The sequence below is a fragment of the Bradyrhizobium sp. BR13661 genome, assembly GCF_029892425.1.
GTDB lineage: Bacteria > Pseudomonadota > Alphaproteobacteria > Rhizobiales > Xanthobacteraceae > Bradyrhizobium.
Genome location: NZ_JARXWB010000048.1, coordinates 1 through 47,734, shown reverse-complemented (window position 1 = coordinate 47,734; position 47,734 = coordinate 1). Strand labels below are relative to the sequence as shown.

General features: G+C 61.4%; 36 protein-coding genes and 4 pseudogenes. 20 read left to right on the top strand and 20 right to left on the bottom strand.

Annotated features, from left to right (window positions below; genetic code table 11):
- Window positions 1–95: 95 nt before the first annotated feature.
- Together M2427_RS39840 and M2427_RS39835 are read right to left on the bottom strand one after the other, a co-directional pair.
- Window positions 96–452, bottom strand: a pseudogene (locus M2427_RS39840) (ParB/Srx family N-terminal domain-containing protein); the annotation flags it as partial.
- Window positions 453–618: 166 nt separating this feature from the next.
- Complete coding sequence (locus M2427_RS39835) at window positions 619–1,812, bottom strand: hypothetical protein (RefSeq protein WP_041750413.1); 1,194 nt, start codon at window positions 1,810–1,812, stop codon at window positions 619–621.
- A gap of 349 nt (window positions 1,813–2,161) precedes the next feature.
- On the opposite strand from M2427_RS39835, the gene M2427_RS39830 reads away from it, so the two are divergent.
- Window positions 2,162–3,772: a recombinase family protein gene (locus M2427_RS39830; RefSeq protein WP_049795318.1), complete on the top strand. Its 1,611-nt coding sequence runs from the start codon at window positions 2,162–2,164 to the stop codon at window positions 3,770–3,772.
- An 897-nt stretch (window positions 3,773–4,669) separates the two neighbouring features.
- Here the strand turns inward: M2427_RS39830 and tnpA are convergent.
- From tnpA to M2427_RS39805, 5 genes and pseudogenes are all read right to left on the bottom strand, one after another.
- A pseudogene (gene tnpA, locus M2427_RS39825) lies at window positions 4,670–5,138 on the bottom strand (IS200/IS605 family transposase).
- A 329-nt stretch (window positions 5,139–5,467) separates the two neighbouring features.
- Complete coding sequence (locus M2427_RS39820; protein ID WP_211400811.1) at window positions 5,468–7,291, bottom strand: IS1634 family transposase; 1,824 nt, start codon at window positions 7,289–7,291, stop codon at window positions 5,468–5,470.
- A gap of 241 nt (window positions 7,292–7,532) precedes the next feature.
- Window positions 7,533–8,846, bottom strand: coding sequence for a nitrate/sulfonate/bicarbonate ABC transporter ATP-binding protein (locus M2427_RS39815; protein WP_250173506.1), 1,314 nt, complete (start codon window positions 8,844–8,846; stop codon window positions 7,533–7,535).
- Between the two features lie 29 nt (window positions 8,847–8,875).
- Complete coding sequence (locus tag M2427_RS39810) at window positions 8,876–10,612, bottom strand: ABC transporter permease subunit (protein ID WP_041750410.1); 1,737 nt, start codon at window positions 10,610–10,612, stop codon at window positions 8,876–8,878.
- A 24-nt stretch (window positions 10,613–10,636) separates the two neighbouring features.
- Window positions 10,637–12,634, bottom strand: coding sequence for a carbohydrate porin (locus M2427_RS39805; RefSeq protein ID WP_012041717.1), 1,998 nt, complete (start codon window positions 12,632–12,634; stop codon window positions 10,637–10,639).
- A gap of 2,088 nt (window positions 12,635–14,722) precedes the next feature.
- On the opposite strand from M2427_RS39805, the gene M2427_RS39800 reads away from it, so the two are divergent.
- Entirely contained in the window at window positions 14,723–14,989 is a 267-nt protein-coding gene (locus M2427_RS39800; RefSeq protein WP_041750409.1) for a metal-sensing transcriptional repressor, read from the top strand.
- A 486-nt stretch (window positions 14,990–15,475) separates the two neighbouring features.
- On the opposite strand, the gene mgtA is transcribed toward M2427_RS39800, so the two are convergent.
- Entirely contained in the window at window positions 15,476–18,148 is a 2,673-nt protein-coding gene (gene mgtA, locus M2427_RS39795) for a magnesium-translocating P-type ATPase (RefSeq protein WP_012041714.1), read from the bottom strand.
- Between the two features lie 720 nt (window positions 18,149–18,868).
- Here mgtA and M2427_RS39790 point away from each other — a divergent pair.
- The 3 genes and pseudogenes from M2427_RS39790 to M2427_RS39780 all read left to right on the top strand — a co-directional run.
- A complete protein-coding gene (locus tag M2427_RS39790) occupies window positions 18,869–19,186 on the top strand; it encodes a hypothetical protein (protein ID WP_012041713.1) in 318 nt (105 codons plus the stop codon).
- Window positions 19,187–19,221: 35 nt separating this feature from the next.
- A complete protein-coding gene (locus M2427_RS39785) occupies window positions 19,222–20,886 on the top strand; it encodes an NRAMP family divalent metal transporter (protein ID WP_012041712.1) in 1,665 nt (554 codons plus the stop codon).
- 618 nt (window positions 20,887–21,504) lie between these two features.
- Window positions 21,505–22,545, top strand: a pseudogene (locus M2427_RS39780) (IS5 family transposase); the annotation flags it as partial.
- Between the two features lie 899 nt (window positions 22,546–23,444).
- On the opposite strand, the gene M2427_RS39775 reads toward M2427_RS39780, so the two are convergent.
- The 3 genes from M2427_RS39775 to M2427_RS39765 form a co-directional block, all read right to left on the bottom strand.
- Window positions 23,445–24,809 carry a type II toxin-antitoxin system HipA family toxin gene (locus M2427_RS39775; protein ID WP_012041709.1) on the bottom strand — a complete coding sequence of 455 codons (1,365 nt, stop codon included), beginning with the start codon at window positions 24,807–24,809 and terminating at the stop codon, window positions 23,445–23,447.
- Window positions 24,806–25,084 carry a helix-turn-helix transcriptional regulator gene (locus M2427_RS39770; RefSeq protein ID WP_063719753.1) on the bottom strand — a complete coding sequence of 93 codons (279 nt, stop codon included), beginning with the start codon at window positions 25,082–25,084 and terminating at the stop codon, window positions 24,806–24,808. The genes M2427_RS39775 and M2427_RS39770 overlap by 4 nt, the downstream gene beginning before the upstream one ends.
- A 575-nt stretch (window positions 25,085–25,659) precedes the next feature.
- Window positions 25,660–25,794 carry a hypothetical protein gene (locus M2427_RS39765; RefSeq protein ID WP_256374692.1) on the bottom strand — a complete coding sequence of 45 codons (135 nt, stop codon included), beginning with the start codon at window positions 25,792–25,794 and terminating at the stop codon, window positions 25,660–25,662.
- 155 nt (window positions 25,795–25,949) lie between these two features.
- On the opposite strand from M2427_RS39765, the gene M2427_RS39760 reads away from it, so the two are divergent.
- The 10 genes and pseudogenes from M2427_RS39760 (at window position 25,950) to M2427_RS39715 (ending at window position 34,242) form a co-directional block, all read left to right on the top strand.
- On the top strand, window positions 25,950–26,912 hold the full coding sequence (locus tag M2427_RS39760) for a DNA polymerase IV (protein WP_041750406.1): 963 nt from the start codon (window positions 25,950–25,952) through the stop codon (window positions 26,910–26,912).
- 805 nt (window positions 26,913–27,717) lie between these two features.
- On the top strand, window positions 27,718–29,148 hold the full coding sequence (gene atpD, locus M2427_RS39755; RefSeq protein WP_012041706.1) for a F0F1 ATP synthase subunit beta: 1,431 nt from the start codon (window positions 27,718–27,720) through the stop codon (window positions 29,146–29,148).
- A complete protein-coding gene (locus tag M2427_RS39750; protein ID WP_012041705.1) occupies window positions 29,145–29,597 on the top strand; it encodes a F0F1 ATP synthase subunit epsilon in 453 nt (150 codons plus the stop codon). Before atpD ends, M2427_RS39750 begins: the two co-directional genes overlap by 4 nt.
- Window positions 29,594–29,760: pseudogene (locus M2427_RS39745) on the top strand (ATPase F0F1); the annotation flags it as partial. The gene M2427_RS39750 and the pseudogene M2427_RS39745, both read left to right, overlap by 4 nt.
- Before the next feature lie 110 nt (window positions 29,761–29,870).
- Window positions 29,871–30,179: an ATP synthase subunit I gene (locus M2427_RS39740; protein WP_168167875.1), complete on the top strand. Its 309-nt coding sequence runs from the start codon at window positions 29,871–29,873 to the stop codon at window positions 30,177–30,179.
- Window positions 30,157–30,828 (top strand): F0F1 ATP synthase subunit A, encoded by a 672-nt coding sequence (locus M2427_RS39735; RefSeq protein WP_041750403.1) that lies wholly within the window; start codon window positions 30,157–30,159, stop codon window positions 30,826–30,828. The genes M2427_RS39740 and M2427_RS39735 overlap by 23 nt, the downstream gene beginning before the upstream one ends.
- A gap of 9 nt (window positions 30,829–30,837) precedes the next feature.
- The gene (locus M2427_RS39730; protein WP_012041702.1) at window positions 30,838–31,080 is read left to right on the top strand and encodes a F0F1 ATP synthase subunit C; all 243 of its coding nucleotides are present in this window, start codon (window positions 30,838–30,840) and stop codon (window positions 31,078–31,080) included.
- Window positions 31,081–31,083: 3 nt separating this feature from the next.
- Window positions 31,084–31,839 (top strand): hypothetical protein, encoded by a 756-nt coding sequence (locus tag M2427_RS39725; protein ID WP_041750402.1) that lies wholly within the window; start codon window positions 31,084–31,086, stop codon window positions 31,837–31,839.
- On the top strand, window positions 31,823–33,340 hold the full coding sequence (locus tag M2427_RS39720) for a F0F1 ATP synthase subunit alpha (protein WP_041750401.1): 1,518 nt from the start codon (window positions 31,823–31,825) through the stop codon (window positions 33,338–33,340). Before M2427_RS39725 ends, M2427_RS39720 begins: the two co-directional genes overlap by 17 nt.
- Window positions 33,341–33,360: 20 nt before the next feature.
- Complete coding sequence (locus M2427_RS39715) at window positions 33,361–34,242, top strand: FoF1 ATP synthase subunit gamma (RefSeq protein WP_049795317.1); 882 nt, start codon at window positions 33,361–33,363, stop codon at window positions 34,240–34,242.
- A gap of 1,601 nt (window positions 34,243–35,843) precedes the next feature.
- On the opposite strand, the gene M2427_RS39710 is transcribed toward M2427_RS39715, so the two are convergent.
- From M2427_RS39710 to M2427_RS39685, 6 genes are all read right to left on the bottom strand, one after another.
- On the bottom strand, window positions 35,844–36,116 hold the full coding sequence (locus tag M2427_RS39710) for a DUF3551 domain-containing protein (RefSeq protein ID WP_041750400.1): 273 nt from the start codon (window positions 36,114–36,116) through the stop codon (window positions 35,844–35,846).
- A gap of 168 nt (window positions 36,117–36,284) precedes the next feature.
- Entirely contained in the window at window positions 36,285–37,208 is a 924-nt protein-coding gene (locus M2427_RS39705; RefSeq protein WP_012041696.1) for a LysR family transcriptional regulator, read from the bottom strand.
- Window positions 37,209–37,237: 29 nt separating this feature from the next.
- On the bottom strand, window positions 37,238–40,396 hold the full coding sequence (locus M2427_RS39700; RefSeq protein ID WP_041750399.1) for an efflux RND transporter permease subunit: 3,159 nt from the start codon (window positions 40,394–40,396) through the stop codon (window positions 37,238–37,240).
- A complete protein-coding gene (locus tag M2427_RS39695; RefSeq protein ID WP_012041694.1) occupies window positions 40,393–41,469 on the bottom strand; it encodes an efflux RND transporter periplasmic adaptor subunit in 1,077 nt (358 codons plus the stop codon). The genes M2427_RS39700 and M2427_RS39695 overlap by 4 nt, the downstream gene beginning before the upstream one ends.
- Window positions 41,466–42,581 (bottom strand): efflux RND transporter periplasmic adaptor subunit, encoded by a 1,116-nt coding sequence (locus M2427_RS39690; RefSeq protein ID WP_012041693.1) that lies wholly within the window; start codon window positions 42,579–42,581, stop codon window positions 41,466–41,468. Before M2427_RS39690 ends, M2427_RS39695 begins: the two co-directional genes overlap by 4 nt.
- A complete protein-coding gene (locus M2427_RS39685; RefSeq protein ID WP_244424375.1) occupies window positions 42,578–43,624 on the bottom strand; it encodes a sensor histidine kinase in 1,047 nt (348 codons plus the stop codon). Before M2427_RS39685 ends, M2427_RS39690 begins: the two co-directional genes overlap by 4 nt.
- Before the next feature lie 23 nt (window positions 43,625–43,647).
- On the opposite strand from M2427_RS39685, the gene M2427_RS39680 reads away from it, so the two are divergent.
- Window positions 43,648–44,310: a TetR/AcrR family transcriptional regulator gene (locus M2427_RS39680; protein ID WP_041750398.1), complete on the top strand. Its 663-nt coding sequence runs from the start codon at window positions 43,648–43,650 to the stop codon at window positions 44,308–44,310.
- 310 nt (window positions 44,311–44,620) lie between these two features.
- On the opposite strand, the gene M2427_RS39675 is transcribed toward M2427_RS39680, so the two are convergent.
- The 3 genes from M2427_RS39675 to M2427_RS39665 form a co-directional block, all read right to left on the bottom strand.
- On the bottom strand, window positions 44,621–44,926 hold the full coding sequence (locus M2427_RS39675) for a TetR family transcriptional regulator (RefSeq protein WP_012041690.1): 306 nt from the start codon (window positions 44,924–44,926) through the stop codon (window positions 44,621–44,623).
- An 8-nt stretch (window positions 44,927–44,934) separates the two neighbouring features.
- Complete coding sequence (locus M2427_RS39670) at window positions 44,935–45,372, bottom strand: hypothetical protein (RefSeq protein WP_041750397.1); 438 nt, start codon at window positions 45,370–45,372, stop codon at window positions 44,935–44,937.
- A 97-nt stretch (window positions 45,373–45,469) separates the two neighbouring features.
- Window positions 45,470–45,724 carry a hypothetical protein gene (locus M2427_RS39665; RefSeq protein WP_041751286.1) on the bottom strand — a complete coding sequence of 85 codons (255 nt, stop codon included), beginning with the start codon at window positions 45,722–45,724 and terminating at the stop codon, window positions 45,470–45,472.
- A 162-nt stretch (window positions 45,725–45,886) separates the two neighbouring features.
- Here M2427_RS39665 and M2427_RS39660 point away from each other — a divergent pair, with 162 nt between their 5' ends.
- The 4 genes from M2427_RS39660 to M2427_RS39645 all read left to right on the top strand — a co-directional run bounded on the left by M2427_RS39660 (window position 45,887) and on the right by M2427_RS39645 (window position 47,700).
- Complete coding sequence (locus tag M2427_RS39660) at window positions 45,887–46,093, top strand: hypothetical protein (RefSeq protein ID WP_041750396.1); 207 nt, start codon at window positions 45,887–45,889, stop codon at window positions 46,091–46,093.
- Window positions 46,090–46,248, top strand: coding sequence for a hypothetical protein (locus tag M2427_RS39655; RefSeq protein WP_168167874.1), 159 nt, complete (start codon window positions 46,090–46,092; stop codon window positions 46,246–46,248). Before M2427_RS39660 ends, M2427_RS39655 begins: the two co-directional genes overlap by 4 nt.
- 220 nt (window positions 46,249–46,468) lie before the next feature.
- Window positions 46,469–47,017 (top strand): hypothetical protein, encoded by a 549-nt coding sequence (locus M2427_RS39650; RefSeq protein WP_049795316.1) that lies wholly within the window; start codon window positions 46,469–46,471, stop codon window positions 47,015–47,017.
- The gene (locus M2427_RS39645; protein WP_280712194.1) at window positions 46,975–47,700 is read left to right on the top strand and encodes a PepSY domain-containing protein; all 726 of its coding nucleotides are present in this window, start codon (window positions 46,975–46,977) and stop codon (window positions 47,698–47,700) included. The genes M2427_RS39650 and M2427_RS39645 overlap by 43 nt, the downstream gene beginning before the upstream one ends.
- Window positions 47,701–47,734: the final 34 nt, after the last annotated feature.

Here is a 47,734-nt window from a genome sequence, read left to right as displayed (position 1 = left end):
TCTGTGTGCCTTCCTCGAAATGCCCCGTTAATGTCGTCGATTCCCATGACGGACCTACGACTCTAAGAGGACAGTTGCGATACAGAACCTAACAGACCTACCCGCTCGTCATTCTCCGCAAGCGAGTCATCCTCTGCGATACCGCCCTCTCGCACCACGCAGGGAACAGCCTGCGTCCTGGACATGCGCTTCTGCTTCACAAGAAGCTCGAGGGCGCGATAACGCCTGCCGCCGGCCGGCACTTCGAACATGCCGGTCTCGTTGCCTTCGTCATCGACAACGGCCCGAACGTTCAGGCTTTGCAGCAGCGTGCGCTGCGCAATGCTTTCGGCGAGCTGCTCGATCGAGACACCAGCCTTTACGCGGCGCACATTGGACTGACTCAGAACCAGCTTGTTGAACGGAATGTCGCGCGAGGGCGACAGCATAATCTTCTGAACGGCCTTTGCCATGTCAGTTTCTCCGAGAACGGGCGGCCGAGACCTTCTCTCGACCTCCGACCCATTCAAGGAGCGAAGCGCCGCCCTCTTGCTCTAAGAGGGCAGCGCCAAGTAGAGACAAACCGGAAGCATAAAGAAAGAAGCCCAGGCACGAAAGATCGTCCTGGCCTGGTCGGGGTCAGGCGGCGCGATCCAACAGCTTCTTCGCCTTTGCCTCCATATCGAGGCGAGCATCCTGATGCAGCTTGTCGCGCGCGACGGCGGTGATGCCCTGCACGAAATCGAAGATGCTTTCAGGCGGGCGGCGCTCCTCCGCCAGCACCGCTTCTATAACCTTGGCTGTCTCGGCTTTGGAGAAGCCGCGGCGACGTAGAAACTCGGTGCGATCCTCATCACTATGTGCCACGATCCGCTCGCGCGCGGCCTTGATGCCGTTGACGAAGGGCATGGGCGACGAATTGGCGAAGTTCAGCAGCGCTGGGGCCGCTTCGTGAGCAAAGCGGGACGCTGCGTATTTGGAATGGCGAATGATGATCTCCTCGAAATCTTCCACGCCCCACAGGTTCCGATTTTGGCAGACTGCGCGGAGATAGAAGCTCGCCATGCCAAGCGTCTTTGCCCCGACCTCCGAATTCCAGCAATAGAAACCGCGGAAATAAAGATCGGGCGAGCCGTCCGGCAGACGGCCGGCTTCGATCGGATTCAGGTCATCGACCAGGAAAAGGAAAACATCTCTGTCCGATGCATAAAGGGTCGTCGTATCTTTGGAAATGTCAACACGGGGATTGTAGGTCCCGGTTGACCAGTCGAGCACCCCGGGCACCTTCCAGCGTGTATCACCTGTGCCATTGCCGGCGATGCGCTGCACGGCCTCGACCAGTTCATGGTCAAAGATCCGACCGTAGTCCAGGCTGGTGACTGCACGAAGCTCAACGCGTCCATCATCAGTCTCGAGCGTCTTGATTTGTTCGGCGCGATTGGCGGTCAGGCCATATTGCAGGTTGATGCCTGCGAGTGCGGCGGGGAGTTGTCGCAAGTAAGCGGCGGGAGCGCCGACTTGGCTTGCAAGCTGGCCGAAGCTCCAGTGGGTCGGCGCGACTGGCGTGTCCGAGCCGGGCAGCATCAGCGTCAAGCGCTCAGGATCCGCACGGCTTGCCTCCACGTGGATGAGCGCGCTTTCAACCACGCGCGTCCAGCTGCGCTCGGCGCGAGCACGCACCGTGCGAGCCAGCTCATCAAGCGACAGATAACGCTCATCCGCCGGACGGGAGAACCATTCCGAGGATACCCGGCCGACCCGCTTGCCGCGCGTCACATCCACCCCGTAGCCGCCGCTTGCATCGCAGCCAGCATCAAGAACCTGTATATTCATGGGAGCAATCTCCATGACGGGCGCCGGAAGACTCTCCTCCGGCCCTCAACCCGTCATGGCCAACACCGCTCCGCTCTTCCTCTCTTGCCGCAGCATCGATCGGTGGCGCCGGCGAATTCGGCCGCAGCAGCAACTTCGTCAGGGATGGAAGTCCGCAGCGTGAAAAGCCGGCCAAGCCGAGGTTTCAGCGCATGCCCATAGCCCGGTCCCGTCAGGGAGACGCCCGCCACCATCGCGTAGGTAAAACTGAGTAATGACTTCTGACTTCTCGGTTGGCTTTGCACGCGTTAGCCACAATGCTCCCGTATCACGAGCCTGGGGTGGCCCAGTCAACTCGCGGGTACTCGCCATGTCGATCGAAGCTCTCGAAGCGGCAGAGCCGCTGCGTGCCGTCGCATACGTTCGGATGTCCACTGACCGGCAGATTTATTCGACCGCAAACCAGATAGACGCGATCGCGGCCTACGCGGCTCGCAAGAACATCGCGATCCTGCGGACCTACAAGGACGACGGCAAAAGCGGGCTTTTGCTGGATCGTCGGCCGGCGCTGAAGTCGCTGCTGGGTGACGTCATGCTCGGCAAGGCCGATTTTGACTGCATCCTTGTCTATGACATAAGCCGCTGGGGCCGTTTCCAGAACAGCGACGAAAGCGCGCATTACGAGTTCATCTGCAAGGAGGCCGGCGTCCGGGTCGAATACTGTGCCGAGGAATTCTCAAACGACGGTAGCCTGCTCTCCAATGTCATGAAGAGCCTCAAACGAGCGATGGCGGCGGAGTACAGCCGCGAGCTGTCGACGAAGGTCTTTGCGGCTCAATGTCGCCTTATCGAGAAAGGCTTCCGTCAAGGAGGCACGGCAAGTTATGGCCTCCGTCGGCTGCTGCTCGATCAGAATGGACAATCAAAGGGCAGGCTCGAGCCTGGTCAACGCAAGTACACGCAATCCGACCGCGTCATTCTTCAGCCCGGCCCCGAGAGCGAACTCGCGGTGGTCCGTGAAATGTTCCACCAGTTTGTCGAAGGAAAATCGGAGTCTCTGATTGCCCGCGAGCTAAACCAGGAGGGCATTCTGAACCGGAGAGGATACCCCTGGACCCATCAGTCAGTCCGCTATGTCCTCAATAACGAGAATTACACGGGAGTGAACGTTTACAATCGGAAGACGTGCCGGCTGGCAAGCAAGTTGCGAAACAACTCCCCCAGCCAGTGGATCAAGGCGCCCTGTGCTTTCGATCCGATAATCGATCCGGAGATTTTCGACAGAGCGCAGCGGCACCGAAAGCAGCGCAGAATATGGCTTTCCAACCGCGAAATGCTCGCGCGCCTGGAATCCCTGTTGCGCGAAAAGGGTCGTCTCAGCGCAACGCTTATCGACGAGTCGGATCACCTGCCGGACAATTCCACCTACGCGCTGCGCTTCGGGAGCCTCGGGAATGCCTACAAACTAATCAACTACCGGCCCCGGACCAATTTCAGATACGTCGATCGTGGCGTGTTTCTCGCAGCCAAAATCAAGGAAGCGGCGACCGACCTGATCAGACTTGTCGAGCGAGGCGGTGGATCTGCGGTCTTCGACGAAGCAGCAGAACTCCTCACCATCAACGGCGCCATTACGGTCTCGATCTATATCGCACGCTGCACGCGCATTCCTGGCGGCGGACTGATGTGGCGAGTCAATCGTCGACGATACCTCGCAGGAGACTGGATTGTTGCGCTTAGGCCGGACCTGCCCTGCCGGAACATCCTCGATTATCTCCTCTTGCCAGCTCCTGGCTTTCCCAAACAGAAAGCCGAGTTTTCAAACAGAAATCCAGCACGCTTAGCGGCCTGCCGTTACGAGAGCATAGCATCCCTGCTGCCGCTCATACTGGCGCCTCCGAGTAATCATTACGTTCCGCTCGCGCCCCATAGCTCGACGAGGTGTGGCAGGGCCAAGGCCCTTCCCAAGCCGGGAAGATGACGGAGCTCGCTGCATGGTTCTAACAGGCGGGATCAAGCACGATTGGCTCGATGCCAACGTGCTATAGCCCTTGTGGGCACGCTTCGTTTGCCGTACCCACTCGCGTCCCTCTCAGGGTAGATCGCTCCGGCCTCGGATAACCGCAAAATGCAGGCGCTCTTCTGCTGCACCTTAAGGGCGGCGGCACTCGCCTCTTTTGTAGCAACCGTCACCCATTCAACCCGCACTCGGTGGAGCCCACCGCGTGAGGAAACGATGCCACCGCTGAACTTTGACGACCGAACAGCTCTGCGCTTCATGGCGCACGCAGCGCTGGAGCCCGGTACGGAAATGGCTCGCGCGATCACTCCCGACAAACTGTCATCGTGATGACTCATATCAGTAATGCGACCTGACGTACTCCGGAGCGGCCGATCAGGCGTGCGCCAACGGCGCATCGCCTCAACGTAAAATGGCACCCGCAGGAGCGTGAGCGTAGCGACGCCGAAGGCGGCACGCGGGACCGAGTGCAGCGACGAGACCGGTTAAGAGGGTACCCGGGAACGGGGCAGTGATAGCGACGCCCGCTTACTTCAAGACGGCGGGCCCCTTTCCCGAGTACCCCCGGCGAGGAGCTCCGCACTCTTCGCGCGAGGGATCGAAGCCGGATGGCGTGCGCCGTTGAGGCGTGGAGAAGAAGGGAGTGTTCGAAAGAATGGAGCCTGCTGGTTATGGCTCTTACTTGCCCGGCTTACCGGTGTCGGAAACGACTGAGACTCCGAAAGGAGAACGGGACCAAAGCATGCCGGGAAACGTCTCGAAGTCGGGCGCCGCAGCCCGGTGGAGAGCACAGAGCCAATAACCTCCAGCAGAGCTGGAGGTTTGGTGGGGAACCGCCAAAGGCGGTTTTAAGGGATGTTAGGACGATCGATTGGATTTTGGGGCAGCTGAGATCTTCAGCTCAAGCTGATCCAGTTGCTGATCGGCCAATTCTTGATTTCTGATATAAGCCCGGATCATTTCTTCATCCCGACCTACCGTCGTGACGAAATATCCGCGAGCCCAGAATTTGTGGCCCAGGAAATTTCGCATCTTGCGCTCGACATTCTGCACGATCCATATTGAACTCTTCCCCTTCAGATATCCGATGATCTGCGCCACCGAATATTTCGGAGGTATCGATATCAGCATGTGAACATGATCGGGCATCAAGTGGCCCTCCTCGATCCGGCACTCCTTCCTTGCGTCGCGCCAGGTCGTGAAACACTTGGCCCAAGTGGCGCTTGATCTTTCCAAACAGCAGCTTCTTGCGGTACTTCGGCGTAAACACGACGTGGTACTTGCACTCCCAAGTCGCGTGATTAAGATGATTGTACTCTGCTTCCATCATGGTCTCCTTGAGGGTTCTTGGCGGTTCCCCAAGGAGACTTCATGACTTCATTCCCGCAGCTGTCGAACTTCCTGTTTTCGCCCCGCCATAGGCGGGGGCTTAGCAGGTTTAGTTACGCGCTTGCGGCTGCTCTAGTCGAGTGGTCAAAATCTGACGCCGCAGCAATTGCAGGCGACCCATACAGCTTCTCGAAGCGCCCTTATGGGCCTTGCTAGCACATCGAGAGTGCCTCCACAGGTGGAGGACTTCCGGCGCATCGCGACCCGCTAGCCCGTCTTCGCGGATTCGCATGTTTTTGAGATGTCGCTCTAAGCTATTTCAATGGCTTAGCTCAAAAGGTCTTCACTACGGCGGCTTGTCTTGTTGATGGCGCTGGCGGCGATCCTCGGCGGCGGTTGTGGCGGCAGGCTGAGCTTGAGGCGGTCGATCAGAAGCTGCAGTTCGGGCTCGGGATGGGTGTAGCGGGTGAGAACGATCTCGCGTGCGTCGGTCGTGGGCAGATGGACATCGATCATCTGCATGGCGGCAAATTTATCGAGAACGCTGCGTGCCGTGAGCCCCGGCGCCAGGGCGTGGAGACGCCGGGTTAGCGTGACCTGCATGCAGTAAGCCAGGAAGGCGATGAAGATGTGGGCCTCGATCCGCGCCTCGTCCTGGTGGAAGACCGGGCGGATCGCCAGGTCGCCCTTGAGATTACGGAAGGCTTCTTCAACGGCAACGAGCTGAACGTAATATTGCCAGAGCTTCGCTGGATCATTGTCGGCAAGATTGGTGCGCAGCAGATAACGGCCTTCGCGCCGGCGCGTCCTGCGCAGCTTGCTGCGATTGAGCGTGAAGCTGAAGCGCGGGTGTTGCTTGTCGACCTCGATGTCGACCAGCCGCCAGGCCGCCGGCGCATGTGAGCGCGCGGCGCCGAGCTTCATCAGGAGCTCCTCGCGCGTCAGCTCCATGACGGCGATCTGCCGCAGCCGCTTCCACAGCCACTTCAACTGCCGCTGGCGCATGGCGCGCTCCTTGGTCACGCGGTCATGGCTCTGCGCGAACACGTACAGCTCGCCGTCCTCGGCCAGCAGCTTCACCTTGACGCCCTCGCGCGCGTCCTGCCAGGGCCTGTCGACGAGATGCTTCTCCAGACGGTTGAGGCGGCCCTTTGGCGTTCCCACCAGATATTGCACCGGCGGATCGCTGCCCCGCATCTCCGCCAGCACGGCCTCGGTCGGCACGCCGCGATCCATCACCCAGACCCGGCGTGCCTTGCCGTATTGCTGCTCGATCTTGGAAAGGAACATCCGCAACGTCCTGCTGTCGGCAGTGTTGCCGGGCAATACCTCGTAAGCCAGCGGCAGGCCGTCAGGGGTCACCACCAGCGCGATCACGACCTGCGGACAGTCCGGCCGCTTGTCGCGGCTGTAGCCGTGACGGCGTTTGCCGTCCTCCGGCAGGTCCGCGGCATTGACATCGAAGTAGGTACTGGTCAGGTCGTACAGCAGGACGTCGAAGTCGGCATTGAACAGATCACGCCAGCGTCCGACCAGGTGACTGAACAGCGCGTCCTTGTGCGCCAGCAGCAGATCGTGACAGGCGTAGAGCTTGTGCTCCTCCACAAGACCGAAGTCAGCGCCCAGCAGATCCGCCATCGCGCTGTCGCCGAACCATTGCCGATGCAGCCGCCATTCGCTGCCCGGCGCGATCAGGCGGTAGGTGGCGAGCACCTGCAGGATCTGATCCCAGCGCGTCTTCTTCCGGCTCGGCGGCAGCCGCTCGGCCCAGAACTGGTCGAGCTGAAGCTCCTGCCACAGCTGTCCCGCCAACCAGCAGGCGCCCCATTGCCGCGGGCGGTGGAGCCGCATCTGCGACAGACGCAGTTGGATGATCGACGCATCGCCAGCCACGGCTTCGCAGCGATCCTCCGCGAACAGCGACAGCGTCTGCGCGCGGCCGGTGTCCTCGTCGAACACCTCGATCGCCTTGCGCCAGCTCGCCGCCTGTGAGGAGTTGATCTCGCCGAGATACAGCACATGCCGCTGCACCACCCGTCCACCATCGAGACGCTTGTTCTCGACGACGCTCCAGTAGGTGTGCGTCTTGCCATTCTTCTTTCGCTCGGTGCGGCGCAGGAACATGATGGCGAATCCTACGCGCACCGTCATGGCCTTGGGAATCGGGTAGGTCTTCACTACAGCCGATTTCGGCCGAATCCGAACATCCAGCCCTTTGTGGATCAACTACTTAACCCGCCTAAAAAATCGCAAAATCACGATTTGCCAGCGCGAATCCGCGAAGACGGGCTAGGATAGGCCCGCGCCAAACTACCTGGCTTCTCTCTGCCTCGCCGCAGCTTTGGTATGGTCGGTTTAATAAGTCTCAGCCCTGGTAGAGCCAGTGGACTGGCTAGCCCGGGTTTTCCAGGCTGAACGTTTCCGACTGTTCGTCATATGCAAACAATTCGGCATAGCGTCCCCACGACACGATGGCCCTGAGCGTATCGTCGGCATCGTCTTCCGACATGTAATCCTCGAGCTCGTTGCGAAAGCGCGCGGTGGGGGCCGTATGCGAAGGCCGCTCATCGAGCACACGCCTGATCAGGCCCATAACGGGCACATAGGCAAGGAGGTGCTCGGCAAAGAGTTTCTTGCGCGCGTCGGTTTCCAGGTGCGCGAAGCGCTGGCCGGCCTCTGTCAACATCAGGTCGCCCTCGCTCAACTGGGCAAATCGCAGCAATTGCAGGGACTCGCCGAGATGCAGGATCTCGTCGGTTTCCAATTGCAGGTTGCTTGCCAGCACGGGAAGGTCAGCGTGCCCACTATAGGGCGCCGCCGCCAGCGTCTCGATCAGACCGGAGAGCACGTTGGACGAGACGTGGTGGATGACCATCCCTACGCCCGTGCCAGGAATGCCTCCAGACGCTGGAGTCTTTGGCTCGGCGCGTTGCGTCATGCGTGCATAGAGATTGTCGACGAGCTGTCTGAATGTCGGATCGAGGCGATTGCGCGGATGGGCGAGGTCGATCTTGAATTCAGCGGCCACCCGTCCGGGATTTGACGAAAACACCAGGACGCGGTCGCACATCAATACGGCCTCCTCAATATTGTGTGTCACCATCAGGATCGACTTGATCGGCAATCGACCCTCGATCCAGAGATCGATTAGGTCGGTGCGCAGCGTCTCTGCGGTAAGCACGTCAAGCGCCGAGAACGGTTCATCCATCAGCAGCAGGTCCGGATGCACGACCAGCGCCCGTGCAAAACCCACGCGCTGGCGCATGCCGCCTGACAATTCCTTCGGGTAGGCGGATTCGAAGCCGTCCAGACCGATCAGGTCGATCGCCGCAATCGCGCGCTTGCGCCGCTCGGCCGCGTCAATGCCGAGAGCTTCGAGGCCGAGCTCCACATTCTGCAAAACGGTCAACCAGGGAAACAGCGCAAAGGACTGGAACACCATGGCGACCCCATTGGGTGGTCCTTGGATCGCATCGCCGCGGCAGGTCGCGGCTCCCGACGAGGGGGCAATCAGGCCAGCAATGATGCGGAGCAACGTCGACTTGCCCGAGCCGGAGCGACCGAGGAGACCAACGATCTCGCCGGAACGGATGGTCAGATCGACCTTGTCCAGCACCAGGAGATCATCGCCGGATCCTTTCGGGAAGGAGCGACTGACGCTGCGGATATCGATCAGGGTGGCTGGCGACTTGTTTTGATCAAGCATGGGTTTGTCTTCCATCAGCCTTGAAATCATTAGCCGAGGCGGAGCCGGCGTTCGCCGAACGCATAGAGGGGGCGCCAGAACAGCCGATTGAACAGAGTGACCATGATGCACATGATGGCGATGCCGAGCACGACGCGCGGGAAATCGCCGTCCTCGGTTGCTTTCGCGATATAGGCCCCAAGGCCCGTCGCTGACAGGTGAGTGTCGCCCCAGCTTGCGACCTCTGCGACGATGGACGCATTCCAGGAGCCGCCGGAAGCGGTGATGGCACCGGTGACGTAATAGGGAAATATGCCGGGCAGGATCACCTTAATCCACCAGCGCCAACCGGTGAGGTGAAGGCTCGCAGCAGCTTCGCGCAGATCGCTCGGGAAGGCGCTGGCGCCAGCAATCACATTGAACAGGATGTACCATTGCGTCCCCAGGATCATCAGCGGGCTCAGCCAGATGTTGGAGTTGAGGCCGTAGTGCACGATCCAAAGGACAAAGACCGGGAATGCAAGGTTAGCGGGAAATGCAGCGAGGAATTGCGCCAGCGGCTGCACCCGCTCGGCAATCCTCGGACGAAGCCCGATCCAGACTCCGATCGGCACCCAGATCAACGTGGCAAGCGCAATCAACGTGATCACACGAAGCAAGGTGGCGAACCCGCCCAAAACCGCCTCATACACGTCCGACAGCTGCAGATTGGCCGACAGATAATAATAGGCCTTGTAGGCCGCGTAGCCTGTGGCAATGCCGATAATAGCGAACCACAGCGCGTCGATGAGGCGCGATGGTGGGGCACCGGGCTTCGATGAGGGGCGCAGCGCCCGGGGCCACTCGGCGCTCAGATTGGAAAAAGCGCGGTTGAGCGCCGCAAACGGCAGCGTCAGCGCCCGCAATGCGCGGGTGCGGCGGAACAGGTCGAGCATCCAGGAGGTCGGCGCATCACCAGAGGCGGTCTGCTCGAAGCGGAACTTGTCCGCCCAGGCGACGATGGGACGGAACAAGAGCTGGTCATAGACAATGATGACCAGCAGCATGGTGAAAATGGCGTAGCCGATCGCGGCGAGGTCGCGCTTTTCGATCGCCAGCGCTACGTAGGAGCCGACGCCAGGCAAGGTGACGGTGGTGTTGCCGACCGTGATTGCTTCCGAGGCAACGACGAAGAACCAGCCGCCGGACATCGACATCATGGCGTTCCAGATCAGGCCGGGCATGGCAAAGGGCACGTCGAGCCGCCAGAAGCGTTGCCAGCCGCTCAAATGGAAGCTCTTGGAGGCCTCGTCGAGATCCTTCGGTACGTTCCGGAGCGACTGGTACATGCTGAAAGTCATGTTCCAGGCCTGGCTCGTGAAGATGGCGAACACGCAGGCGAGCTCGGCACCCAGCACCCGTCCAGGAAAGAGGTTGAGGAAAAAGACGACAGTAAAGGTGAGGAAGCCGAGGATCGGCACCGACTGGAGGATATCGAGCAGCGGGATCAGAACCATTTCGGCCCGCCGGCTCTTCGCCGCGACCGCCGCATAGATGAAGGTGAAGACGGTCGAACAGGCAATCGCGAGCAGCATCCGAAGCGTGGTGCGCAGCGCATAGAACGGCAGGTTAGCCGGGTCGAGCGAGACCGGCGAGACGTCGAGCGCCGATAGCGGCAACGTGGTCTGCTTACCGCCGTAGACAATCAGCACCATGGCGCCGATCACCAAGATCAAGGCGATCAAGTCCCAGACATTGGGGCGCGGCGCGCGCGTCAGCACTGCGAGACGAAGATCCTGTAGCCTCATCAAACTGCTCCCTCTCGGCAAAGCCTAGTATTGCGTATGCAGGCGTACACCAAGTAGCGAAGCCGGCCCTCGGTCCCGATTGTAGGCGGGATTGACGATCAGCTGATAATCAAGCGTGATCCGCGAGGCAAACCAAGGAAAGCTGTAATAGGTCTCCAAGATTCTTTCGTCGCCCGCATGCGGAAGCTGGCCGTCGCCGACCAGAATACCGAGACCTCCGGCGTTGAGAAACGCCTGATGAACGTTGGTGATGCCGTTGTCGACCCCGGCAATTCCCCAGACATCGTCGTTGCGTCCCCACACCCTTCCTGAGATCGAGAATCCCGCTGCGACGCTGCGGTCGATATCGGTGAACTCGTAGGCCTCCTTGTGGCCGTCCGCCCATCCCGCACGGGCGAAGAAGCCGACATTCTCGTTGATCTGCTGCTCCAGGTTCATGCTGATGCCGCCGCGGCTTTGGTAGTGGCGGACCGCGGTGATGTCAGCAGGTGCTCCCGTCACTGCCGCGAGCTGGATCGCATCGTTAAAGCTCCCCATCCCGCCGCGCGTCAGGAAGCCGGTGACGGCGATTTTGCCGGGCTGCCCTAGAATTGAATAGCGACGCTCGATTTCGCCGATCCATTGGAATTGCCCGAAGCGGGAATCCAGCGAGGTCGTGTTCGGCGCGATCGACAGATCGAAGATGCCGCCGCGGAAGGTCCACGGGCCTGTGTACCACTCGATGGTGCCGCCGAGCGCGTAGCCCCAGGCGTCGGCCGCATAGTCGAACGTGCCGGTATCGACGATCGACCAGTTCATGAAATCGCTGCGCGGATCGTGGGCATACTTGTTGGTGTCGAAGATGTCGGGGATGCCGATCTTGCCGAGCGTGATCACCAGGCGATCGGACGTGGTCGATCCGGCGAATTGGTTGAAGCCGGAATCGATTTTCTGAACGTCGCCGCCGAGGTCGATGGTCTGGCGGAGGAAAGCGCGATGGAGACGCACGTAAGGATAGTTCGCGCCGACCTTGTAAGCCTCCCCGCTTGGGAATCCGGCTGCGCCTACCGAACTGCTCAAGCCAAAGCCCTGATCCATCTCCGGATTGACCCAGGCTTCTGCGCCGTCCCAGAGCTTCATGCCGGCATAAAGCGTCGCGTCAAAGGTCTCACGACCCTGATTCGGATTGAGGCTGTTGGTGCCGACATAGGGCGAACGAAACGGCGGGGTGTACTGCTCGAGGAGGGTCGATTGGGCATGGAAAGCGAAACGATCCGTCTCCAGCGCCTCCGGGGTTTTGGTAATCAGGGCTGATATCGGATTGGTATCGCCGATCTTATAGTTCAACCCGACTCGCACGCTTTGCGTGGCGAAATCAGATCGAAACGCATCGATCGAGGCCGCGAAGAACGCTCCCCTGCGACCAAATCCGGTTTCCAGAAACTCCGCCTTGGCCGACCAGTTTCCGGTGATCGGAATCTCCACACCGATCCCGGCGACCCATCCGAGCCGCCACAACAGTTTGGTCTCCAGCGTGCCTGCCGGTACGAAGCTGCCGGTGACGGGAGAGGCGTCTTGGCTGCGTGTCAGCTGATCATAGGTCCAGGCAAAGCCGCCTGTGCCGTACAGGAGGAAGTGATCGAAGGCATAGCCGACGCGACCCCGGACACTGCCGTAGTGAATAACCGCCTCGCTGTAGGTGACTTGACCGATCGCAGGCGAAATGACGGTCTGGCCGCCCCTGACCGAGTAAGGCACCACGACGTCCGAGTTCGGGACACTGACGTCACCCTCGATGCCCAGCATCACGCGCGATGGCAGAACGTAATTGTACCCGCCTTGCAGGCCGAGCACGTAGGTACCGGTTCCGGCCATGAAATCGAAGTTGAGAGGAAGGCCGAACGATCCGCTCACAGGCGGCCCGCCAGGTCCGAGGGGCGTCGCTGTCCAACTCGAAGAGCCGCGCAACGCCCCCGCATGCGCACCGATGTACCAGCCAGTCCAGTCGTAGACCGTCGACGTGTAGGGCGACTGTGCCCTCACTGCGAGGTCCGCTGCGTGAACTGGGCCTCCGAAGCTGAACACGGCAGTAAGACCGATGCCGACGACGAGCTGCGTACGACGCCAAACGCTGGTGGCGCGCTTATCCGGCCCTGCTGTGGTCTCGCTTGTCATAATTCTTGGCAGCACCGACAGTTTGGAGAGGCGGACGCGCGGCTCCACCGCGAGCCGCCGGAGACGACGCGATTCACCCTCACCCGTTCCGGCATTGCAAGAAGCCTCCCCCGCACCACAGTGAGATGGCATCGGCAAGTGACGTCGGTGCAACACAGCTACGAGGTCGATCGAGCGTGGCGTCCGCTTTTGGATTGGGCGTTGCGTTGAGTCTTCCGTTGAGACGTGGCCTGTCCGTCGGATGGCCAGCGAGCCGTAAGGTGGCCGCGCGTGCCTGCCGAGGTTCGGATACGACAATTCAAAGAAGATTTTGTGAAATGCGGTGCCGGGCAGCTGGCGCCCGGGCACAATCAACCGAGACTTTGTGAGGTTCGGGATCATCGCTCACCTTCCCGTCGCCGGACGGCCGGGTGAGCGAACGCGGTCATCTACAGGCCGCCAACGCCTCCACGGCTGCCGCGGTCGCGGCTGATTTCAACATGTGGTGGCAACTGCGATCCAATCGCGTAGCGTGGAGCGGTGTTGCCAGCGGCGGTACTGCCCATAGCTCTTTCATCAGGGGTTGGGACGCGCTTCGCTACCGCACGACGTTGCGGCGGGAAACGCGCTCGTCCCCTAGGCTCGCTCTGAAACGAAGTCAAGCAAAAGCAGCCGATCCTCCCCGGAGGATGCTCGAATGGTGGTTTAGCTCGCGCCTCGGCTTCTGGCAGATCGCGCATCCCGTTGGGCACGTGCGGCGATCGGATTGGCGCTGCCGAGCGCCGGTTAGCGACGACTCGGGCCGGATCATCGGCCAGGAGCGTTCCTCGCCTGTTGCGAGACGCTGTCAACTCGAACCGATGGTGGATCCTGTACTTCCGCCGCATTCAGGATTAAGATTTTGTCGAGTCCGCCTGCAGGAATTGCAACTCTATGCGTCGCATCAGCTACTTGCTGTCGATCGTGGCTGTCACGGCAGCGACCGGATCGCAAGGCGAGGCTGCGGGATCGTTTCAGACCAAGCCAGCTTTCCAAAGCGCTGCGACGACCGGTGCGGCGTCTTCGGCATCAAGCATGCCCGGGTCCACTGGATCCACGAGCGAGCTCGGTTGCGGTAGGGGCCGCGTTCGCGATCCCCAAACGCGCGCTTGCCGCGGCCCGGCCGATATTAGATAGTTCCACGGACCCAGGTTCGCACCATTGTTCAATTGTGCCAAGCCCGCCAGTCACTGACGCTATTGGTGCTTGAATCCCATGCCAGCTCCCAATCCGGGTCTCGGTGCAGAGGGGCGGATGAAGGCTTGATCAATTGGTGTGGTTACTTCGAAGACCTCGCTCTGCTCGCTTCCGCCGATGCCCGAGAGCCAACCAAGCTCCAAGCCGCTCCAGCACGCGTGTTCCCGATAAGATAGCCAGCAGACCGCCGTGTGAAATCCGGTGAGTTCGATGAAGCATCATTGCGCAGCGGAGTATTCGGCTGGCCAAGCGAAGCATACCGATCGCTCCCCAGCGTCGCGCCTCCAAAATGGCTGCGTTGATCATCTTCGGGCCTCACAGCTTAGGCCAACGGCCAGGCCGGATCGAGGGAGCGTGACCTAGGCGGTAAGCTCCGCGCGCCGGCGCTGGGAACCAACCGGCTTGTATCGTGCAACCGTCTTGAAGGTCACTCATCTCCCCTCCGCTTCCTGCGGCAGGACCGTGAGCTAAAGGCCCGCTTTTCTACGGCGCGCCGATTCTCACGTCTATGGCCGTCGCAATAGCGACAAGCTACCACGCAGGCCGGGCCGGATAGATCAGGGACGCGCTACCATTGCGAAGACTGCCACGGACCACTGTATGCAATGATGGCGGCCGCAATGGAACGTTCCTTATCGCCCGATCGCCCATATGCGCGCCCCTCATCGCGAGTCAAGTGCCCTCCTATCCCCGCGGGAGGATGAATGTTATACCCTTACAACGATAGGAGCGAAAAAAACAATGCGTGACCATTCTCATCTTGCAATTGCCAGGCGACTGAAACGCGCCAATGGTCATCTCGAGAGCATCATCGAAATGGTCGAAAACAATCGACCTTGTGCTGAGATTGCCCAGCAGCTGCAGGCGGTCGAGAGCGCGATCGAAAGCGCCAAGAAGACGATGATCCATGACCACATCAGCCACAGTCTCGAACGGTCCTTCAAGACGCACGGCCAGAAGGGACAGGCTGCGTTGAGAGATTTCAAGCTGATTTCGAAATATTTGTAAGGCAGGCCGCAGCTCGCCGCTTTGATGTCCGTTGACAGCAGGCTCATTCGGCCGCGATGGGCATGGGTCACATCGTTTTTGGCGATCGCACTCTAAGGCGAATGTTGCCGCGTCCGCATGAGCCTCCGATGGCGGCCTTCCGGCCATGGCGCTATCCCAGGGTGGCGTAAGAACGTCCGACTGGGAGACCTAGCGGCCAAACCAAATCAGCAGCGTACCTCCGAGAGCAAGGAGAAAAGCGCCCTCGTGCCAACGGGTAAGACCAGAACCGGCAAACTTCTCTCTCTCGATGTAGGCGATCCACAGCACGACAACTCCAAGCAAACAGCTGAGCAGGCTCGCCGCTCGCGCAGGTGCGTCTCCAGACCAGAGCATGGACAGGGCAAGTATGACCGCCAACCGAAAGGCCAGTCGCCCCAACGTGGCAGTAGAACCCTGAGTGTTAAGCATTTTGCGTCACGCATCGACTCGAACAGTAGGGGTATGTCAGAGGCCCCACCTTCGTGTGAACCAGACTTTGACGAAGTGCGTAAGGACTGCATACATCAGCAGCATGGCGGTCACCAGCGGCCAGTAGGTCCACGGCAAGGGCACGAAACCCAGGGCAGCTCCAGCCCAAGTGAAGGGCAACGTCATGCCGATCGTACAAATGATGATCGTCGTCGTAATGAGCGCGGGACTTGCGCGACTCTCGATGAAAGGAATCTTGGCCGTCCTGATAATGTGAATGATCAGCGTCTGCGTCAGCAGCGATTCGACAAACCAGCCGGTTTGAAACAACGGCGCGTTATTCCAGGCATCGAACACAAAAAGCATCATGCCGTAGGTTGCGTAATCGAATATCGAGCTGATCGGTCCGATGAAGATCATGAACTTGAATATGTTGCCGATGTCCCATTTTCGCGGTGAAGCCACATACTCATCGTCGACATTATCGGTCGGTATCGTCGTCTGTGAAAAATCGTAAAGCAGATTGTTCGTCAGGACCTGGATCGGCGCCATCGGCAGGAACGGCAGGAAGATGCTTGCCCCGAGCACGCTGAACATGTTCCCGAAGTTCGAGCTCGCGCCCATCTTGATGTATTTCGTGATGTTCGCGAACACCTTACGACCTTCCGTTACGCCTTCCTGAAGGACGAGAAGGCTCTTTTCGAGCAGGATGATGTCTGCTGACTCTTTGGCGATGTCGACCGCGGTATCCACCGAGATGCCGACGTCAGCAACTTTCAGGGCTGGACTGTCGTTGATGCCATCGCCGAGGAATCCAACCACGTGTCCCTTGACGTGAAGGGCTCGTACTACCCTTTCCTTCTGCTCGGGGTTCAGTTTGGCGAAAACGGTCGTGCGGTCGGCGACCTCGGCCAGTTCGGCATCGGTCATCTGGCCGATCCGGCTGCCCAGCACAATTTCACCTGCCTCCAGTTGAACCTCGTGGCAGATCTTGCGCGTTATGACCTCGTTATCGCCCGTGAGTACCTTGACCTGCACGCCTTTCCGCGCGAGCGCCGCGATCGCCTCCATTGCGCTCTCTTTCGGAGGATCCAGAAAGGCAATGTATCCAAGAAGCGTCAGGTCCGCCTCGTCCTCGACCGAATACACCGTCTTCGACGGCTCCATTTCCTTGTAGGCTACCGCGACGACGCGAAATCCGTCGGAATTGAGGCTGCTCGTCTGTTCTTTGGCTGCCACGAAATGAGTTCCGTCGAGCCGGCCCACCTCGCCGTTCAGGCAGTATTTTGAGCAAACGGCGAAAATCTCTTCGACGGCGCCCTTGCAAATGAGCAGATGCTTCGTGCCGTCGCGCCTGACGACCACGGAGAGGCGCCGGCGTGTGAAGTCAAAGGGGATTTCGTCGACTTTCGAATAGCCGCCGTCAACCCGCAATCGTTCATCGAATTCAGCGTGTGCAAGCACTGCCTTGTCGAGCAGGTTCTTCAACCCGGATTGGAAATGGCTGTTCAAGAACGCGTACAGGAGCACTTCGTCTGAGTCATTTCCCTCGATATCGATGTGCCGTTTGAGGATAATTCGATCCTGGGTGAGCGTGCCCGTCTTGTCGGTGCACAAGACGTCCATCGCCCCGAAATTCTGAATGGCATTCAGCCGTTTGACGATCACTTTCTTGCGCGACATTGCGATCGCGCCCTTGGCGAGATTAACCGTCACGATCATCGGCAACATTTCGGGCGTGAGGCCGACGGCCACCGCCACCGCGAAAAGCAACGCCTCCAGCCAATCGTGCTTGGTCAGGCCGTTGATCAGGAAAACGGCAGGAACCATCACAAGAATGAAGCGGATCATCAGCCAGGTGAACCTGTTGATGCCCTGGTCGAAGGCGGTCGGAACGCGGCGTCCAGCAATCTCGTGGGCGAGCTGGCCGAAGAAGGTGTTCCGACCGGTCTGCAAGATCACGCCGGTGCCGTACCCGGAAACAACGTTCGCGCCCATGAAGCAGACGTTCAGGAGGTCGAAGGGGTCCTCGCACGCGGACGTGCTGGATTGGCCGTGTTTTTCCGCAGGCATGGATTCGCCGGTCAGGACGGCCTGATTGACGAACAGATCCCTGGCCTCGAGCAAGCGCAGATCCGCCGGGATCATATCCCCGGCTGAGAGCCGCACCACATCCCCCGGCACGAGTTGATCCATTGGAATCTCTGTGAAGGGGTCATCCGCTCGGACAGGTCCGCGCCTGACACTTGCGGTCGTGTGAACCATGGCGCGCAGCCGGGCTGCGGCCTCGTTCGACCGGTGCTCCTGGATAAAGGCGGTCGTGATCGCCAGCACGACCATCGCAGCGATCACGACGGCAGCGCGAACGTCTCCCAAGAGAAAAGAGACCACCGCGAGCGTCAAGAGCAAGGCGTTCAAAGGGTTGCGCGCGCGGTTCCAAATCTCCTCGGGAATGGTCGGTTTGCGTTCCCGGGCGACCAGGTTAGGTCCAAGCTTCTTCAGCCGCGTCGCAGCTTCAGTAGCCGAGAGTCCTTCCGGCGTCGAACCCACCTTCGTGCAGGCTTCGCTCGGCTCAAGGCGGCTTATTGCCGCGAGCCAGCCGTCGTTTGCCGCCACACCAGCACCATGGCGATCAATCGTCTTCGTCGGCTTCGATAGCAAGTGCATGGGTGTATCCACCAGCCGGGACAGCGGGAGCCATACAATCATGATGGGGTCTGGCTCTCTTGCGGGAGATCAAACAGATGGAGGCTTCAGCTATCCCGCGGCTTAGCGGCATGTGGCCGGTGGCGGAGGCGTTCCCGCATGGAAAGTGAGCGCGGGGCGCGGCGGGCCTTGTCGTCCAGATTTGAGAGGATGTCGCGGTGAACGGATGGTCTCGACGTGAGGCATGAAGGTTTGGTGCTCTTCTGATCTGCCCTTTGGCGGTTCGCCGCGAGCTGAGTTGGACCTGCCTGCGCGGGTGCAAAAGCCAGATCGGCCCAATGTGAACCGTATCGCTTCGTCCGGCCGCCGACTGCCTGTCCGCTCGTCGCAGTCGTATCGACAATTGTTCGCAGATGAGCAGCGGTCCAGACGGTCCAGTCGCCTCGCAAACGATCCTCCATGGCGGATGCGGCCTATCCTCCAGGGGGGATAGCCAAATTGCTTGACAGGGTCCGACAACAGGCGTACGGGCCGATCTGTGGTTGGAACCAGATCGTTCTGGACCGCATTGAGGACCAAAGGCAATCCGAGCGGAGTCGAGAGACTCCTGAAAGAACCATGGGCAGTAGCATCTCTGGCATGACCCGCCCCGTTACGGGGCCCGTGATGCCGCAGAAATTCAGAATCGATCGTGTCGGCTGCGGCCGCGTGAGGATTGCCGGTCGCGCCTAGCGACCCGCCATGCTCACCATCCCGTCGCCGAGCGCGGGGTGGAGGTGAGCGATGTTCGAGAAATTCGCAAAAATCCGGCGTGGCGTGCAACGGCCGAACGGCCTGCGGAGCGCAGCGGTTGGTTTTTCCCCAATCTATACCAACGACAACCGGCTTGGTTTTGGTCGCCCGCAGGCCCAGCGTCCGCGCGAGGCGCTGGTCTGCCGTTGGTCGCTTACCTCTGATGGAGGGCGCCTGGAGTGCCGGTGGGAGTTCGCGGCCATTGCGGACGAGCCACCCGGCAATCAAGGCGAGCTGCCGTATTTAAGCGCTCCGCGCCTCGTTCCGGGCGGCGGGCAAGTGGCTGCGCTCGAGCAGATCGCCGTTTAGTCGAACATCGATCCCGCCAGTTCAGGGGATGCACAATGAACATCATGAATCCTGCTCACAAGGAGGTCAGCCGGGCCGCCGTGCTCGACGAGGCCCATATCGGCGATATCCATGGCGCACTCGGCACCATCCGGCACCATGATCATGGGCCGCGGAGGGGATTCTGGGCGCGATGGAGAACGCTGATCGCGATCCTAGGACCGGGCCTCATCGTCATGGTGGGCGACAACGATGCCGGCGCATTCGGCACCTACACGCAGGCCGGGCAGAATTACGGAACGACCCTGCTATGGACGCTGATGCTGCTGATCCCGGTGCTCTATGTGAACCAGGAGATGGTGGTGCGCCTTGGCGCGGTGACCGGGGTCGGTCATGCACGGCTGATCTTTGAGCGCTTCGGCAAGTTCTGGGGTGCGTTCAGCGTGATAGACTTGTTCCTGTTGAACGCACTGACGCTCGTCACCGAATTCATCGGGATCAGTCTGGCCTTGCGGTATCTCGGCCTGTCGCAGTTCTGGGGCGTGCTGGCATCTGCCCTGATCGTAATGCTCGCTGTCAGCACTGGAAACTTCCGCCGTTTCGAGCGGTTCGCAATCGTCCTGGTCTTCGGCAGCCTGCTGCTGGTGCCAGTCGTCTTGATGGTACATCCGCCGGTGGAGCAGATCGCGGCTGACTTCCTGGTTCCGAAAATGCCAAAGGACGGCAATCTCAGCGAGGTCATGCTGCTGATCATCGCCGTCGTCGGCACTACGGTTGCGCCCTGGCAGCTGTTCTTCCAGCAAAGCTATCTCATCGACAAACGGATCACGCCGCGCTTCATCCAATACGAGCGCTGGGATCTTTGCCTGGGCATCGCGCTCGTTATCCTGGGCGCGGTGGCGATGATCAGCTTCTCGGCGGCGATTTTCACGGGACGACCTGAGTTCGGCAATTATACCGATGCGTTGGGTACGGCGGTCGGCTTGGAGAAATATGCCGGTCGTCTACCAGCAGTGCTATTTGCGCTCGCCCTACTGGACGCCAGTATTGTTGGCGCTGCCGCGGTCTCGTTGTCCACTGCTTACGCAATCGGCGACGTATTTTCCTTGAAGCATTCACTGCATCGCAGGCCGTCGGACGCGAAGGGTTTTTATGGCGTCTATTTCGCACTGATCATCGTGGCCGCTGTCCTCGTGCTGACGCCGGGAACGCCGCTCGGGCTGTTGACGAACGCAGTCCAGACTCTGGCTGGCGTGTTGCTGCCGAGCGCGACGGTGTTCCTGCTGCTGCTATGCAACGATACGGCGGTCCTAGGCCCCTGGGCGAATTCGCGGATGCTGAACCTCTTCACCGGGGCCATTATCGCGGTGCTGGTGCTGCTGTCGACCATTCTTACGGCTTCCGTGCTTTTTCCGGACATGGGCGAGCAATGGATCGTGGGCATCCTGGTTGGCGGAAGCATTCTTGGCGGCCTACTGACCATCGGCGCAAAAATATTCGAGCTTTCGCGTCGCCCGTCTGCCGCGCGCGCCTGGCCAAAGCGAGCCAAACGAAAGGTTGACGTGTACGACAATTGGCGAATGCCGCCGCTTAGTGAGCTGCCTCCGGCCCAACTCAGCGTGCTCAGTCGGGTGTGGATGATCGTCCTGCGCGGCTATCTCCTCGTCGCCGGCGGTTTGGTGCTTGTGCGGATATTCCAGCTCGCCACCGCGGGGGCTTAGCGATTGCAAGAGGTGAGGTGCAGAGCGGATTCCGCGCCTCGGTTCTGGCGTGCTCGCCCTTGCAAAGATCGAACGGCTACCTCGAAAAGCCGTTGCCGTTCCATAACAGCCTGGAGGCGCAGAAATCGCCACAATTCACGTTGACGGCAGCCCGTCCCGCCTTGTCATCCATATCGATTTCGTGCGTTTGGGCCTGCCACACCTCACGGGTCTGCCCCCTTTCATCGGTCAAGAAGATACGATGCATGCACCCCGCAGAACTGCACAGTGCAGAAGGTTGCGCACAATGGAATTGATCGAAGTGGAGCGACACAAATTGCTGCCCAATCTCTGCTCGGAGATATCGTAGAAATCCGGTTCGAGCCCTGGGTTCGTCATCTCCGCAAGCCTTCTGAGCTGCGCGGATGGCAGAGCCGATTGGTGCGGGTAAATGCTGAAGCTTGTCAGCGGACAATGTCGACCAGTCGTTTCGCGTGCTGACTGAGCCTCGGGCCGAAGCCGGGGGGGTCATCGCGAGGACAATGAGTGTTATGATAAGCGCCAAATTTTTCATGGCTGGGTTCTCCTGGACTCGTGCCCCCGACGTCGTCAGCGCTGCTTAAAATAATCATATCACTTTCGGACCTGAGCCATTGGCGCAAGCGCCTGGGTGACAAGCTTGAGCTCCTGCTCGCGGAGAGTCTGCGTGTGGCGCATGACACAGGCGCATTGCGTCCGCGCGACCTCAAGCGCGTCACGGTGGACACCACGGTGCAGCCCAAGGCCATCACGTTTCCGACCGATGCCAAGCTGCTGCATGCGGCTATCGAAGGGCTCAACCGGCTGGTCCGCAAACACGGCGTGCAGTTGCGGCAGTCGTACCGACGTATCGCCGAGCGAGCTGCGATGATGGCTGCGCGCTATGCCCATGCCAAGCAGTTCAAGCGCCATCAGCGGCAATTACGCCTGCTGAAGAGCCGGCTCGGCCGCATCATCCGTGACATCCGCCGCAAGATCGAAGGTCGCCCCGAGCTCGAAGCGGTGTTCGAGGCCCCGCTGGCCCGCGCGAGCCAGATCAGATCGCAGCAGCAGCGCCAGCGGGGCTGGAAGCTCTATTCCTTCCACGCTCCCGAGGTCGAATGCATCGGCAAGGGCAAGGCGTCCGCGCCTTACGAGTTCGGCGTCAAGGCGTCGATCGTCACCACCAACGGCCGCGCCCCGGGCGGCCAGTTCGTGCTCCACGCTCGATCTCTCCCCGGCAATCCCTACGATGGCCATACGCTCGGCAGTATCATCGAGGCGACCGAGAAGCTGACCGGATGCGCCATCGAGCGCGCCTATGTCGACAAGGGATATCGCGGCCACACGACGGAGCGCCCGCGTCGCGTCTTCATCTCCGGGCAGAAGCGCGGTGTCTTCGGCGCGATCGAACGTGAACTCCGCCGCCGCTCCGCCATCGAGCCGATCATCGGTCACATGAAGAGCGACGGCCATCTCGGCCGCTGCCATCTCAAGGGCCGTGACGGCGACGCCATCAACGTCATTCTCACTGCCGTTGGCCACAACCTCCGCCGCGTCCTCGCATGGCTGAGGGATCTGCTGGCCTCAATTCTGATCGCCCTTTGGCGCTCCGCAGCTGGCCACCCGGCCCGTCAAACAGGCTTCTTAACGGACGACTAGATTAGCCTCCTGGGAGGATCGGCAGCGGCCCCCAGGGGTCTGGCCCGCTGCTCATCTGCGAATAATTTTCGATACGAACAGCCAGACAGCGTGGGCGGCCGGGACGATACGATACGGTTCAACATTGCGGCCGCCGATCCGGCTCGGCACCCGCGAAGGCAGGTCCGGCTGAGCCCCCGCGGCGAACCGCAGCAGAGCGATCAGGCACTGCGCCTTCATGGCCCACGTTATTCGTTCAACGGCTGCGTCCTCTCAAATCTTGACGATAAGACCCGCTACGTCCCGCCCTCACTTTCCATGCGGGAACGCTTCACCGAGCGGCGACATGCGTCACGCCGCGGGATAACTGAAGCCTTCCATCCTTTTGATCTCCCGCAAGATTGCCCGACACGATCATTATTGTATGACGTGCCTCCACTGTCCGAGTTGATGTGTGACGCAAAATGCTTAACGCCCAAGGTTCTACGGCCACGTTGGGACGACGGGCCATTCGCTTCCTTTCGCTTAATGGTCATCCTTGCCCTGTCCATGCTCAGGTCTGGAGACACACCTGCGCGGGCGGCCAGTCTTCTTAGCTGCCTGCTTGGAATGGTCGTGCTACGGACCACCTACACAATGGGAGAAAGGTTTGCCGGCTCTGGTCTCACTCGTTGGCACGAGGGCGCTTTTCTCCTTGTTCTCGGAGGTGTGCTGCTGATTTGGTTTGGCCGATAAAATGAGATTTCTTGTCAATGGGCGCAAAAAGCGGCAAGCTGCGGCCTGCCCTACACCAGAACCAAAGGTAACCCACTGACTTTCAGGCAGCGGCGGCACCCCAGCTGTCGCGCGTTCGATCCCGGAGTCGGCCGGAAACTTCATACCAGCCGAATATGCTCTCCGGAGCAGTTCGGCAGAAATGCTCAAGAGAACCCGGGCGGACGTATGGCGCCCTCGGGATCCGAGTCCTCTTCGGGCTCCTCCCGAGGATCGCTTTTCAGATTCCGCAGCATGTCACGGCAATACCCGGCGACGTAATCCGAGATTTGCTGGTAGACCGGCGACTTCTTCAACGTGTTCAACTCTTCGACGACGGACGGCAGCGCATCGAGGACGGCCTGAGACAATTCGGCGACCCGGCGCCTTACCTGCGCGCCGGAAAGCTGGTTTTCCCGGGCCATCCGATCCCAATGTCGGACGTAGATGTAGTGACCGCGGTTCTGGCCGGCGATCTTCATCGCCAGATTTCGCGTCACGTCCGGATAGATGTCGCCATTCATGACGTCATAGAGCGGCGCCATGGAGATGGCGCCGCTTGGCTGCAGCAGCAGCGAATAGTTCTTCGAATGCGCGTCGACGTTTCCACAGAGAACATTGAAGACAAGAAAATCGACGAAGCGGGCGACGTTGAAGGCGCCTGCCTGCGTGTTCCGCAGGACATCAAAGCAATCTTTCAGGGTCGGCCCACGCAGCTTGTTCGTCGAATTGGATTCGTATTTGGTCGACGGGATGTGCCCAGCGGCCTGACAGAAATCCTCCTGATGGATTCTGCGGAGGCTGCGCCCGTGGGGCTCACGATCGTAGCGCTTCACCAGCAGGTAATCGAGATCCTCCGCCTTTCCGATCGTACATTCGGCGACGGGCAGCTTCGTCTTGGCCGCCAGGCGAAGGCAGAAGGCCTCGTTCTCGACGGCGTTGCTGAAGTGCTTGTTGGCCGGCTTGAGGATATGTGTCGTCGGCGCACCGTCGAGCGCGAGGCCGATGCCGCCGTCCGGATACAGGACTACAGGAAGCTTGTCCTGCGCGCCGGCCAAAGACATGTGGATGCCCTCCTCGCCAACGAGAAGCGGCCTCTCCGGAAGGCGCCGGATGGCGGCGGCGAGCTCCGCTTCGGTGAGCCGCTTGTAGCGCGGCGTCCGGTTCGGTCGCTGGTCGGCGGACCGGCGGACTTCGAGCGCACCCGGAAGGTCCTCTCCCAACTCCTCAAGGAGCGCGAACACGTTCGCCTCCGGAATCTTGAGGATGGTGCCCACGGTCCTCAGCGTCCGGCCTTCTGGCAGTAGGTTCAAAAACCATCGGTACACGACGTCCGGCTCGTGAACGCGCTGGGCGAGTGGCATGCGAGTCGAGACGGCGAACGCCCGAGGATCCTTCACCCACGCTTCGTCGTAGACGAATTCGATGTCCTGAATTTCGTCCGAGCGCCGGCGCAGCAGCCCAACGAGCTTGTCGCCGTACCGGACCTCCAGGGTCTCGCCGGCGCTGCCGGCCTTGGGCTTGCTCGTCATGACGGCGTGAAGTAATCAGGGTCGAAGGTTTCAGATTCCTCGCTCGCCAACCGAGCCGCCGGCGCTGGGCTCATTTCCGCCGTCAGCCGGATGCCTAGCGCTTGCAGCAGGCGGAGGACCAGACCGACTTGGCTTGTCTCCTTGCCATTCTCGACGTCGACGATGAACCGGACGCCGACGTTCGCTGCCAAGGCAAGGTCCCGCTGCCGGAGACCTAGGGAGGTCCGCCGGTTTCGGATCGTCTCGCCGAGCTCTGAGGTGGTCGTGATGGTCATGTCAATTTCCCGAGCGGGAATATTAATGCCCCAAGAGCGTCTTAGCAAGACTAGATTTCCCGAGCGGGAAAATAATAGATCAAAATGTCTCCTGAGAGTAAAATTTCCCGAACGGGAACTTCCCTACTCAGAAACTACCACGACACACAAAAATTCCCGATCGGTAAATCAAATCCAGGCACCGACTCGATAACCGCCGCGATCATCGGAGTGATCACGTTTCTCGTATGCTGATCTTAATCGGTGGCGCAGCGCAGGAGTGTCGGTCCTCTGGACGATCGCGGATCGGCTCGATATCGTATAAAGAGTACGCTTTCGACGACAGCGCACTCGCAGTTGCTGGCAAATGCCCGTCTGCCAGACAGCGCACCGGCCCGTCGTAAGCGCGGCGAGTTCGAGAAGGCTGGCGTATCGTTCGCTCCAGCGCTTCGACAGGCCGCTCCGGCAGGGTCGGTACCCGCGTCCCTTGCGGCAGATGCCGCAGGAACTCCGCCCTCCATCGGCGGGACCGACGGGCCAAAACGCTCGATCTGATCCGGTCGGCGGAGACGCCATGCGCGAAGTCCGATTTAGCCTCAACAGTAGGAGGCCGGCCAGCACAGGTAGAAGACGCCATCGAGAAGCATGCCGGCGCTGAGCAGGACCAACGACGCGTCCTCGGCGCCGAGCACGAAGGCCCCCTCGCCGCGCCGGCCTCGATAGTGCCCCATCGCCCGAGAATGTTCGCCGCCAGGGATCTTGCCGGAAGCAGCGGCCCTTGCGGTCGCGGACGTGCTCGCGTCATCGTTGACACCTGCCCCGAATACCCGGCGACTGACTGGGCCTGACCAGCGACTTGCCTGACAAGTTTCTGTACAATCCAGGCATGCCCGAGTCCGATCCGAAGCATGGCGCATCGGGAGCGCCCCGTCGCAAGATCATCCACATCGACATGGATGCCTTCTACGCGTCCGTCGAACAGCGCGATAATCCGGGGTTGCGCGGCAAGCCTGTCGCCGTTGGTGGATCGAAGGAACGCGGCGTCGTGGCCGCGGCGAGCTATGAAGCTCGAGCATTCGGCGTCCGCTCAGCAATGCGATCGGTGACCGCAAAGCGGAACATGCAGGACATTCCCGTCGCCACCGATATCGCCACCGCGATCAGGGCGAAGATCCTGCGCGAGACCGGCCTGACCGCCTCCGCCGGCATCTCCTATAATAAGTTCCTGGCGAAGCTCGCCTCGGATCACCGGAAGCCAAACGGCCAATTCGTGATCACCCCTAAGATGGGACCAGCCTTCGTCGAACAACTCCCGGTTGGGAAATTCCACGGCATCGGTCCGGCGACCAATGCGAAGATGAACAGGCTCGGTATCTTTACCGGCATGGACATGCGCAATCAGACCCGTGGGTTCATGAACGCCCATTTTGGAAAGGCCGGCGCCTACTACTACTGGGTCTCTCGCGGCGTTGACGAACGGCCGGTTCGCGCTAACCGCATCCGAAAGTCTGTCGGTGCCGAAAACACCTTCTCCGGCGACCTCACCGGGTTTGCGGCCTTGGTCGCCGAGCTTGAGCCTTTGATCGACAAGGTCTGGGGTCACTGCGAAAGCACCGGCAATTTCGGCCGCACCGTGACGTTGAAGGTGAAGTTTTCCGACTTCCAGATCATCACCCGTAGCCGGTCCGTCGCATCCCCCATCTCCAGCCGCCAAGACCTGAATCGCTTGACCCTTGGTCTGCTCGAATGCGAGATGCCGATTCCGAAGTCGGTCAGATTGTTGGGCGTATCGCTCTCATCGCTGCAGGCCGAGGCGGAGGGCGAACCTCAATTGGACCTGCCGATCTGAGACGCGCTGCTTGTTTTCGGCTCAGATCCCCGCTGCGGATCGGCATCTCCAACGATCGCGAGCTTCTTGCCGTTCTGCCAGGCCGAGCACCTCTTCGGAGTCGATCCCTTGCCGTCTGAGAACGCCACTGCTTGCTTCCAGTTCCTTGCGTACGGGACCGTCCGGTACGCCGAGGCCCGCGAGGCGATCCGGCCGAAGATGACGACGGACCGGTCTTTCGAAGGAAAGACGAAGCTATCGGTGTCGGGCCGGCTCACTGGAAAGCAGTTGATGGCGAATTCGCCGTTGTGCGGTAATGCCGTTTCCCGATCAGCGCGCTCCCGACCCGAGCTTGCGATCACCGATCCATTTGATAACGTGCCGATGTTAAGATAACATATTCTCGAACAGGAATCCCATGAAAGCTGGATGCTAAACCAAGTAACAGCTCGCTTGCGCAAATTCCTCGGACAAGCCAGGGAGGGTCATGACCTACACGCTCCGTTTCGCGTCACGACTCGCCACGGCCATACCATGCAGTCGTTTCAGTCCCTCGAAGCGGCGCTCGAAGCCGCTGAAACCTTGGGTTCAGATCATTACGTAATCGACCGGCACGGCTTGCAGATCTGGAGCCCGCAAAGAAAATTACTTCGCAATGAGGAATAGCCTTCCCGGCGTTAGTGGCTCGCGCTTCATGAAAAGACGATTGCCCACTGTCAGTACGTCGCGGCTCGCCATCGACCCTCCGAAGCCAAACACTTGACTTACGTCAACGACGCCAAGCGTGAGAAGCTTAGGATTTTGAGCGAGCAAGCGAAAACGGGCAATGGCGGACGCATCGCATGACACGCAGGTCTCAGGGCACCTGACCGCGATCCATGGCTCGGTCGTCGATGTCCGGTTTCCCCAAGGGGTTTTACCGGCCCTCAATGAGGGCATCGTGATCGATCGTGATGAGCCCACGCCCGTCCTGGCGGAGGTCCAGCAGCATCTTGATCCCGTGACAATCCGGGCCGTCGCGCTGGGCAATACGGCCGGGCTTAGCCGCGGCGTGTCCGCGCGCGCCCTGGGCACACCAATCCAGACACCGGTTGGCGATGCAGTGCTCGGGCGTCTGCTGAACGCCGTCGGTAAGCCCGCAGACCGCGGACCCGAGCTGCCCCCAAGCACAGTTTTTCGTCCCATTCATGCATCCGCTCCTGCACTGAACCGGCTCGGCGCCTCTCAGGAAATCTTCCACACCGGGATCAAGGTCATCGATCTGCTCGCCCCGCTCGTCAAGGGCGGCAAGGCAGCGATGTTCGGCGGCGCTGGTGTCGGCAAGACCGTGCTGATCATGGAATTGATCCGTACGACGGTCGAACGTTACTCTGGAATCTCAGTGTTTGCCGGCATCGGCGAGCGTTCGCGCGAAGGGCACGAGCTGCTGCTCGAATTGAAGCAGTCAGGTGTGCTTCCGCGAACCGCGCTCGTTTTTGGTCAGATGAACGAACCGCCCGGCGCGCGCTGGCGCGCGGGTCTCACGGCGTTGACCATCGCAGAGCACTTTCGCGACGTGCAACACGAAAATGTGCTTCTGCTGATCGATAACGTGTACCGCCTGGTGCAGGCCGGTGGCGAAGTATCGGGCCTCCTCGGGCGTCTGCCCTCGCGCGTTGGGTATCAGCCGACGCTCGCCAGCGAGATCGCCGAACTGCAGGAACGCATCGCCTCGGTTGCCGGCGCAGCGATCACCTCAATTCAGGCTGTCTATGTTCCGGCCGATGATTTTACCGACCCTGCCGTCGCCGAAATCTTCAGCCATCTCGATTCATCCATCGTGCTGTCGCGCCAGATGGCCAGCGAGGCCATGTATCCCGCCGTCGATCCGCTCGCCTCGAGCTCGACGCTCCTCGATGCCCGCCTCGTGGGCGAAGGGCATTACCGGACCGCCCAGGAAGTGCGCAAAACCATCGCCCACTATCGTGATCTTCAAGAGATCATTGCGCTCCTTGGGATCGAAGAGCTGAGCGCCATTGATCGTCAGGCCGTCAAGCGCGCGCGGCGCCTCATGCGATTTTTGACGCAGCCCTTCATGGTCACAGTTGCCTTTACCGGGAAGGAAGGGCGAACGGTCGAGGTTGCCGACACACTGGCCGGATGCCGCGCCATTCTCGATGGTGAAGCCGACAACTGGGCTGAGAGCTCGCTTTATATGATCGGCGTGCTCGAGGAAGCACGAGAGCGCGAGCGTGCCAGCGCCAAGGCGATGTCATGAATCTCACGGTCACCACACCGCTGGCGATCATCGCAAAGGCCGACCACGTCGTGTATGTGCGCGCCGAGGACGACACCGGCGCCTTCGGCATTCTGCGCGGGCATGCTGATTTTCTCACGGCATTGGCAATCTCGGTCCTGAGCTGGCGCGATGAGGGCGGCGGCGAGCATCACATCGCGGTGCGCGGCGGCATGCTTGCGGTGCACGACGGGAACGCAATCACCATTGCGACGCGCGAAGCCGTGGCTGATGATGATCTGCACCGTCTCGAAACCGAAGTGCTCGCAAGCTTTCGGCGGCGCAGCGAAGATGAGGTTACGGCGCGCACTGATGCGCAGCGCCTCTATCTCGCAGCGATCCGGCAGATCTACCGCTTCCTGCGGCCCGACCGTCCCGTCCCCGTGCCGCGGCTGGCCGGCCCGATGTCACAAGAGGGGCTGGAGTCATGACGCAGCCCGAAAATCACGAGCGGCTGGGACAGGCGGTCAGAAGACGGCAGGAACGCCGCGAGCGCTGGCAGCGCGAGGGCGAACGGTCGCTGGGCCAGAACTTCGCCATGATCGGAGCACTGGGCTGGACCATCGTGGTTCCGACACTGCTCGGCATCTTCGCCGGTCGCTGGCTCGACCGGACCTTCCATAGCGGGATCTTCTGGACCTGGGCCTGCTCGTGGCAGGTCTGGCAGCGGGCTGCACATTTGCATGGAAGAGGATGCACAGCGCATGATCCGCACGAGTTTGATCACTCATCCCGAACTCACGCTGTTGACGGCATTTGCGGGTCTGATGTTTGGGCTGGCGTATTTTGCGGCTCTCAAGCGCAGCGTGACGCTGCTTGTCCGCAGCGATAGCTGGCTTGGTCCAGTGGCCTTGACGCTGGGACGTGCTGGCGCTGCGGTCGGCTTTCTGCTCATCGCGGCGAAACTCGGAGCAGCGCCGTTGCTCAGCGGCTTTGCCGGGTTCCTGGTGGCGCGCGCGTTGGCGCTGCGCGCGAAAAGGAGGGCGGCTGATGCAATCCTCGCCCCTCACTAGCACGCTGCTTTTTCATATTGGTCCGGTGGCGATCACGCGTCCGGTGGTGACGACGTGGGTCATCATGGCTGCGCTGGCTCTAGTCTGCCGGTTCGTCACGCGCCGCCTGGCAATCCTGCCCGACGGGCGGCAGGCGCTGCTTGAGGGCATCGTCACCAGCGTTGCCGGCCAGATCGAGGATGTCATTCGCAAGGATGCGCGGCCGTTCCTGCCCTTGCTGGGCACGTTAATAATCTTTCTGGTGGTCGCCAACCTCTCCGGTGTACTCCCCGGCGTCGAGGCGCCAACCAGCAAGATCGAGACGCCGGCGGCCCTGGCGCTGATTGTCTTTTTCTCGGTGCATTACTTCGGGGTGCGCGAACGCGGTTTGCGCGGCTATCTCGCCAGCTTCGCCGAGCCTAAACTGATCATGCTGCCCCTCAATATTCTCTCGGAAATCACGCGCACCTTTTCGCTGATGGTGCGACTGTTCGGCAACATTATGAGCGGCGAGTTCATCATCGGTCTCGTGGTGGCGCTCGCCGGCCTCTTTGTCCCGATCCCGCTCATGGCGCTCGAGATTCTAGTGGGCCTCGTACAGGCCTACATCTTCACCGTACTCGCAACCGTCTTTATCGGCGCCGCGGTCGGCAGCGTCGCGAAGGGCTAAGGAGGCTCAATGGATCCCAAGCTCATTTCGATCATCGGCGCTGTCATTGCGGTCTCGATCGGATCAATCGGCCCGGCGCTGGCGGAAGGCCGCTCTGTTGCTGCAGCCATGGACGCCATCGCGCGCCAGCCGGAAGCGGCCGGAACGATATCGCGCACGCTCTTTGTCGGCCTCGCGATGATCGAGACCATGGCGATTTACTGCCTTGTCGTCGCGCTGCTGCTGCTGTTCGCCAATCCATACGCCTGGTGAGTGATGCACCTCGACTGGTGGACCATAGGTCTCCAGACCATCAACTTCGGCATCCTGGTCTGGCTGCTGTACCGGTTTCTGTACAAGCCGGTGCTGACCATGATCGATGCGCGGAAAGCGGAGGTCCGCCGCCAGTTCGACACCGTCAGGGATTTCGAAGCGAAAGCGAACGCGGAGCTGGCGGCGGTCGAAGCCGAGCGCGCTGGCATCGCGGCCGAACGAGAGGCAGCTCTTAAGGCGGCAGCGGCCCAAGCGCAGGAGATGGCCGAAGCGCGGCGCGCACAGGCAGAACGCGACGCACAGGCCCTGATGGATTCAACGCGCAAGACGCTCGCCTCCGAGCGCGAAAGCGCGCTCGATGAGGCGCGCCGGCTGGCCCTCGATCTCGGCGCCGACCTCGCCCAGAGGCTGCTCGCGGAGGTACCCATGCAATATCGCGCGGAAGCCTGGATCGAGCGGATCGAGCAGCATCTGAAGGCAATGCCGCAAGCCGAACGCGATGCTTTGGTGCGTCAGCTCGCCGACGGCAAACCGCTGACGATCGTCACCGCCTGCGCCCTGCCCCCAGCGACGGCCGATCAGTGGAACGCGCGGTTGCGCCAGTCCCTTGGCGTCGCGGGCGCCATGACGTTCGCGGTCGATCCCGCCCTGATCGCGGGCGCAGAACTGCATTTTCCGACCGCGATTTTGCGCTTCTCCTGGCAGAGCGCGCTTGCGGCGACGCGGACCGAGGTAGGCTCCCATGGCGGCCCTCGTTGAGGAGTTGAAAAGCTGGGCACAGGAGAGCAGGCAAAGGCTCGCAGCATTGCCTTTGGTCCCGCATCTCGAACATATCGGGCGTGTTCTTCAGATCGGCGACGGCGTCGCGATGGTCGGAGGGCTCCCGCAAGCGCGACTGGACGAATTGCTCATCTTCGAAGGCGGCGTACGCGGCCTTGCCGTCGATCTTGGGGATGATGCCATCGGCTGCATCCTCCTTGGAGACACCGCCGGCATTGCGGCCGGCAGTGTTGTCCGTGGCACTGGAGAGGTGGCCCGCGTTCAGGTGGGCCAAATGCTGCTCGGTCGCATCGTTGATGCGCTTGGGACACCACTTGACGGAAAGGGTACGATTGAAGGCGCGCAACTCGCGCCCGTGGAACAGGCGGCGCCCGTCATCGTTGATCGCGCGCTGGTAACTAAGCCTCTTGCGACCGGGCTGCTCGTCGTGGATGCGATGATTCCGCTTGGCCGTGGACAGCGCGAGCTCATTATCGGCGACCGCGAGACGGGCAAGACCGCTATCGCGGTCGATACGATCATCAACCAGAAATCCAGCGATGTGATCTGCGTCTATGCGGCCATTGGACAGAAGGCATCGTCTGTCGCCCGCGTTATCAACGCCGTGCGCCAGTATGGGGCGCCGGAGCGATGCATCTTCGTCATCGGCGAAGCCGATGCCCCGCCCGGACTGCAATGGCTCACGCCCTATTCGGCCTTTTCCATGGCGGAATATTTCATGATGCGGAGGCGCGACGTGCTGGTCATTCTCGACGATCTGACCAAACACGCCGCCTGTTACCGACAGGTCTCGCTGCTCTTGCGCCGACCACCGGGCCGCGAAGCCTATCCGGGTGATATTTTCTACATCCATTCGCGGCTATTGGAGCGGGCGGCGAAGCTGGGGCCGGAGCTCGGCGGCGGTTCGCTGACTGCGCTGCCTATCGCCGAGACGCAAGCCGGCAATATCAGCGCATACATCCCCACCAACCTGATCTCGATCACCGACGGGCAGATCTATCTCGATCCGCGCCTGTTTTACGAAGATCAAAAGCCGGCGGTCGATATCGCCAAGAGCGTCTCCCGTGTCGGCGGCAAGACGCAGGCGCCCGTCTTGAAAGCCCTCTCCGAGAGTCTGCGCCTCAAGTATGCGCAGTTTCTGGAGCTCGAAGTGTTCACCCGCTTCGGCACCATGGTGGACGAGCGCACCCGCAAGGTCATCGAGCACGGACGGCGCATTCGCGCCGTTCTCGGCCAGCGGCAGTTCGCGCCGCAGTCGCTGGGCGAACAGGTGGCGCTGCTGTGCGCCGTTGCCGACGGCGCGCTGGATATCCTGCCACTGGATCGCATCGACGCGCTTCGTGCCGGCCTGGCCCCCTGGCTCGCGGAACACTGCCCCGAGATTCGGGCGCTCGACGACGAAGCCGAGCCGCTTCCCGATGCCGTTCGCGCACGGCTCAAGGAGAGCTTGATCGCCCTGGCCCAATCGGTCGGCGAATAGATTTCGCAGGAGGGAGCCCAATGACGCGTCTCTCGGAAATCCAAAACCATATCGCGAGCATGGACGAATTGCTCGAGATCGTGGGCGCAATGCGTTCGCTCGCCGGGATACGAGTGCAGGAAGCGCAGCATGCACTGCCCGGTATTCGTAGCTACGCCGACTCGATGGCCGCCGGGATTGGTAGCGCGCTTCTGCTCATGCCGCAGCCCGTCCCAGAGACGCATCAGGAGCTGAGTCGCCGCGCCCTCATTTTGTGCGCTGCCGAGCATGGCTTCGTTGGCGGCTTCAATGAGAGGATGCTTGAGACGGCCGAGGCGATTCTCGAACCCGCTGATCTGCTCTTTGTGCTGGGGAGCCGCGGGGCGGCGCTCGCTTTCGAGCGTGGCCGCAAGGTGGCCTGGACAAGGCCCATGGCGACTCGTCCGTCGGGAGCGCCCGATGCGGTCAATCATCTAACGAGCGAGATTTACGGGCGCATCGCGCGCGGTGAGATAGTACGAGTGGACGTCATGTTCGGCCGTTACCGTCAGGGCGCCGCATCGACGATCGAGCGTCGTCTGCTACTTCCACTTGACACGGCGACGCTGGTTGCAAAGCCAGCACGTCAGGTCCCCCTCCACAATCTGCCGCCGCGTCCCCTGCTCGAGAAGCTGATGGCCGAATACGTCTTTGCGCTGCTGACCGAGGCTGCGGTCGAGTCCATCGCGAGCGAGAACGCCGCGCGCTTCGCTGCCATGGAGTCGGCACACGACAATGTCAGCAAGAAGCTCGCGGGATTGCAAGAAAACGCGCGTCAGGCGCGTCAGACCGAGATCACCTCGGAGCTGCTCGATTTGATTACCGGCGCAGAAGCTATGCACGTTGACTCGAGACGCGTCATTCGCTCGTCGAAAGCGCCCTAACGATTGGCCCGCTATATGGAGCACCCCTGCAGAACCGCGCGACTTAGCAGGAAGTCGTAGGTTGCCGTTGGAAACGCAGCGCGGGGGTCCGCTACATCGCTAAACCCACTATTATCAAAAAAGACCGTCAGCCTCGATGGTAAAGCTCGACTGGATGACAAAGTCCACCATCGGCTACGGCCTTGCGGCTCAGGCTCGAGCCTCGATGAATGTCTGTATGCGGTCCGCCACGATCCGCCCTGCGTGGCTTGTGAATCGGCGCGGCTTTTGCCCCCCAACCGGCGCCCAACATCGGAGCCGCGACACATTTGGCTGGCCTGTTTCAGCGATGGTTGGACTTCAGCCCTAGCTAGGCCCGTGAAGCCAAGGTCGCGCAGCGCGCCCGCGGAGCGCTCTGTCTTTCGATTCATTCTTAGAACGAGCCGAGCGCTCCGGCATCCGTGAACACGAGGGCGTAGCCATCGACAATCGCCCGCGCCCGGTGAACAAGGCTGTCGAATTATCCGACTCGTCGCACCGCGTACGACGTACGACCACTAAAAGCGTCGCACGAGACCTGGTTTGTTCTGCCGATGAATTTAAAAAAGCCCTTGTGGGCCAATCTCTTAAAGGTGGTGGGCGCACCAGCGCTCGAACCTGCGACCCGCTGATTAAGAGGCAGATGATCTCCTCGATAAATCGAGGGCCCCTCCGACAGACGCCTCTTCAAACATGCATTGAACCTGCAACGGATTTTCCCCTTGTCGGAATGGACCGCTGGCAGCCCTCTCGAACGAACCGCCAGAATGTCGGGGTCGAGTCGCTGGTTGGCAGGCCCCACGGAAAGAGAGCTACGCTGAAGGGCTTCAATCGCGCGTGGCCCTCGTACAGGGTTGGATGGTAAGACGGTAGACGATCAGCTTGCTACCGTCGAAGACCTCCAACGAGCTGTTGCAGACCGGACAGCGATACTCGCCTCTTTCCCCAGTCTGGGAGCATAATTCGATACGACGAAATCCAGCACCGCACTCGGAACAGATCACATCGCTCTTTTTCATACCTGCGACCTCTCGCTGTGAGCTGTCGCAATTCTTTAGCATGGGGTTTAGTTGCAGCGCCACGAAAGAGTTTCCAATGCCAGATATCTTGACCCGTTGCCCTTTTACAGCCGTGTCTACTGGTCTGAGCAGACGCTCCATTGGAAGCCCAAGGATGCTTGGATGACAAAATTCACCGATCCGACGCGGCGCTGAGCCCCTTCGGGCAAAAACGACCGAAACGTTGCTTCATCCGTTTGGTTGACGGTTCGAGTCCTGCCGAGCCCGCCAGTCAGCGGCTGTAGATCCCAAGCAGGACTAAGCAGGAAGCTGCCTCGGCCGCCGTTTCGCAATCGCTCCCTTGACGTCATCTCGGACCGACGCGGCGCCTGAAGCTCGCGATCAGACCTACACGCTCGACATGCCCCTGCATCGAGCAAGTTCTGACAAAAAGGGCGTCACACTCGGCGGCCGTGGGAGGCGTCGCGGCTCGCTTCTACCAGGTCGCAGAAGCCACGGGATCGCCCATGACGCAGACGCCTCTGGTTCTGGCGGGCGCGCCAGAACCAGAAGCCCTCGATGCTCTCAGTGGTGAGAGCGCATATGCGCCTTCGAGGCGTAGGCATAGGATGCGGTCGGCTCGTTGCCGACGGGGTTGCGGACACAGGTTCCGCCACGACCCGAGATCATGGCGACGCACTGCTCCATCGTATCGAAGGCGCAGTTCCGCATGCCCGATCCCCAGTCCTGTCGGCAAAATTCGTATTCCTTTGCTGCGGCCGGCTGGGTCGGCATCACAAGCGCTGCGGCTGCCAATGCAGCGGCGACGATCATGCCGCTGGCGAAGACCTTGTTCATACTTCTCTCCGTGGTCCGGTTTCGGTGCTGAAACCAAGGGAGAGCTAACGCAACGCCCGTTTCGGAAAAAGCAGACGGGATGCAAAACACCGTCGCGCAATTCGTGCCAATCGGATCAGACGCTCCGCGTGCTCCGAGTCGCGGACACGCGAGGCAGATAAAGGAAGATCAGAGGATGCTCTCATCGGAGGTGGCCGCGAGCGCGCCACGCATTTGACGGACCTGCTCGATGATGAATTCCATTACCACTCGCGTACGAGGCGCCAAATGACGCCGTGATGAGTAGGTGAGGCTTAACGGCAGCCCAGGCGACGGACGGTCGCCCAACACGCGAACCAGGGCGCCGCTGCGGAGATCGTCGACCACTTGCACAAGCGGTAGAAACGCGATGCCGTAGCCCGCACGCGCCGCCAAATGAACGACGGCACCATCATTGGCGCGAATACTGCCGGACACCCGGACCTCCTCGGCGCCGTGCGACCCGCCAAAAGTCCACATATCCGAATCCGGCCCGACGTCGTGAACGATGCAAGTGTGGCGTCCAAGCTCCACGGGCGTGCTGGGGTGCCCGCGGGCTTCAATATAACGTGGTGCTGCGACGACCACGCGCGCTGCAATCCCGATCCGCCGCGCAACGACCGACACGTCGGTGATTTCGCCTGCCCGCATCGCGAGATCGAGTCGGTCTTCGATCATGTCGCCAAAGCGGTCGTTCACGATCAATTCGACCTGTAGCCCCGGATTGCTTGCGAGCAGCGTCGGCAGACGCGGCGCGAGAAAATGGCTCGCCGCGACCATGATCCCGACCCGCACCAGACCGACAGGCGAGGTGCTCTGCCGTCCGAGCGTGGCCTCCATCGTCTCGACACCCTCGAGCACCGGCCTTGCCAGATCGAGCAGCGTCCGACCGTCCTCGGTGAGGCTGAGCTTGCGCGTCGTCCGATGCAGAAGACGCACGCCGAAATGCTCCTCAAGGAACGCGATCTGGCGCGTGACGGCAGCCTTGCTGACGTCGCGCTCACGCGCGACGGCCGAGAACGAACCTGTTTCGGTAACCCGCACCAAGGCGGCAAGCGAACTGACGATATCCATCGTTGCGCCCTCAAGACCGCGTCGGCATGTCAGGCCTGCGGCTCGAGGACCGGCTCTGGCAGGTCATGCGTGGATAGGCATTGCGCTGCAGACGGGTCGTGCGCGGCAGCCTTGGTCCCCGTCTCCGGCCGAACGTGATCATCGCCGTGATCAGGGTGAATTTTGAACCACGCCACATAGAGCGCTGGCAGGAACAGCAGCGTCAGCAGCGTTCCGACGATGATGCCGCCCATCATGGCGTACGCCATGGGACCCCAGAAGATCTCGCGCGCGATCGGAATGAGCGCGAGACTCGCAGCGGCCGCGGTCAGCAGAATCGGCCGCATCCGGTGCTCGGTCGCTTCCACCACGGCCTCCCAGGCCGGCCGCCCCTCCTTCTTCAGATCCTCGATCTGCACGATCAGGATCACGGAGTTGCGGACCAGGATGCCGATGAGAGCGAGCACACCGAGGATTGCAACGAAGCCAAGCGGCGCCCCGCTCGGCAGCATGGCCATGACCACGCCGATGACCGCGAGCGGCGCGACCGCAAACACGAGGAACAGGCGGGCGAAGCTCTGCAGCTGTACCATCAGCACCGTGGCCATGACGAACAGCATGAGCGGAACGACGGCGATGATCGGCGCCTGGCTTTTGGCGCTCTCCTCCACGGAGCCGCCGATCCTCACCGAATACCCGGCCGGCAGCCCTTTGGTGAACTCGGCCACTTTGGGCGCAAGCTGGTCCACGACGGTCTTCGGCTGAACATTGCCGACGACGGCCGCCTTGAGAGTGATCGTCGGAATCCGCGCGCGCCGCCAGATCGTCGGCTGTTCGAGCTCATAGCGCAAATTGGCGATCGCCCCCAGCGGGACCGATTGACCGCCGAGCCCGACCAGCTGCAGATCGCGCAGCGTATCAATCGAGGCGCGCTCCGGCGCGGTCGCGCGTCCCATGACATTGACGAGATAGATGCTGTCGCGCACCTGGGTGATCGGCGAGCCTTCGAACACCGAGTTCAGCGTGGTTGCGATATCTTCGGAGGTTACGCCGAGTTGGCGCGCCTTGTCCTGCAGGACATCGACCTTGACGACGCGGGCAGGCTCCATCCAGTCGAACACCACATTGCCGAGATCGGGACTGCTCCGAACGATGCCGGCAAGCTTCTGCGAAAGATCCCGGACCTTGGCGATATCCGGCCCGCTGAGACGGTATTGCACGGGGCGTCCCACCGGCGGCCCAACCTCAAGCAACTTCACGTAGGTGTCGGTGCCGGGGAACGTCGTCCTCAAATAGTTCTCGAACTGAGACTTGAGACGATCGCGCGCCGCGATGCCGCCCTTGGTCACGATGACCTGCTGACCGAACCAGGTGTTGGTGGTCTGCAGATCGAACGAGAGCACGAACCGCGGCGCGCCGGTGCCGACATAGGTCGACCAGTGATCGACGGAGTCGTTGGCCTGCAGCTGTTCGCGCTCGAAGCGCGCCATCTGCGCGTTGGTGTCGGTGATCGAGGCGTTCTGCGGCAGGTTCCAGTCAATCACGAGCTCAGCGCGATCCGATGAAGGGAAGAACTGCTGCTGCACGAATTGGAGACCGACGACTGCAAGCAGGAAGGCGGCGACCGTTACACCGATCGTGCTCCAGCGGTGGTGCATGCAGAAGAGCAGCAGGCGCGAGAACATCCGCGCCAAGCGTCCCTTGTCCTCGTGATGGCCCTTCATCTGAGATGGCAGGATAGTGACGCCGAGCAGCGGGGTGAACAGCACAGCGACGATCCACGACACGATCAGCGAAACCGCGATCACCACGAAGAGCGTGAAGGTGAACTCGCCGGCGTTGCTGCTGTTCAGGCCGATCGGAATGAAGCCGGCCACGGTGACGAGGGTGCCCGTCAGCATCGGGAACGCGGTCGACGTATAGACGTGGGTCGCCGCCTTTTCCAAGGGGTCGCCGATCTCGAGCCGGGCCACCATCATTTCAACGGCAATCATCGCGTCGTCGACCAGGAGGCCGAGCGCAATGATCAGGGCGCCGAGCGAAATGCGCTGCAACGAGATGCCGGAATAGGCCATGACCACGAACGTGATCGCAAGCACCAGGGGGATGGCGATGGCAACCACGAGCCCGGCGCGCAAGCCAAGGCTGAGAAAGCTGATGCCGAGCACGATGATCACGGCTTCGAACAGCGCCTCCGTGAAGCCCGACACGGCATGCTCGACCACAACGGGCTGGTCGGCAACCAAATGTACACCGATGCCGATCGGCAGGTCGGCGATGACCTTGTTCACCTGTTCTTTCAGCGCCTTGCCGAACTGCAGCAGGTTTGCGCCGGACTTCATGCCGATCGCGAGCGCGATCGCGGGCTGACCGTTGTACCTGAACAACGTCCTGGCCGGATCGAGGTAGCCCCGCGTGATGGTTGCGACATCGGTCAGCGGGAAGAAGCGGTCATTGATGCGAAGATTGACCGCCTTCAGGCTGGCCTCGGAGGTGAACTGGCCGTTGACGCGGACGCTGATCCGCTCGGGCCCTTCCTGGAACAACCCTGAGGGGGCGACTGCGTTCTGGCCTTGGAGCGAATTCATGATCGCGTGCACGTCGAGGCCGAGGGCGGCGATCTTGCGTGTCGAGAACTCAAGATAGATCACCTCGTCCTGCGCCCCGAGAATGTCGACCTTGCCGACAGCGGGCACGGTCAGCACCTTGGCGCGGATGTCCTCGACCTGATCGCGGAGCTGCCGCTGGCTCAGCCCATCGCTCGTGAAGGCATAAACGTTCCCGAACACGTCGCCGAAGCGATCGTTGAAGCCTGGGCCGATCACCCCTTGCGGGAAATCGCCCTTGATGTCGGCAATCATGTTGCGGATCCGCACCCAGGTCGGCTTCACGTCGATCGCCTTGGTGGAGTCGCGCAGATAGACGAACACGGTGGTCTGGCCCGCGACGGTGACGCTCTTCGTGTAGTCGAGCGACTCCAGTTCTTCGAGCTTCTTCTCGATCCGGTCAGTGACCTGGCGCGTCATCTCCTCGGGCGAGGCGCCTGGCCACTGCGCCTGGATCACCATGGTCTTGATGGTGAAGTCCGGGTCCTCCTGACGTCCGAGCTGAAGATAGGCAAACAGGCCGGCCACCATGAAGGCGATCATGAAATACCAGACGAGCGAGCGGTGCCCGAGCGCCCAGTCGGAAAGATTGAAAGACTTCATGGCTCTTGATCCTGTGCGATACGGATTTGCTGTCCTGCCTTGAGGCTGTGAACTCCGGCGGTCACGACGCGTGCGCCGGGAGCGATTCCGGCGGTGACGCGGAATCCGCTCTGGTCGGGAATGACATCGATCTTGTGCAGCGACACAGTTTCGGCGGGCTGATCGACCAGCCAAACGAAGCTCGCGCCATCCTTGGCAAGCACCGCAGATGCGGGCAGACGCAGCACCGGGCTCTGGTCCTTGCCGAGCTTTGCCGTGACGGTCGCGCCCAGGCGGAAGCTCTCAGGCGGATTGTCGAGCGCGATTCGAATTCGTCGCAGGCGCGTCACGGGATCGGCTTGCGGTGCGACCTCGCGTATTCTGCCCCCGATTTGGACATCCGGAAGGAGTTGCAGGCCGACGGTGAAAGGCAAGCCGACTTCGAGCGGCACAGGAAAATCCTCTCCAATATCGACGACGGCCTCGCGAATCTCAGGCCTCGCGACCGTGACCACGCTTTGACCGGGCGAGACCACCTGGCCGACCTCCGCGCCGACTGCGATGACCACTCCGCCGAAGTCCGCCTTGATCTGGGCATAGCCGAGCTGCTCGATCGCCTTCGTGAGGTTTGCCTGTTCCTGCGCAACCGTGCCTTCCGCGCCGGCACGCGCCTGCTCGGCGTTGTCCAGCGTCTGCTTCGTTGTCGCATCGCTGTTGATGAGCGTGCGCTGCCGATTCTCCGTCGCTTGGGCAGTGGCAAGCTGGGCCTGGGCTTTTGCAAGCTGCGCTCGTGCTGAACGGACGGCGAGGTCAAGAGCCGTCGGATCGATCGCCCCGACAATCTGTCCTTCGCTGACAAGGTCGCCGACATAGACGGGGCGCGACGTCAACCGTCCTAGCACGCGGAAACCGATATCGGTCTTGTAGCGAGGCTCGATAACGCCAACGGCCACCGCGCGATCTCCCCGATCTGGCTCGAGCCGCATCGACAGGACGGGACGCACAGGCTCCGGCGCCTTCGTCTCCTGCTGACAGCCGGCGAGCAGCAATGTCGACGCCACCGCGCCGGCGATCATCGTGACCTGCATTTTCATGACCGGTCTCCCTCATAAGTCACCAGCTGGCCTACGCTCAGAAGCTTGCCGCCATCGATCACGACGCGCTCGCCGGGCTCGAGCCCCGCTTTGATCAACACTTCACCCGCCTCGTAGCCGCCAACAGTCACCTGTTTCAGCGACGCCGTGCGCGTGGCCGGATCGACGGTCCAGACCGCCGACTTTTCACCGGCCGCCATCAATGCGCTCCACGGCAACGCAATCTCGGTCTGCGCCGTCGCCTTGACCGTTCCGGCGACAGCGCTGCCGAGCGTCATCGCGGCCGATGGATTCTCGATCGATACCTTGACGCGGATCGTTGAGCTCTTCGCGTCAATGACCGGCGAGACTTCCCTGACATGTCCCAGCGCCGTCACCGCGGGGTCGGAGACCAGCGACAGCGCGACGCCGCGACTGTCGGTCTGGCCAAGGAAGACGGATTCGTAGACGTCGAACACCGCATCCCGCTCTCCGTCTCGTGCCAGCGAAAATACGGGCTGCGCGGCCGGCACGACCTGGCCTGCTTCCAGGTTGCGTGCGGTGATGACGCCGTCGGCTTCGGCGCGCAGGGCCGTGTAGCCGAGCGCTTCCTTCGAGGTGCCGAGTTGCGCTCGTGCGGCCTCCAGCGTGCTTTCCGCCAAGCGCAAGCCCTCCTGCGCCTGATCGTAGGCCGGGCGGGTCGTGAAGCCGCTTGCAATCAGCGACCTCTGCCGCTCAAAGGTAGCCATCGCCACCCGCAGCTGAGCTTCCGCGGATGTCACCGCCGCGGTCGCGGCATCGACGTCGGCCTGTTGCTCGGCGGGATCAAGAACCGCCAGCACCTCTCCGGCCCTGACGTGGGAGCCGACATCGGCATAGCGCGCCAGCACGCGGCCGCTGATTCGGAACGACAAATCAGCTCGGAAGCGCGCCTGGACCTCCCCGGTCAGCGTGATGTCAGCCCGGCGGTCGCGCGGCTGCACGAGCGCGGTCCGGACGATCGCCGCGCGCGTGACTGTCGATGCGCTGTGGTCATTGCAGCCGCTGAGCGTGGCCGCGACCAGCGCGACGGCCGCGACGAATAACTTCGGCGCACGACCGGTTTGAGGCGGATTGAACGAGTGGGATGTCATGGCGCGTCCATATGATGGCTGGGTGACGACAGCTCGCCGAGCACATTCACGGAGCGGCAGGACACAGCCAATTGGCCCTGGCGCCGGCGAGGCGGTTTCTGATCCGGTTCGTTTGCGACAGCACGGCCGCGACTGACCGCCGCTCTCGCGGCGAGCGTCGTATCATTGGAAACGATCGCTGCCGTGCAACGACGCGGCTTCATCTGGCGCGCTGCAATCGTCCAGTTCACTGCCCGCTCCCGCTCAGTCAGCGGGAACGACAGGATCATCGACGTGAAGTCCTTGCCGAAGGCCCGCTCGATGCTGCCGCCGAGAGCTCGGACGAGATTCTTTGTGGTTCGAAACTCGCGATCCGAAACGTTGCGCACCGAACGCCAGCCGTTATCCGCGATGACGCAGTTCGCCATCGCGCCGTTGCGGGTCAGCCTGACCTCTATCTGGCCGGCCCGCGCTTCGAAGCAGGCGTGCTCTGCCGCGATCATCACGAGCTCATGGACGATCAGGCCGAGCTGCCAGCAGCGCTCGGGCTGGAGCACCAGAGAACGGGTCGCGAATGTCAGCTGAATGTTCATTCGGTCCAGCAGCGCACGGCGCATGCCGTAGCCCAATTCGTGGATATAGGACTCGGCGTGAATCAGCATCTCGGCGCGCGGCATCTCCAGCGTCCGATGGACGTCCGCATAGCCATGCAGCAGTTCGACGACCTCGCTTAGAGCATGCTTGGCCTCTGCCCCCTCGGCGCCGATGGCCGCAGCCGAGACCAGGTTGATGGCGGAGGCGAGCCCGCCAGCGACCCTCTGATGCAGCTCGCGCAGCAGGACGCTGCCCTGCAAAGCGGGCGGGTCACAGGTAAACACAGTCACGACAATCTCCTCAGCGGTCGGGTAGTCAGGTACAGAACGCCCATGTTGCAAACCGTCATCCGGAAGCAGCCGCTGAGTTCGCCACGAAAGCGGCACCAGCGGCGTTAATAAACTAAACCGTATATTTTCTTTTTCTTGCCTTTTCCGACCGCTCGTGTCAAGTGGGAAGGAGACGCGCACAGACTCGTGATGGGAGATCGAAAATGAAGAAGCCCACCGGCCCCAAAAGGGGCAGACCGTCCAAGGATCTTGCCGGCGACGTCCAGGCCCGGATCCTCGATGCGGCGCAGCAGTTGTTCCTGGAAAAGGGTTACCGAAGCGCGAGCATCGACGACATTTCCGAGATGGCTCCCGCAAGCAAACCGACGATCTATGCTCACTTCCCCGGGAAGGAGGCACTATTCGCGGCGGTGGTTGCCCGTACCATCAGCGGACTCACGGATTTCGAGGGCTTCACACCCGAGGGTCGCACGATCGAAGACAAGCTGATGAGCCTCGGGACAGTCATCATCGAGCGAGTCTTCGAAGAGTCGCTGGGCATGGTGCGCGCCACGATCGCCGAGGCGCCGCGCTTCCCCGAGTTGAGCCGCAACGTCCACGACGCTGCGCGGGATCGCTCGTTGACCGCCGTATCCCAGCTCCTGAACGACGCGACACAGAAACTCGCGCGGGCTCCGAAGGGCCCTTTCAGCGCAAAACGAAGCCGCACCACGGCACAGATCTTTCTGGATCTTATTCTTCTCCCGATGCTGTTCCGGTCCCTTCTCGGGGAGACGCCGAAAGATCTGAAGAAGGAGCTTTCTGTCTTCCTGCGCGAGCGCGTAGGCTTTTTTCTCGCCGCGTGTGAGACGGATTGGTCTCACTAGAGCGACGAAACAGAAGTTCTGATCGGTCCATCCATGCGCGCCTTGTCGGGGTCTAAGCCGAGCACCAAGCGCCGGCTCTTCCCGATCGCATAGCCAGCGAAGGCCGTCTATCTTTCTCCGACGGCTCTGAGGCGCGCTTCATTTGCTCCGCCGGCTGCCGGCGCTCGACGCAGAGCATCCCCGCAGAAATGCATCATTTCCTCGAAGCTCGGGCGAATCCCGGTCTGATCGGCAGACAACGATGGCCGAGTTCTGAAGGACTACCGAGACCAACAGGTCGTGGAGCTTCGGGTTCCTCGCCCGACGCTCTTCATTGAGCTGAACGGCGGCTTTGAGGGTCGCGGCCAGGACGCGACAGAGCCGAGCCGCCGTTGCGCGCTGTTTCTGTCGCTGCGTTGGCCGTCTCCTCGAGCAATTGCTTCACGACGAAATCCTCAACCGCTTGCCTCGCCTCAAGGAAGCGATAGATGTTCGCTGAGGACATCGACGAAATTCTTGCGATGTCGGCGACGGTGGTCTTCTTGTGACCGATCTCGCGATATAGATGAAGCGCTGCCTGCACGATCCTGCGGACGGTGCGCGCTGATTTGGCGTGGTCCCCGGTGAGCTCTTGCATGGTCCTACTCAACGCGGCGGGAGATTCAACAACTCGCACCGGCAGGCTTCGCCGAATGCGTGCAGCGGATCCATTTCATCTATGAACTCAGGTAGATCGACGAAGGTCCGGTTCGGCGACAGGTAGGTTTCGATGATCAGGCGGCCGGTCCTTTCCGCGGCGTGAACGACCTCGTCGCTCGACAAGATCCGCATTCGCCCGACCAGTGTGTAGAGACCGACCAGTTGCGGGATTTCCGCCCTTTCGCTAACAAGTGCGTCGGCATACAGCCGCGACGCTTCCTCGATAAAGCTCCGATACAGCCGTTCGCGCTTGCTGAACGAGCGAGCGTGATATCGCTCGCGCAGCCTGCGGCGTCGGCTGAACCATCCACTCACGATGGTCGAGACCGCTCCGAAAGCCGACCCCCCGAACGCGGCCAGAGCGGGAATGTACACTGTGCTCATCTGAGCGCTCCTGTTTGCTGCTGCGGTGTGGTTGTGAATCGGGGCCCCGAGGACGGACTGCCGATCGGAGCCCCGTCGCACCACCGCGACGCTGGCCCTATCTGTTCCTGCCCGATCCGGTCGTTCCGTGGTCGAACACCGCTTTGCACCCTTCGCTCAGATTCGATTTTCTGAGCCGAAGGCAGGCCTCGACTGCCGAAGCATCGGGAATGTAGGAGCTACACAGGCGGAAGGCGTCGGGAGTGCACGCGGCTCTCTCCTCCGCCGTGCCGCGGTCTTCCTGGGCGAAGCTTGCTGTGCTGACGAGCGATGCGACCATCACGATGAAGAGTGCCGGCCTGTACTTGATCATGACGAATACCTTCTCCGGTTGAGACATCCTGTTCGACGGGAGACGACACTGTGCCGCCGCCCGACATCCCGAACACGCGCTTGTGAGGCCCTCGCCTTGACAACGACCCGTGCCTCGTGATGTATATGAAATATACGGTGTAGTTTATTAAGGAGACCGAGAATGTCAACCCTGCTGGTGTCGCTCCTGCGAGAAAATCCCTTGCCGGGGCTCGCGCTGGCGTCGCTCAACCTGATCGTGGCGCTCTCACTCGTGGCACTGAGCCTGGTGCTCGGGATCGTGATTTCGCTTGCTGCGTGGGCGGACGCGCTTGCCGTCCGCGGGACGACACCGGCATCGAGCTATGCGGAGCGGAGGAAGCTCGCATGACGACGGTGCTGCTGCTATCCCGCGACTACATCATCTGCTGGGTCAATGTCTGGCTGGCGCCCGTCGAATGCGTGTTCGACATGATCGAGTCGGAGCTCGAGCGCAGAGGAATAGCGCCCAAGTCGACCGTCGATCCCGCATTGCGGACGACCTGACCATGGCCGAACGCGCTCTTGATACGCCGGATTCCATCGGGGCCTTCGAGGCCATGGGGTCGATCCGGCAATCGCACGCACGGCTTGGCACGGGCTCGCTGGGACGCGAAGGGCGCTCGCACGCGTGGGCTTCCGATCGCTTGATGAGCCTCAGTTTCGTTGTCAGAGGGAAGCCGTCGTGAGTAGACGATCCGTTCTATCGATGCGCGCGAGCGGGTCAATGGACTCGGTCCTCCCCGTGCGGGGCTACTTTCTCTCGGTCAGTGGCGCGTTGCTCTTGCTGCTGTTGGCCGCCGATTGGGTGCTGCCCGCGCCGCTGCCGGACCGATTTGCGCTTTCGAATACGGCGCTCCCGCCCATCCGCATCCACTCCGATGTCAAGGGACCGGAGCCGGTGGTGATCGATACCAATCATCCTCTGCCAGCTATCGCAGACCAAGACAGGATCGCGGCAGGCTCGCAGCCAGGCCGCCTCGATGCGCCCGATGCTGCTCAAGATACAGGCTCGCCGGCGCCCGTCGATGATAGCGAAGGCGTCACCGTCGCGCCACTGAGTCCTCAGGTGCGCGACAGCATGGCGCGGTCCGACGCTGATCAAGCGGCTCACCGGCCGATGTACGGCAAGGCCGAGTCGAAGCTGAGGAACACGTCGTCCCACGCGCGACGGGCGAGACAGCGACCGTCTGTCGAGCATTCGAGGCGCTGGTGCGACGCAGACAATGGCCGTTGCAGCGCCGCCTTCCTCTTCGCCCGCCCCTCCTACGATTAGCCAATGAGAACGGAATGTTCCTGATGTCGAAGAAGCATCTATTTGCCCTCATCATTTGGTCCGCCACGCTCGTCGCTACGGGGGCAGTCGCCGACGTGCCTCAAACGGTCGACGCCAGCACCCCAGGCGCAGAGACGCAAGGCGATACGGACGAGGCTGTGGTCCGTCGTGTCATCGCGCAATTCCACACCACGCACGTTCCGCTCAGCCGGGCCATGGCGATCGCCGAACGCCTGCATGAAGGGTCGAGGACCACCGACATCAATTTCGACATATCCGGACCGCCCGTCTATCGCGTGCGGACGGTCAGGAATGAGCGGGTGTGGGAGAACGTCGTGGATGCAAACACCGGAGGCATTGCGGAGAAGGAGACCGTCGCCTCCTTGAAGGAGCTAGACCGCGAGGACCTCGCCAACATCGTGGCTCTGAAATGGATCAAGCAGGAGCTTTCCGAGGCGGTCCAAGTCGCCGAGAAGGCCACTGCCGGCAATGCCCTTGCCGGAGGGCTTACCAGGCAGGACGGGAAGCTCACTTTCGTCGTCGTCGTCGCCAGCGGCGACGATCTCAAGGAGGTCATGCTCGAGCCGCCCAAGGTCGAAAAGCTGAGCTCAAATCGCCACTATGCGCATTCCAGAGATGGTGATCAGGCGTTCCAGGCGATGGTGATCACGGATTCCAGATGATGGCGATCACTGGAGACGAACACGGCTGACGAGT

Bases quoted from the DNA above. Each gene is read 5' to 3' on its own strand.
- M2427_RS39835 (WP_041750413.1), bottom strand. From the start codon at position 1,812: ATGAATATACAGGTTCTTGATGCTGGCTGCGATGCAAGCGGCGGCTAC.
- M2427_RS39830 (WP_049795318.1), top strand. From the start codon at position 2,162: ATGTCGATCGAAGCTCTCGAAGCGGCAGAGCCGCTGCGTGCCGTCGCA.
- M2427_RS39820 (WP_211400811.1), bottom strand. From the start codon at position 7,291: ATGACGGTGCGCGTAGGATTCGCCATCATGTTCCTGCGCCGCACCGAG.
- M2427_RS39815 (WP_250173506.1), bottom strand. From the start codon at position 8,846: ATGCTTGATCAAAACAAGTCGCCAGCCACCCTGATCGATATCCGCAGC.
- M2427_RS39810 (WP_041750410.1), bottom strand. From the start codon at position 10,612: ATGAGGCTACAGGATCTTCGTCTCGCAGTGCTGACGCGCGCGCCGCGC.
- M2427_RS39800 (WP_041750409.1), top strand. From the start codon at position 14,723: ATGCGTGACCATTCTCATCTTGCAATTGCCAGGCGACTGAAACGCGCC.
- mgtA (WP_012041714.1), bottom strand. From the start codon at position 18,148: ATGATTGTATGGCTCCCGCTGTCCCGGCTGGTGGATACACCCATGCAC.
- M2427_RS39790 (WP_012041713.1), top strand. From the start codon at position 18,869: ATGTTCGAGAAATTCGCAAAAATCCGGCGTGGCGTGCAACGGCCGAAC.
- M2427_RS39785 (WP_012041712.1), top strand. From the start codon at position 19,222: ATGAACATCATGAATCCTGCTCACAAGGAGGTCAGCCGGGCCGCCGTG.
- M2427_RS39775 (WP_012041709.1), bottom strand. From the start codon at position 24,809: ATGACGAGCAAGCCCAAGGCCGGCAGCGCCGGCGAGACCCTGGAGGTC.
- M2427_RS39770 (WP_063719753.1), bottom strand. From the start codon at position 25,084: ATGACCATCACGACCACCTCAGAGCTCGGCGAGACGATCCGAAACCGG.
- M2427_RS39765 (WP_256374692.1), bottom strand. From the start codon at position 25,794: ATGGGGCACTATCGAGGCCGGCGCGGCGAGGGGGCCTTCGTGCTCGGC.
- M2427_RS39760 (WP_041750406.1), top strand. From the start codon at position 25,950: ATGCCCGAGTCCGATCCGAAGCATGGCGCATCGGGAGCGCCCCGTCGC.
- atpD (WP_012041706.1), top strand. From the start codon at position 27,718: ATGGCGGACGCATCGCATGACACGCAGGTCTCAGGGCACCTGACCGCG.
- M2427_RS39750 (WP_012041705.1), top strand. From the start codon at position 29,145: ATGAATCTCACGGTCACCACACCGCTGGCGATCATCGCAAAGGCCGAC.
- M2427_RS39740 (WP_168167875.1), top strand. From the start codon at position 29,871: ATGATCCGCACGAGTTTGATCACTCATCCCGAACTCACGCTGTTGACG.
- M2427_RS39735 (WP_041750403.1), top strand. From the start codon at position 30,157: ATGCAATCCTCGCCCCTCACTAGCACGCTGCTTTTTCATATTGGTCCG.
- M2427_RS39730 (WP_012041702.1), top strand. From the start codon at position 30,838: ATGGATCCCAAGCTCATTTCGATCATCGGCGCTGTCATTGCGGTCTCG.
- M2427_RS39725 (WP_041750402.1), top strand. From the start codon at position 31,084: ATGCACCTCGACTGGTGGACCATAGGTCTCCAGACCATCAACTTCGGC.
- M2427_RS39720 (WP_041750401.1), top strand. From the start codon at position 31,823: ATGGCGGCCCTCGTTGAGGAGTTGAAAAGCTGGGCACAGGAGAGCAGG.
- M2427_RS39715 (WP_049795317.1), top strand. From the start codon at position 33,361: ATGACGCGTCTCTCGGAAATCCAAAACCATATCGCGAGCATGGACGAA.
- M2427_RS39710 (WP_041750400.1), bottom strand. From the start codon at position 36,116: ATGAACAAGGTCTTCGCCAGCGGCATGATCGTCGCCGCTGCATTGGCA.
- M2427_RS39705 (WP_012041696.1), bottom strand. From the start codon at position 37,208: ATGGATATCGTCAGTTCGCTTGCCGCCTTGGTGCGGGTTACCGAAACA.
- M2427_RS39700 (WP_041750399.1), bottom strand. From the start codon at position 40,396: ATGAAGTCTTTCAATCTTTCCGACTGGGCGCTCGGGCACCGCTCGCTC.
- M2427_RS39695 (WP_012041694.1), bottom strand. From the start codon at position 41,469: ATGAAAATGCAGGTCACGATGATCGCCGGCGCGGTGGCGTCGACATTG.
- M2427_RS39690 (WP_012041693.1), bottom strand. From the start codon at position 42,581: ATGACATCCCACTCGTTCAATCCGCCTCAAACCGGTCGTGCGCCGAAG.
- M2427_RS39680 (WP_041750398.1), top strand. From the start codon at position 43,648: ATGAAGAAGCCCACCGGCCCCAAAAGGGGCAGACCGTCCAAGGATCTT.
- M2427_RS39675 (WP_012041690.1), bottom strand. From the start codon at position 44,926: ATGCAAGAGCTCACCGGGGACCACGCCAAATCAGCGCGCACCGTCCGC.
- M2427_RS39670 (WP_041750397.1), bottom strand. From the start codon at position 45,372: ATGAGCACAGTGTACATTCCCGCTCTGGCCGCGTTCGGGGGGTCGGCT.
- M2427_RS39665 (WP_041751286.1), bottom strand. From the start codon at position 45,724: ATGATCAAGTACAGGCCGGCACTCTTCATCGTGATGGTCGCATCGCTC.
- M2427_RS39660 (WP_041750396.1), top strand. From the start codon at position 45,887: ATGTCAACCCTGCTGGTGTCGCTCCTGCGAGAAAATCCCTTGCCGGGG.
- M2427_RS39655 (WP_168167874.1), top strand. From the start codon at position 46,090: ATGACGACGGTGCTGCTGCTATCCCGCGACTACATCATCTGCTGGGTC.
- M2427_RS39650 (WP_049795316.1), top strand. From the start codon at position 46,469: ATGGACTCGGTCCTCCCCGTGCGGGGCTACTTTCTCTCGGTCAGTGGC.